The following is a 57,106-nucleotide window of genomic DNA, read 5'->3' on the forward strand; positions in this document are numbered from 1 at the left end:
CTGATCCCATGCCGAACTCAGAAGTGAAACGCGGTAGCGCCGATGGTAGTGTGGCATTCGCCATGCGAGAGTAGGACACTGCCAGGCACCCAATTAAACAGCGATGTGCACATCACGTCACTGGCTGCGAGGATGACACCTCATAAGAAGCGGCAACCAATTTAGCGCAAGCTAACCGAATGCGGAGCGGTAGTTCAGTCGGTTAGAATACCGGCCTGTCACGCCGGGGGTCGCGGGTTCGAGTCCCGTCCGCTCCGCCACTAATTTGAAGGCCTTCCCGATTGGGAAGGCCTTTTTGCTATGGGCGATTTTGCCCAGCGACCCACATATTTGCACACAGGAACCAACACAAAGCCCGGCGTCACGACCGGGTTTTGATGTTTTAGCCTGCTGGTGAGCTGCCGACATCCCACCACGATGCCAATACCTTCCCCTATTGGCGTTCTTGCTACTGTTTCCACCTCTGTATCGCAGCACATCCCATCTTGGCCATATTGTTCTGCTGCGAGCTGATAGAGCTTGAGGATTAAATCAGGCCATCTTGCAACGGTACGTCATCGCTTCCGCTTGTTTGTTTAATCCTCGTATTTGTTTATGGATTTATTCTATTAAAACAGTCTCTTATCAAGAATGAACTGTTTTGCAGCAGGAATGCTACGCAAGATAAATGATAATGATTATTGTTTGAATGATCGGGTCGGGGTCGTTACAATGCGAGCTGATTAATAAAGTGCTTTTCAAATGAGCCTTTTCTAATACTGCGTCTGGCCGGATGCCAGGGCGTTGTAATGAGTGAAGTAAGGGAATACGTCACCTTCCTACTAATAACGTTCAGGCTAAAACATGACAATTTTGAAACCGAACAAGCTTGCCTTGCTGATCTGCTCCCTTCTTACGACCCAGGCCTATGCTGCCGAGCAAGAGGTGATGGTCGTCACCGCTTCCGGCTTCCAGCAGAAGATTGAAGACTCCGCTGCCTCCATCTCTGTGATTACCCGTGAGCAGCTGGAAAAGCGGGCATATCGCGATGTGACCGATGCCCTGAAGGATGTGCCCGGTGTTGTGGTGACTGGCGGTGGCAGCAGCAGTGATATCAGCATTCGCGGTATGGGGTCGAAATACACCCTGATGCTTGTTGATGGCAAGAAGGTGGATAGCCGTGGCACTCGCCCGAACAGCGATGGTCCGGGTATCGAGCAGGGCTGGTTGCCGCCACTGCAGGCGATTGAGCGCATTGAGGTCGTCCGTGGCCCCATGTCATCCCGTTATGGTTCCGATGCCATGGGGGGCGTGATTAACGTGATTACCCGCAAGACCACCGGTCTGGCCTGGCAGGGCTCGGTTCATGCTGATTCTACCTTCCAGGAGAACAAGGATGCTGGCAACAGCTTCCAGACAGATGCCTATACCGCAGGTTCACTGATCGATGGCGTGTTGGGGCTGCGTTTCAACGGTCAGCTTGCCCATCGTGGTGAAGACAAATTTATCCAGGGTTTTGCCGAGCAGGAGACTCGCAGTGGCACGGCGGTGCTCAGCTTCAAGCCTGATGACCATAACCGCTTCGATCTGGAAGCCAGTCGCAGTCTGCAGGATCGGGATCGCACGGCCGGCAATTCGCTGGCTGCCAAGGCGAAAGATAGCCTTAACCGCTACGAGCGCACCAACTATGCGCTGACCCATGATGGTCAGTATGATTTCGGCTCCTCCAGCAGCTATCTGCAGCAGGAAACCAACACCAACCCCGGCCGCAAGATGGAGCTCACCAACACCATCGCCGATACCCATACCCAGTTTATTCTGGGGGATCACTACTTGAGCGTCGGTGGTCAATATCGCTATGAGGATCTGCACGATCAGGGCAATACCCTGAAAGTGGCCAACCCTGCCGAGCAGCTGACCCGCTGGAGCTGGGCGATGTTTGTCGAAGATGAGTGGTCACTCACTGACAGCTTTGCCCTGACCGGTGGCGCACGCATGGATCGGGATCAGAACTATGGTTCTCACTGGAGCCCTCGCCTCTACGGAGTTTGGCATCTTGATGACAGTTGGACCTTGAAAGGAGGCGTCTCGACCGGTTACCGCTCTCCTGACTTGCGGATGTCAGCGGCCAACTGGGGTCAGGTCACCGGTGGTGGCAGCCTAGATGGCATGCTGGTCGGCAACCCTGATCTCAAACCAGAGACCAGCGTGAGTGAAGAGATCGGCCTGCTGTGGAACGGTCATCAGGGGCTCAACGCCGGAGTGACCCTGTTCAACACCGACTTCAAGAACAAGATCTCCGAAGTGCGTCGCTGCACCAGCAAGACTGATCCCGCTTGTACCCTCAATGGTCACAGTTATGACTTCATCAGTGATCGGGTCAACGTCGACAAGGCGAACATGCGCGGTGTCGAGGGGATGATGGATTGGGCCATCAATGAAGATTGGTCGGTCAGCTCCAGCTACACCTTTACCCAGTCCGAGCAGAAGAGTGGCCCGCTGGCGGGCAATGCCCTCAACCAGATGCCCCGCCACATGTTCAACGGCAGCGTAGACTGGCAGGCCACCGAGGAGCTCAGCCTCTGGTCGCGGGTCAACTTCCGTGGCGAGACCTCAGAGTACCTGAGCCGGGTCAAGATGGCGGAGGGAACTCCTTCCTACACCTTCTTTGACATGGGCCTGGTCTACAAGGCCAACAAGCATCTGGATCTGACCGCCGGGGTCTACAACCTGTTCGACAAAACAGTGGATTACAGCAGTTATGGCACTGTGCTGGATGGTCGCCGCTACAACCTGGGCGTGACTTACAACTTCTGATAGGGAACCTCTCATGCGGCCGCCATCTTCCGATGGCGGCCGTTTTTATTGCGTGTCCGTAAGGGGACTATGCCTGATAGGGGGCGGCTTGCCAGGTATTGCGCCCCAGTCTCTTGGCCTGATACATGAGGGCGTCAGCCTGCCGTAGTAGTTGGTCGGCATCACCCTCTCTCTCTGCGGCTACCCAGACTGCCCCGGTGCTGATGGAGAGGGTCACCTCGCCGCTGCTGGTGTGCAGGGTTTGCCGGTTGCTCTCCAGGCAGATGCGCTCGGCCCATTGTTCTGTCTCTGCCAATGTGGCCAGCGGCAGCAGCATGCAGAACTCTTCGCCGCCGATGCGGGCCAGCAGAGCCTCTTCGGGCAACAGGTTGGTCACAGTCGTGGCCAGCTTTTCCAGCAACAGATCCCCGATGCAATGACCAAAGCGGTCATTGGTCTCCTTGAAGTGATCCACATCGAACAGCAACAGAGCACAGGGCTCCCCGCTTGCCAGTCGTTGCTCCATGGCGGGCATGAATGCCCGTCGGTTGAGCAGGCCGGTCAGGGGGTCGGTACTGGCCAGTTTCTCCAGTCTGGCGTTGGCGCGGCTCAACTCGGTGGTACGGCTGGCAACGGCGCGGCGCAATTGCACTATGTAGGCCACCATGATCAATGCCCCGCCCAGCAGTAGCCAGGGACCGAGATGGATGGGGTAGACGGTTTCGACATGCATCCATTTGCGGATGATCCGCTCCCGATCACTCTCTTTGAGCTTGGCGAAGCCCTCTTCCAGTCGGTTTAACAGGGCAAGGTCGCCTTTTTTCATCGCAAAGCGGATCTGGTCGGTATAGAGGTGGCGAACCGGAATAAAGCGGGTGGGATCGTCCGAGGTATAGATGTAGAAGTTGGCGACCTGCAGATCGGCGATAAAGGCTTTTATGTCGCCCCGAAAGGCCGCCGCCAGCAGAGTGTCATTGTCGTCGAAGGTCTGCAGTTTGGTTCCGGGGAAGTAGCGTCTGGCGTAATACTCCTCGTAGCCACCAGCTACCACACCGACCGTTTCATGGAGCAGGTAGTAGTGGACATCGGTGCCGCGCAGTTCGCTCGAGAAGAAGAGTTGGGAGTCGAGCTGGGCGAGAGGCCGGCCATAGTCGAACAGTTTGTCCCGCTCCGGTGACCAGAGCAGTCCGGCGTGAACGTCCGCTTTCCCCTCATGGAGCAGGTCGAGGGAGCCTTGCCAGTCGACCAGCCTGAACTCGATCTTCTGGCCGGTGACCCTGGCATATTCACGCCACAAATCGATCAGCAGGCCATCCGGCTGGCCCGACTCATTGATATAGGAGAAGGGCTGCCAGGCTTTGGAGTTGGTAATGATGATCGGCTCTTCCGGGGCTTTGGCCCAGGCAGGCAGAGCAAGGGCGAGTAGCAGGAGCCCCCACCCGATACTGACTATGACTCCTGTCCTGGAAGAGGCCATCCTTGCTCCAATCCGTTGCCGTATAGCGTCATGTGGTCACCGATTATCACCGTCTTTTTGATCGAAGAACAAGTGCTCAAATGATGAAGTTTGCATGATGCAAACGGCGCCATGACAAGGCTGGCGGATAGAGTAACTACTTACAGCGGCAGGCTGATCCGCGCCTCCAGTCCCCCTTGTGGCCGATTGAGCAGGGTCAGCTCGCCGCCGTGCTGATGCACCAGAGTGCGGGCGATGGAGAGGCCCAACCCGACACTGCCGGACTCGGTGTTGCGCGCTTCATCGAGCCGCACGAACGGTTTGAACACATCCTCGAGCCGCGCCGGATCGATCCCCGGCCCATTATCGCAGACCCGGATCAACAGCTCCTCCTTGCGTCGCTCCAGCGACACTTCGGCGCTGCCGGCATATTTGATGGCGTTGCCGATCAGGTTCTGCAGCACCCGGCGCAGGGTGTTGGCCCGACAGGCGTAGACCTCTTTGCCCTCCGCCAGACAGGTGACCGGCTGGCCGGTATCGGCATAGTCATCGCACAGGCTGACCAGCAGGCTGACCAGATCCAGCTCGCGGGTAGCCTCCTGCTGCCCCTCCTCGCGAGCAAAGCTGAGGGTCGCGGCCAGCATCTGTTCCATCTGTTGCAGGGTCTGCTGGATCCGCTCCTTGTCCTCGCCATCGGCCAGAAACTCGGTGCGCAGCCGCAGGCTGGTGATGGGGGTGCGCAGATCGTGGGAGATGGCCGCCAGCATCCGGGTTCTGTCCTGCACGAAGCGGTCGAGCCGGGTGTGCATCCGGTTGAAGGCCTGAATCGATTCGCGGATCTCGGTCGGCCCCTCCTCTTTCAAGGGCTCGATATCCTCGCCCCGCCCGAGCCGCTCCGCATTGCCTGCCAGCTGCTTGAGCGGGCGGGTGGCGCGACGAAACAGCAGCACCATCAGCCCGATCACCAGACTGGCGACCAGCATCAGGTTGAGGGTTGTCTGCCACGACCAGCTGCCAGCCTCCTTGTCGACCAGTGAGCTGAACTGCAGCCAGCCCCCCTGAGGCAGTTCGATGGAGCCATAGAGCCGCATATCCCGCGGCGGGGGGGGGCCCTTGCGATCCCGCATCATGCGGGCATGATGTTCCCACGCCTTGCTGCGCTGGGTATCCTCTTTCAGCTCGGCGCTGATCTCGACGGTGAGGCCGGGGGGGTAGTTGAGGCGCGAGCGCACCAGCTGCTCGAAGCGGGGGCTGCGGTTATCCGGTTGCAGCGGTTCGTCGGAGAGGCGCAGCAGCAGGGTCTCACTGCGGCTCGCCTTGAGGATCTCGTCATAGAGGGACGGGGGGGAGAGGGAGAGCAGCCTGACCACCGAGATGATCCGCTGCATGGCGTTGCGGCTGTTGACGAAGCCGAGCGCCTCCTCCCGATCCGTGCGGTAGATCTGGATGCTGAGCAGCTGGATCAGGATCAACCCCGCCAGCGCCACCAGAATGATCTGCCCGGTCAGTCCCTTGGGCCACATCCGTGCCCACAGTCGTCGCAAGGTGCCCACTGTTTAAACCTGCGTCACGTCGGCGGAGAACATATAGCCGCCACCCCAGATGGTCTTGATCAGTTCCGGATTCTTGGGATCCCGCTCCAGCTTGCGGCGCAGCCGGCTCACCAGAGTGTCGATGGCGCGATCGAAGGCTACCGCCTCGCGGCCACGGGCCAGATCCAGCAGTTGATCCCGGCTCAGCACCCGTTGCGGGCGTTCGAGAAATACCTTGAGCAGATCGAATTCGGCAGTGGAGAGGCTCAGGCCCACCCCATCCTCATCGACCAGCTCCCGGCGATTGACGTCGAGCAGCCAGCGATCGAAGCGCAGATCCCGGGTCAGGGTCTCGGCGGCGGGTTGGGTCTCTGCCTGGGTGCGGCGCATCACCGCCTTGATGCGCGCCAGCAGCTCGCGCGGATTGAAAGGCTTTGCCAGATAGTCGTCGGCCCCCATCTCCAGCCCTATGATGCGGTCGGTCTCTTCCCCCATGGCAGTGAGCATGATGATGGGCAGGTTCGATTTGACCCGCAGCTCGCGGCAGAGGGTCAGACCATCTTCACCCGGCATCATCAGATCCAGCACCAGCAGGTCGAACTCCCGCTCCTCCAGCAGTCGTTTCATCTCCTTGCCATCCCGGGCGCAGCTGACCCGCAGGCCGTGCTGTTCCAGAAAACGTTTCAAGAGATCGCGGATCTCGCTGTGATCGTCGACCACCAGAATGTGGGTGTTGCCCTGGTTCATGAATACCTCCCCTGCTTGGCGTTGGCACGAGTATACGAAAATACGCTGCACGGTTTGTGTCAAAGTGTGCCAGATCCGCACGATGCCACACTCTGCTACAAAAAAGGGCGATGCTGGCAAAGTTCAGACACCGACAGGGTGTTTACTTGGGGGCAAGGCAAGAGCGCCGAACCAGAATCATCCCTACAGGAGATAGACCATGAAAAAGCTGACCAAAACCCTGCTGACCGCCACCCTGATCCTTGGCTTGCCACTGGGCGCCTATGCAGCCAGTGAAGCAGCCCCCACCGGCCAGCCTGGTGCCATGGTGGATTGCCCGATGGACGGTGGTGGCATGATGGGTGGCAAACACCACGGTGGTCGCCACGACAAGATGGCCCGCATGCAGAACATGACCCCGGAGCAGATCCAGGCCAACCTGCAGCAACGTTATGACCGCATTGAAGATCCTGCCAAGAAGGCGGAATTCATCAAGAAGCTCAACGAGCGTGCCGCCGACATGACCAAGCACGCCGAAGCGATGAAGCAGTTCGCCGAAGCGAACCAGTAACAGCACATGCTGTTATTAACCAAAGGGTGGCCTAGGCCGCCCTTTTGTGATCGTATCGATCCATTTTCGCTCGAATCCTTATCTTGCTGTCGCTTATGTGAGCGATGGCAAACGCGCAGTGAGCGAATTGCAAGATAATGCCCGCTCATATAACAAGCTGCAGTTAGCAGTGGCCGAAAACAGGAGAGGGTATGGGTTGGGATCTGGGGACAATCAAGGGGCGATATACCGCCGTTTTTCTGGGATTCATGGTGGCGGTCTGTGTGCTGACCGTAATCGGCATCCAGTTATGGGTCAAACCCGAGCTGCAACGGGCGGGTGAGCAGAATCTGGTGCTGCGGGTCAGCGAGATTGCGACCGACATTCGCGATCAGCTCAACGGGGTGCAGAGCCAGTCACGCAGTATCACTCAGCTGGTGGCCCAACTGCCGAGCGAGCAAATCGATGCCGTTCTCCCTGCTCTGATCGATCAATATGGCAATGCGATGGTGTTTGGTGGCGGCATCTGGCCGATGCCGGATCAGCGGGAAGCCGGTCGCATCAAGTTCAGTACCTTCTTTCATCGGGATGGTACCAACAAGCTGCTCCCCAACACCTACTGGAACTCGGCCGAGGCGCCCAACTATTTCGAGCAGCCTTGGCACAGAGCCGGGCAGCAGGCGGCGAAAGGCATGTGTGTCTGGGCGGCGGCTTACAAGGATGGTGCCAGCCAACAGCCGCGCACCAACTGTGCCATGGGGATCTATCGTGACGGTTCCCTTTACGGGGTGTCCACCATCGATGTGACGCTGGGTTTCTTCAATGATCTGGTCGCCAAAAAAGAGCAGGAAATCGGTGGTCAGGTGATGATCGTCGAGGCCGATGGCAAGATCCTCAGCAAGAATGGCCGTTTGACTGGGGATGTGGTGCTGGGCAACCTCTCATCTCACGGGGACTATCCCTTTGCCAGCGCCATCGCCAGCCTGCTGGGGCAAGGTAATGGCGCCGCGTTGCAGCGCACTACCTTTCAGGATTTGGGTGAAGAGCAGACATTGCTGATGCAACCCATCGAAGGAACCCCCTGGCTGTTGGCGGCAGCGCTGCCGACCAGCACCCTTACCCACGACAGTCAGGAGGTGCTCAAGACGCTGGCAGCGATCCAGCTACCGCTAGTGGTGCTGCTGTTTGCGCTGATGTTGATGGCCATCAAGCAGCTGGGCAGTCGACTCGACACCCTCAAGCAGAACATCGATGCGCTCTCGGCCGGAGATGCTGATCTGACTGCCCGGATCCGGGTCAAGGGGCGCGATGAGCTGGACCATATCGCCCAATCGGTGAACCGCTTTATCGCCTATCTGCAGCAGATGATGTTGCAGGTGACCAAGACCACAGAGCTGATTACCCGTGAATTGGCCCAGCTGGATCAGCAGACGGGGCAGGCCAGACGCATTCTCGGTGAGCATGCCGCCGAGACCGATCAGATAGTGACAGCCCTGACCGAGCTCAGCTCCACTGCCGACAGTGTGGCGCACCACGCGAGCGATTCCGCCAGCTTTACCGAGTCTGCCAATGGTCAGGCGATTCAGTCCCGTCAGGTAGTGGGTCAGGCCTCTGCCAGTGTGGCGGCGCTGATCGATGAAGTGGATCTTGCTGCGACCAAGGTATTGGGGATGCAGGAAGATGCTCGTCAGATCAGCAGTGTACTCAGCGTGATCGGCGATATTGCTGCCCAGACCAACCTGTTGGCACTCAACGCGGCCATCGAGGCGGCGCGGGCCGGTGAGCAGGGCCGTGGTTTTGCCGTGGTTGCTGATGAGGTGCGCGCACTGGCGGCGAGAACCCAGAATAGCACTGCCGAGGTGGGGAGCATGCTCTCCCGGTTGACGCTGGGGGTGGCCGAAGCCGTGGTGGCCATGGAGCACACCAAGCAGAGCTGTCAGGCGGCGACCGAGAATACCGAGCAGGTGACCGGCGGGCTCGACAAGATGGCGGATGCCGTGGTGCAGATCAACGATCTGGGTACCCAGATTGCGACTGCGGCAGAGGAGCAGAGTCGAGTGACCGAAGAGATCAACCGCAACATGGTCACTATCCGCGACATGGTCAATCTGCTGGTGGATAACGGTCAGAATACCGAACAGAGTTCGGCCACCCTGCTGGAGTCCAATCGCCAGCTGGTGGCGTTGGTGCATCGCTTCAAGGTGTAACAAACCGATAATGAAAGAGGGGGAGCCCGGTGCTCCCCCTCTTGCTATCTGTGCCGATGCGGGTGTTCAGCCTACTCCACCGGACGAGCGAACTTAGCCCTGAGCCTTGTCGGTCAGGTCTACTTTCTTGACGGTATCACCTTCGAACTTGATAACGACGTTCTTCTTGGCTGCGTCGGTATCTTTCAGCAGGGTTTTGGTGGTTTCTGCCAGCAGCGGAGAGGCCTTCTTCAGGGCATCCAGATCATAGGTCCACACTTCCAGACCGGATTCGGTCTTGGTGGTGGCAGGAGCGCCCAGCTTCTCTTTAATAGCCTGCTTGTTGGAGCCGCCTTCCTTGATATCCAGTGCCTTCTTGATGGCTTCGTTGGATGCGCTGTCCACTGCACCGGATACGGCGGTATTAGCTGCATCCTTGACGCTGCTGGTGACGCTGTCGGTCAGCGAGTCCATCAGGCCAGCATTGGCAAACAGGGGCAGGGTGGTGAGGGCTACCAGCAAAGTCTTTTTCATTTTTTACAGATTCCATTGGTTCAAATGAGGCGGCTATGGAACCAATAAAAGAGCTGGGTGTCAAGTGAGGCAGCTATTGAGCTGTCTGTTAACTATGTCTCATTTTTCACCAGTCGCAAACAGTTTTGGTATCTCCCGCACCAGCCAGCTCTTGGCCTTGCCCATGGTGTCTCGCCGCCAGGCCAGCACGACCTGCAGCTGATGGCGATATTCGGGGCTGATCACCTTGAGCCGTCCGGCCCGGATGTCCTCCTCAATCCAGCTCTGTGGCATGGTGCCGACCCCGATCCCTGCCAGCAGGGCATCCCGTTTCTCCGTCATGGTGCTGACAGTGAGGCGCGGCTGCTTGTCCAGCAGGCGGTAGGTGAGAACCGGTTTGCGCAGGGCTGTGTCGGCCACCGCGATGGCGCGGTAGCGGCGCAGGGTCTCGTCGGCCAAGGGTTCGGGCTCCTGATGCAGCGGATGATCGGGATGGGCGACGTAGAGCATCACCTCGTCCTTGATCACCTGATGCTTGATGCCGGTCATCATGATGTCCGGGTTGATGGAGGAGATAAGCAGGTCGGCGCGGCCATCTTCCAGACACTCCCAGCTACCCGCCAGCACCTCGGCCCGCAGCCGCAGTCGGGTATCGGTCTGCTCGGCCAGCTTCTCCACCAAGGGGTAGAGGGCCTGCACCGGGACCAGCGCATCGACGGCGACTGTGATGTCGGTCTCCCAGCCACGGGCCAGCGCCCGGGTCTCTCCCACCAGATGCTCGGCCGCCTCCAGCAGCACCCGGCCGCGCTCCAGCAGCATGCGTCCCGCCGGGGTGAACTTGGTGCGGTGGCCGCTGCGGTCAAACAGCATGGCATCCAGTTCGTCTTCCAGCTTCTGCACCGTATAGCTCAATGCCGAGGGCACCTTGCCCAGCTCGTCGGCCGCCGCCGCAAAGCTGCCGCGGCGGTCGATGGCATCCAGCACCCGGATTGCCTCCAGGGTCAGCGCCCGCTCCTTGTTCGATTCCTTGGCCATTCCTCACCTTCAATTTTTTTGAATATGTTTGCCAGTTTATCTCGCTAACAAGTTAGGTCATGTCACTTTAATATTCAATCAACGCTTAGGCAGGAACGTCGAGCGGCCAAATATGCGGGTAGTTCCGCACTGTGACACACCAAATCGGTCTGTCTGACGTCGGTGAAAGAACAACACACTATTTGAATAACCTCTTGCATGGATGCATTGATTCTGGCCGAAAAGGCCTTGGCAATGACATATAAAACAAGAGAGTGAATGAACATGAAAAACGTAATCAAGATGCTGGCCGTTGCAGGCCTGATGACCACTGGTTTCGCCCAAGCTTCCGTACCGGCTGACTTCAATGCCATGCCCGGCGTGCTGTTTGTGAACTGGAACGCCACTGCCGCAATGGATGGCAAAGCCAATCCGATGCTGGAAGTGCGTGACGAGTCTGGCGATCTGCTGGCATCAGTCCACGCCAACCTGACTGGCACCCAGCAGGTGCGGATCCCGAGCCGTACCCAGGGCAACCTGACCGTCAGCCTGGCTGACCAGAGCAGCGAATACCGTATTCCGTTCGGCATCGGTAGCGGCAAACAGCGTTAATCAACCGTCCCGGTAGATGAGGAGCAGACCATGATGCAATTGAGAGCCGCAGAAGCGCGGGGCAAGGCCAACTTTGGCTGGCTGGACGCGCGCCACAGTTTCTCCTTCGGTCACTACTATGACCCGGAGTGGATGGGACACTCGGTACTGCGGGTGATCAATCAGGATCTGGTTGCGCCGGGTGGCGGATTCGCCACCCACCCTCACGCCAATATGGAGATCCTCACCTGCGTGCTGCAAGGCACCATAGAGCACAAGGACAGCCTCGGCCATGCCGAGCAGATCCCGGCAGGGGATTTCCAGCTGATGAGCGCAGGCAGCGGGATCCGCCACAGCGAGTACAACCCCTCGCAGACGGATCCTCTCTCCCTGTTGCAGATCTGGATCGAGCCGAACGAGTTCGGCACGCCACCCGGATATCAGCAGAAGAAGATCGAGTCCAGACCGGGCATGACGCTGGTGGCGTCACCGGATGGCGAGGATGGATCGCTGCGGATCCGCCAACAGGCCCGCGTATGGCGGCTGGAACTGGCCCCGGGCGAGACGCTCGAATGGGCACTGGCTGGCCAACACGGTTACCTGCAGATGATTTCAGGGGAGTTGACCGCCAACGGTCTGGCTGCCCGACCCGGCGACGGGGTACTCAGTCGTGATGAATACCGGTGGGAGCTGGTTGCGACCAGTGCCAGCCAAGCCCTGTTATTTGACCTACCCTGAAGCAGTCAGCGGTGATGTGACACAAACGAGGAATATGAAATGGACAAGATGAAAGATGTAGCGCTGCTGGCGGGTCGTGTACTGCTGGCGCTGATGTTCGTAATGGCGGGCTGGAGCAAGATCGGCGGCTACGCCGGTACTCAGGGCTATATGGAAGCGATGGGCGTGCCGGGCTTTATGTTGCCGCTGGTGATCCTGCTTGAGCTGGGTGGTGGCCTTGCCGTCGTGCTGGGTCTCTTTACCCGCAGCCTCTCCGTGCTGCTGGCCGGTTTCACCCTGATGGCTGCCTTTATTTTTCACTACCAGCCTGCCGAACAGATGCAGATGCTGATGTTTATGAAGAACGTCTCAGTGGCTGGTGGTTTCCTGGCGCTGGCGGCGGCCGGAGCAGGGGCTTTCAGTGTGGATGCCCGTCTCGGCAAAAACTGGTAACAGCCAGTCAGTTTGAGTTTTCCAATGCCTTTTGGCCGGTGCCCTGCACCGGCTTTTTTCTGTCTGCGTTTTCCGGGTCGGTGAGGTAGCGGCACAAATCTGCGGCGTCCCTCATGGTTCAGCGGTTTGCCCGCCTGCTGGCCACAAGTGCCTTTTGCATCTTATCCCCCGATCCCCGACAATTCCTTTTCTTGTGAAGTGATGGAAATGGCTCGCCTTTTCCCTCGCCCCCTCTCATCCACAGGCGGGAATTGCTCATGTTTACCCTCTACCACTCCAATCAGCTGGATCTGCTCAAAGAGCTGCTGGTGAGCCGCATCCGGCAGGCCCCTCTCTCTCACCCCTTCGATCGGGAGCAGATCCTGGTGCAGAGTCCGGGCATGGCCCAGTGGCTCAAGCTGGAGCTGGCCAAAGCGTTCGGCATCGCCGCCAATATCGACTTTCCGCTGCCCGCCAGCTTTATCTGGGAGATGTTCACCCGGGTGCTGGCAGATGTGCCGCGCCAGAGCCCCTACAACAAGGGATCCATGAGCTGGCAGCTGATGACCATTCTGCCCGCCTTGCTGGAGCGCCCCGCCTTTGCCCCGCTCGCCGCCTATCTGGGTGGGGGAGATGAGGAGGATCCTACCCAGGATCCCGAGCAGGTGCGGTTGTGGCAGCTCTGCCAGAAGGTAGCGGATCTCTTTGACCAGTATCTGGTTTACCGGCCGGACTGGATCGCCAGCTGGGAAGAGGGGGAAGGATTGAGTCAGGATCTGGCCGGGGTGAGCGGTCAGGATTGGCAGCCGGAGCTGTGGCGCGAGCTGGTGGCACGAACGTTGGCGCTCTCTCCGAGCGGTTACCACCGCGCCAACCTCTACGAGGAGTTTATCCACGAGCTGGCGCGTACCACCGATCTGCCGGGCAAACTGCCGCAGCGGGTCTTCGTGTTCGGCATCTCGGCGCTGCCGCCGCGCTATGTGGAGGCGCTGCTGGCCCTCGGCAGTCGGCCGGAGGTGGAGGTGCACCTGTTCGTCACCAACCCCTGCCGCTACTACTGGGGGGATCTGCTGGATCGCAAGACGTTGGCGCGCCTCGAAAACAAGCTCAAACCCGGCACCGATATCGAGACCCTGCAAGGCCCCGCCAACCCGCTGCTTGCCTCCATGGGCAAGCTGGGGCGCGACTACCTGCACCAGCTGATGGAGCTGGAGGTGCCGCAAATCGAGGCTTTCGTCGATATCGACGAAGTGGATGGCAAAGGCAATGTCAGCCTGCTGCATGCCATCCAGAAGGATGTGCTGGAACTGGCCGAGCGAGGCGCCGGTCAGTTCGATCTCGACAGCAGCCACCACAAGAGCCCCATCGATCCGGCGGATGGATCACTGCAGATCCACGCTTGTCACGGCCCGATGCGCGAACTCGAGGTGCTGCACGACCGGCTACTGGCGCTGTTCGAACAGGATCCCGCCCTCACCCCGAAAGATGTGGTGGTGATGATGCCGGATGTGAACAGCTACGGCCCCTACATTCAGGCGGTGTTTGGCGCGCGCGGCCAGATCCCGTTTGCGGTCTCGGATCGTGCGGCGAGTCAGGAGAGCCCGCTGCTGCAAAGCTTCCTCGCTCTGCTCAGGTTGCCCAACGCTCGCTTCGGGGCGGGGGAGCTGCTCGCCATTCTCGAGGTGCCCGCCGTGCTGCGCCGTTTCGAGCTGGATGACGACGAGTTCAACCAGTTGCGGGTCTGGGTGCAGGAGACCGGCATCCGCTGGGGGCTGGACGACGGCTACCCCGTCCGTTTCGATCTGCCGCCCATGTCCGGCAACAGCTGGCTGTTCGGCCTGCGCCGCATGCTGCTCGGCTTCGCCATGGGGGATGGCGAGCCGGTGGCGGGCATCCTGCCCTACGCCGATATCGAGGGGCAGCAGGGGCTGGCGCTCGGCAAGCTCGCCTGGTTTGTCGATTCGCTGGCAGAATTCCTGCCCCGCCTGCAACAGGCCCAGCCGCTGGCCGACTGGAACGCCTGCCTGCTGGCGCTGCTGGAGCGCTTCTATCTGGCCGATGAAGATGAAGAGCGTCAGCTCCAGCTCATTCGCAGCCAACTGGCCGAGTGGCAGACCCGGCTTGGCGAAGCCCGCTTCGAGCAGCCCATCACCGCCGACCTGCTGCAGGATTACCTCGGCAGCGTGCTGGGAGAGTCCCGCTCCAGCCAGCGCTTCCTCGCCGGTCAGGTCAACTTCTGCACCCTGATGCCGATGCGCTCCATCCCCTTCAAGCAGGTCTGCCTGCTCGGCATGAACGACGGCGTCTACCCGCGTACCCTGGCCCCCATGGGGTTCGATCTGATGGCGGTGGCGTCGCGGCGGGGGGATCGCTCCCGTCGCGATGACGACCGCTACCTCTTCCTCGAGGCGCTCTTGAGTGCCCAGCAGGGGCTCTATATCAGCTATCAGGGCTTCAGTGCGCAGGACAACAGCGACAAGGTGCCCTCGGTGCTGCTGGCGGAGCTGATCGACTATGTGCGGCAGGGCTTTGTGCTGGCGGGGGATGAGGAGCTGGACGACGAAACTTCCGGCAAGCGGCTGCTCAACCACCTGATGGTGGCGCACCCGCTCACCCCCTACAGCCGCAACTACTTCTACCCGGAGGCGGGTTCGCGCCTCTTTACCTATGCCGCCGACTGGCTGCCCGCCCTCAATCCGGTGCGCGGTGCGGCCAACTTCCAGAGTGGCGAGCTGCCTTTACCTCCCGAATGGGGCAAGGAGCAGGGGCTGGAGCTGGCGGAGCTGCTGCGCTTCTATCGCCAGCCCACCAAATATTTCCTCAACCGTCGCCTCAAGGTGTGGTTTGAACTGAACGAAGCCAACATCGAGGACAGCGAGCCGTTCGAGCTGGATGGCCTGCAACATTATCAGCTGAAAGATCTGCTGCTCGATGCCCATCTGGCAGAAGGGGATAGCACCGAGCGTCGCGAGCGGTTGCAGCTCACCGGCCTGTTGCCGCAAGGGTGGTTCGGCAGCCTGCTGCTGGACGATCTGGACGCCGAGATGGGCAAGCTGGCGGATCGGCTGCGGCCATGGGTTGCGGCCAATGAGTCAGAAAAGCAGGCAGTGGAGATCAATATCTCGCTGACTCAGGGCCAGCTGCAAGGGTGGATCGACACCCAGAAGGGGCGTTTGCTGGTGGTCAAACCCGGCAGCTTCAACGGCAAGGATCTGCTGCTGGGCTGGATCCAGCACCTCTGCCTCTCATTGAGCGGCGCCCCCGGCGACACTCTGCTGTTCGATGCCAAGCAGAGTCTGCGCCTGCCTGCGCTGTCGGCAGACGAGGCACGCCCCAAGCTGGCGGCACTGGTGGCGTGCTGGGCGCAGGGGATGAAGCGGCCGCTGCCGTTTTTCCCCAACACAGCCTGGGATTGGCTCAAGGCGATCGAGAAGGATCCCGACAAGCCGGAGGCGGCCGACAAGGCGGCTCTCACCCGTTTCAACGGCGGCTGGATGATCAATGGGGAGGGGCAAGACGTTTACGTCGCCCGCTGCTTCCCCGAACTCGATGACGAGGTGCTTGGGCAGTTGCAGGCGCTGGCCCGCGAACACCTGACCCCGCTGCTCAAGACCCTGGAGGAGCTGAATTAATGGCTAACCCGCTCAATACATTGCGTTTTCCCCTCCATGGTGAACGACTGATCGAAGCCTCCGCCGGTACCGGCAAGACCTACACCATCGCCGGTCTCTACCTGCGCCTGCTGCTGGGCCACGGCCCGCTTATCGAAGAGGGCGCCGATGCCGGTCAGCCGAGCGCCCATGAACGGCCGTTGTCAGTGACCGAAATTCTGGTGGTGACCTTTACCGAAGCGGCCACCGCCGAGCTGCGCGGGCGGATCCGCGGTCGCATCCACGAGGCGCGGCTCGCCTTTATGCGCGGCCATAGCAATGATGCCCTGCTGGCCCAGCTGCTGGCCGAGGTGGAGGATCACGAGCTGGCAGCCCGCCGCCTGCTGGCCGCCGAGCGGCAGATGGACGAGGCGGCGGTCTTTACCATCCACGGCTTCTGCCAGCGGATGCTCAAGCAGAACGCCTTCGAGTCGGGTGCCCTCTTCGAGACCGAATTTCTCACCGATGACAGTCAGCTCAGGCTGCAGGCGGTGAGCGACTACTGGCGCGCCGAGTTCTATCCGGTGGATAAAACCCTCGCCAGCGCCGTGCGCGCGCTCTGGCCGAGCCCCGCAACCCTGCTGCGGGAGATGGGTAGCTGGCTCGACAACAGCGAGCTGGAGATCCACCCCGTGCTGGGGGACGAGACCCTCGCCGCTCGCCATCAGGCGGCCATGAATCGCATCGCGGCGGTGAAGAGCGAGTGGCTGGCGCAGACGGACGAGATCCGCCGCCAGACCGACGGCCAGATCAGCCGCTACACCGGCAAGAACTACGAAGGGTGGCTTGCCAAGATAGCCGACTGGACACTGGACGAGAGCAGTGGCTACGCCATTCCCAAGGAGCTGGAGCGCTTCGGCCAGACAGTGCTGGAGGAGAACCTCAAGAAGGGGGGCGCGGTGCCGACCCTGCCGCTGTTCAGCCAGATCGATGAACTGCTGGCCAGCCGCCCCGGTATTCGGGATCTCATCCTGCAACGGGCGGCCAGGGTGGTGCGCAGCCGGATGCAGGCGAGCAAGCGGCAGGCCCATCAGCTCTCGTTCGATGACTTGCTCAAAGACCTCGACGGGGCGCTCGGTTCCAGCCTGGGCGAGCGGCTCTGCGAGCGCATTCGCGCCACCTACCGGGTGGCAATGATCGACGAATTTCAGGATACCGATCCCCAGCAGTACCGCATCTTCCATCGGCTTTACGGCGGCCACACAGACACGGCGCTCTTGATGATCGGCGACCCCAAGCAGGCCATTTACGGCTTTCGCGGCGCCGACATCTTTACCTACATTCAGGCGCGGCGAAATGTGAGCGCCCACTACACCCTCGGGCGCAACTGGCGCTCCAGCAGTGCGCTGGTGGGGGCGGTCAACGGCCTGTTCGAGCGGGCCAAGGATCCCTTTATCTACGAGGCGGATATCCCCTTTCTGCCGGTGGAGGCCCAGGGCAAGAGCAAGGCGCTGCTGCTCGATGGCGAAGCCGCTCCAGTGCTCCACTGCTGGCAGCTGACCGGCCAGCCCACCTTCAATCGGGGGGATTACCAGAGCAAGATGGCCCGCGCCACCGCCGCCGAGATCCACCGCCTGCTGACCTTGGCCCGCGAGGGCAAGGCATTGATCGGTGATCAGGCGGTGAAGGCCGGAGATATCGCCGTGCTGGTGCGCACCGGCGCCGAGGGCAAGCTGGTGCAGCAGGAGCTGGCGCGCCTCGCCATCGCCTCCGTCTATCTGTCGAACCGCGAGAGCGTGCTGGAACAGGTGGAGGCGCGGGAGATTTTGCTGATTTTGCACGCCTGCCAGAACCCGAGCGAGGAGAGGAGCCTTAGGGCGGCGCTGGCGACCGGCCTGTTTGATCTCGACGCCAAGGCGCTCGATGGGCTGGCCAGCGACGAGCGGGCGTGGGAGAGCGCGGTGCAGGAGTTTATGGAGTACCGCAAGATCTGGCACCGCCGCGGCGTGCTGGCGATGCTGCGGGCCCTGCTGCATCGGCGCAATCTCGCCTCTTCGCTTTTGGCGAGCCCCTATGGCGAGCGGCGGCTGACCAACTTCCTCCATCTTGGCGAGCTGCTGCAACAGGTGAGCAGCGAGCTGGACGGGGAGTACGCCCTGCTGCGCTGGCTGGGGGAGGCGGTGAGCCGCCCCAACGGGCAGGATGCGGAGCAGGTACTGCGGCTCGAATCCGAGCGGAAATTGGTGCAGATCGTCACCATCCACAAATCCAAGGGGCTGGAGTACCCGCTGGTATTCCTGCCCTTTATCTGCAGCCACAGAACCGCCGAGACCCCGCTCTATCACGAGGCGGACGAGGCGGGCAATCGCACCATTCTCGATCTGACCGGCGCCGACTCGTCGCTCGCCGAAGCGGACAGGGAGCGCCTTGCCGAAGATTTGCGGCTGCTCTATGTGGCGCTGACCCGGGGCGTTTACGCCACCTGGCTGGGGCTGGCGCCGGTGCGGGCGGGGGCGGGCAAGTCGGAGAAGACCGACCTGCACCACACCGCCATCGGTTACCTGCTGCAAAAGGGCGAAGAGGGGGATGCGCAGACGCTGGCGACGGCCCTCACCGAGCTGGCGCAGGCGCTGCCCGGGGTGGCCGTCGGTGAGCCCTCGCTCACCCGTCCGGACCCGCTGCCGCCAGAGGAGGAGCAGTTGGGCGAGCCGCAGGTGCGCCACTTTAGCGGCTCCCTTGAGCGGGACTGGTGGATCAGCTCCTACTCCGGGCTGGCGGCGCAGGGTCACGGTCACAGCAAGGGGGTCTTGGCCAACCCCGGCTTCGATGACGAGGTAGTGACCGAGGCGGCTGCATTGGCTTCCGAGCAACCGGAAGAGGCGCCCCAGCCCTCCATCTTCACCTTCCCGAAAGGGGCGCGCCCCGGCACCTTGCTGCACAGCCTGTTCGAGACCATCGACTTTCAAAGCGCCGCGGGCGAGCCGCTGGCAGAGCATATCGCCAGTCTGTTGCTGCAAGACGGCTTCGACGAGAGCTGGGCCCCTGTGTTGCAACAGCAGGTCGAAGCGGTGCTGGATACCCCGCTCGATACCGGCTTTGGCGAACCGGTGCGGCTGCGGGATCTGGCCCCCGAGCGCAAACAGGTGGAGCTGGAGTTCTTCCTGCCCATGGGGCGGGTGACGGCACCGGCGCTGACCGCGCTCTGCCAGCAGCACGACCCGCTGTCGCGGGGCAACAAGCCGCTCAGCTTTGCCACCGTGCAGGGGATGCTCAAGGGCTTTATCGATCTGGTGTTCGAGTGGCAGGGGCGCTGGTATCTGCTCGACTACAAATCGAACCACCTCGGCATGAGCCCCGCCGATTACAGCCGTCCGGCGCTGGAGCGGGCGATGGCCGAGCACCGCTACGACCTGCAATACCAGCTCTACTCGCTGGCGCTGCACCGGCTGCTCACCCTGCGCCTGCCGGGTTACGACTTCGAGCAGCATTTTGGCGGTGTTTTCTATCTGTTCCTGCGCGGCATGCCGCAGGGGGGCATTTTCCATACCCGCCCGAGCCGTGAACTGGTGCTGGGGCTGGATAAGTTGTTTCGTGAGGGCAGTGAGCTGCCAGCAGCGGGATCCCAAGCATTGAACGAGGTAGAGGCATGAGCGGCACCATGATCAGCACCGCAACCAGCGCAATGATGGTTGAACGGCTCAAAACACTGGCGCTGGCTGGCCGCATCCGCCAGCTGGATCTGCAATTTGCCCGGCTGGTGGCCGACCTTGGCGGCAGCCCCGAGCTGGTGCTGGGGGCGGCGCTCACCTGCTTCGAGCTGGGGCGCGGCCATGTCTGTTTGCCGCTTGAAATGTTGACTGCCGGATCCCTGCGCCCGTTCGGGCTGGATCCCCAGCAGAGCCGGGATCTGCTGGGGGATCTGGCGGATCCTTCCCGCTGGCCCGCCCTGTTTGCGGCTAGTCCCTTGGTGGGCACAGAGCAGGATGAGGGGCTCGCCCCGCGCTGGCCGCTGCGGCTGTGGCACGGTCGGCTCTATCTCACCCGTTACCACGATTTTGAACTGGGGGTAGCCCGCCATCTGCGCGCTTTGAGCGAGCGCGCCGAATGGCCGGAGATTGCACCGGCTCTGTCGCGGCTGTTTGCCCGCGACTACGGGTTGGTGTTCGCGGCGCTGCTCAAGGCCCGCCTCGCCCCCGACTTCTCGGCCCGCCACTTTATCGAAAAGTATCTGGATCTGGTGTTCCCGAATGAAGTGGATTGGCCCGCCATCGAGGCGCTGCTCGCCAGCGCCCAGGCGGCGAGCGATTTGATCAAGCTGGATGCGCTGGTGCCCGAGGCGCTATGTTGCAACGGCCAGAAGCTGGCGGCGGCCACCGCGGCGGTGCGCCCCTTTGCGGTGATCTCGGGTGGCCCCGGCACCGGCAAGACCACCACGGTCGCCAAGCTGCTCGCCATTCTGGTGGAGACCGGCCTGCAAGCGGGCAAGGTACCGGCGATCCGGCTGGTGGCCCCCACCGGCAAGGCGGCGGCGCGCCTCACCGAGAGTATCGGTTCTGCCCTGCAGGCCCTGGATCTGCCCCCCGAGTGGGTCGAAGCGATCCCCACCGAAGCGGGCACCCTGCACCGGCTGCTCGGGGTCATTCCGGGGCGCAGCCAGTTCCGCCACCACGCGGGCAACCCGCTGCACCTCGACCTGCTGGTGGTGGATGAGGCCTCCATGGTCGACCTGCCGATGATGGCGCGCCTGCTTGATGCACTGCCAAGCCACGCCCGCCTGATCCTGCTTGGCGACAAGGATCAGCTCGCCTCGGTGGAGGCTGGGGCCGTGCTCGGCGATATCTGCAGCTTTATCAAACAGGGCATCAGCCCGGCGCAGGCGGATTGGCTCTCCCGCCAGACCGGCTACCGCTTGCAGGGCACGCCCGCGGGGGCGCCGGTGCGTGACAGCCTCTGCCTGCTGGCCAAGAGCTGGCGCTTTGATCAGCACTCCGGCATCGGTCAGCTGGCGCGCGCCTGCAACAGCGGCGATGCCGCGGCAGTGGAGGCAGTCTGGGGCATGGGCTTTGCCGATATCAGCCTGCATCCCTGGGCGGGGGAGGCCTACGACGCCCTGATTGCCCAGGGGGTGGCCGGCTACGGTGCCTATCTGAAGGCGGCCCGCGCGGGGGAAGCGCCCGCCGCCGTATTCAAGGCATTCAACAGCTTCCAGATCCTCTGCGCCCTGCGCGATGGCCCGTTCGGGGTGCTGGGACTTAACGAGCGGCTGGAACTGGCCCTGTCACGGGCTGGCCTGATTGCCCGCGATGGTGACTGGTATGCCGGTCGCCCGGTGATGGTGGTGCGCAACGACCACGGGGTCGGCCTCTACAACGGCGATATGGGGCTCTGCCTGCCCGATGAAACTGGCCGGTTAAAGGTCTGGTTTGAGCAGCCGGACGGCACTCTGCGGGCGCTGTTGCCCAGCCGGCTGCCGCCCCACGAGACGGTCTACGCCATGACTATCCACAAATCCCAGGGCTCGGAGTTTGCCCATACCGTGCTGGTGCTGCCCGACAGCCCCAGCCCGCTGTTGACCCGCGAGCTGGTCTATACCGGCATCACCCGCGCCAAGGCCCGGCTCGATCTCTACGGCGATCGCGCCCTGCTGGCCCAAGCGGTGCGGAAAAAGACCGAGCGTTATTCCGGATTGGCGGAGAGGTTGGGGGGAAGAAATTTGAAATTATTATAATGACAAAAACTATCCAATAATTAAAGATGGTTAAAGATACAAGCTTGTTAAATGTATATTTATATATGTTTATCGCCATGATTATGGGTTAGTTAATTTCATTTTTTAGCGTGAGGTTATAGATGTCTGTTAGTATGAAAACGATCAAACAACTATGTGGCAATGCTGCTAATCGTTGCGCATTTAAGGATTGTAGGATAGAGCTCATTATAGATGGGCATGATACTGACTCCAGCTCAGTTGTCGGTGAAGTATGTCATATCGTATCAAGAAGCAAGAATGGACCTCGAGGAGATTCAAAACTTGATGAAAGTTTGAAGGATGAATACGGCAATCTAATTCTTTTATGTCGTGTTCACCATAAAGAAATCGATGATAGAGTAAATTTCTACACAGTGGAGAAACTAAACTCAATAAAAATGGAACATGAGCGATGGGTTAAGGAGTCGCTATCTGAAAATAAAGAAAAATCTGATGGTTATATATTGTTTGAATTGTTTTACAATGCATTTTGGTTGCTGGAACACTCGAACTTCATAAGGGTTGATATTAATTCCTATAGTATTAAATATAGGAACTACATATATCAAAGGCTAAATAGATGTGCTGTTGCACTGAAAACTCTTGATAGTTGCAGCAGTCAGTCAGAACTTTGTATTGAACTATTGCGTAAAGAGTTCAATAAATCAACATGTGAGTATGAAGATTTTTCTGTCATTCATGGTCTTACCCATCGATTCATACTGAATATAAAGAAAGAGTTTAACTCCGCTTCTGACAAGCTGGTTATAGCTATGTCTAGAGCTTTTGTCCATGTATTTATGGACATCGTGAAAGAAAAATCAAAAATTGACTGTTCAGAGCTATTGGCGTGTATTGAAGCGTACTTTGGATTTTTAGACCAAAAACTAAATGAAATTCTTATTGTCGATAAGCTGGATACTTTGACAGAAGGTAAGGTTCTTCGTAGGCTTGAGCTAATTATGTAACTAATAAATATCACTCTGGAGTCCTACTTTTATCATGTATGCTGGATTTCGCAGGCTCAGCACCAACCTACTGCTTGTGTAGGTTGTGGCTGAGCGTAGCGAAGCCCAACGTTTACCGCGTAATCTCTTTTTTCCTTCCCCTCATCCCCAGCCCTTCTCCTCCTTTTTAAATAAATGGGAGAAGGGCGCAATGCCGTTACCGCTGTCCGATTACGCTTCGCTAATCGAACCTACACGGCTGACGATCATATTACCGGTGCCGCTTTATCCCCTCTCCCTCTGGGAGATGGCAGGGTGAGGGGGGAGGGTGCAAAGAACGAAGTGAATTGCACCGCTGCTATTTATCTGCCAAAAGGTGTAATGCGCTGCGCTTATTACACCCTACATCCAACCCACACACGACAGGATGTCATTGCTTGAGACTTGAATTTAACACTATCGATCTGGATCGGGATTACGAACTCTGTGTGCAGGCGCGCAGGGATGCCTATTTTTGCAGTTTTCATACCCATGACGGCTTTGCCGACTTTATCGACGGTTATCGGGAGCGGATCCGTGAAAGGCTGGGGAAGGCGCAATGGCACTACATTCATGTCTGGGCGGGTGAACAACGGGTGGGGCAGTTGGAGTTTCGCAGCGTTTCCGATGAACCCGAGACCGGTTATGTGCAGCTGATTTATCTGTTCCCCGAATATCGTGGCACCGGTTTGGCTGCCGTGTTGCAGGCCTATATCCGCCAGCAGTTGCTGGGGGCTGGCTGCAAATGGGCGATCCTCTCCGTGAGTCGTACCAATGTGCGGGCCTTGAATCATTACCGGCGTTTTGGTTGGGCATTTTTGCGCCCCAATCCGAAACATCAGGAGACGGATTTTTATCGGCTGACTCTGGCCGAGTGACTTCTGTGGGGCCTCTGGGTATCCCCTCATTTATTCCCATCCCCCAAATGACTGAATCGTGAGTTAAATCCGGTAAATGGGGCGCGCTTGAGCCACACTTATGACCACCCTGATTCAGCCTGTGCCGTGAGTGGCCGATAACCGGGGAAACGGCGGTGCGGTGGGGTTCTGGCTGATAGATCTGTTGCAATATGCCAAGGTAGCGCCTCACGACAACAGCGCGATTCCCCGTGGTGGCGCGGGGCGGAAGGACAAGGATAACTGCTATGGTGCAGGACAGTGACACGATCAGGATCTCGGATGTCAGCGAGGCCGTGGTGCATGGCATTCTGGAGGTGACCAGCGATGGCATCTGGGATTGGCATGCCAATACCGGTTTTGTCTATCGCAACTCGGGCTGGTACCGGATGCTGGGTTACGAGCCTCACTCCCTCGGCAATACCGTCTTCACCTGGGAGAACGTGATCCACCCCGACGATCTGGCGGCAGTGATGGCGAAGTTCGATCTCTGCCTGAGCGGCAGCGCCCATGAGTATCGCGCCGAGTACCGTTGCCGCTGCCGGGATGGCAGTTACCTCTGGATTGAGGATTACGGCCGCATCATTGAGCGCAATCCCGACGGGTCTGTGGCGCGGATGATCGGTGCCCATCGCGATATCCACGCCAGCAAGTTGTTGCTGGAGCAGCTGGAGCGGCGCAATCAGTCGCTGGAGCAGCAGGTTGCCGAGCGTACCGCCGAGCTGGTGCGACTCAACGAGGCGCTGCAACAGAAAGCCGAGGAGAACCGTCTGTTGGCAGAGACCGATGCCCTGACTGGCGCCGCCAGCCGCTATCGGCTGGAGCGGGCATTACAGCTGGAGTGCGAGCGGGCGCGCCGCTTCCATCAGCCGTTTACGGTGATCGCCATGGATGTGGACAACTTCAAGCAGATCAACGACAGCTATGGCCACAATGCCGGGGATCAGACCCTGATCAACATAGTTGCGCTGGTGCGTCGTCATATCCGCGAGATCGATCTGCTGGCCCGCTGGGGCGGTGACGAGTTTATGGTGCTGCTGCCCAACACTGGCCGCGAGGATGCGCTGGTGGTGGCGAGCAAGTTTCAGGCATTGATGGCGAGCGAGCCCATCTGCCCACACGCTTCCGCTTCCATGAGCTTCGGGTTGGCGGAGTATCAGCAGGATGAGCAGAAGGAGAGCCTGATGGTGCGCGCCGATCGGGCGCTCTATCAGGCCAAGCAGCTGGGTAAAGACCAGATCTGCTAACGCGCAGGGCACGGAAAGAGAGCAGTAAAAAGGGCCGCAGGTTTGAAACCTGCGGCCCTTTTGCATTGTTACTGACGCGGCGCGACTTAGAAGTGGTAGCGCAGACCCAGCTTGAAGGTATCTAGAGAGTAGTGCTCTTCACCCAGGCTCAGGGCGTCGAACTGGCGCTCGTAACCGATACCGGCAGAGAAGTGGTCGTTGAAGGCGTAGTCCAGACCTACTTCCAGATTGGGGTGTACCTTGCTCTTGGTTGCGCTCTCGTTTACCTGACCGCTGAAACCGAGGAGGGTGGCGTTGCCGACAACTTCCACTTCGGTGCGGGTGTAGGCGATGCCCGGTTTGGCATAGGCGCTGAAGCCCCAGGCCAGCGGCTGGCTCAGCTTGGCTGCCAGGCTGATGCTGCGGGTGTCGATGGTGGTGTCGGCAAAGCCGGTTGCAATCGGGGAGGTCACCCAGGTCAGCTGATCCATCTGTTGGGCGTGCAGGCCACCTTCAACCGCCAGCCAGGGTTTGAAGCTGTAACCCACGATCAGGCTGCCGCCGTCGAGCTGGTCGTCGATCACTTTGGCGTCATAGGCGTCTTTGGCAGCACCATCGAGATCCATCTTGGAGGTGGTCAGATCCAGACCTGCATACCAGCCTTCGGCATGGGCGCCGCCATTCATGGCCAGAGCAAGCAGGGAGAAAGCGGCAATTTTATTAAACTTGTTCATGGATAAATAACCTTGTGTTGCGTGAACTGCGTGTGATTTATATTGCTCAATCCATGAAGCTTTTTATATTTCCGTCATTGCTCTGCTTTCACAGAGGGGCCGCAGTATAGTCAGCACATTTCTGAATAACAAGAGAGTGATTTCCCCATTTTTCTAAAAATGACTGGCTGCAAGAAGGGGCATTTTGTTTAATAAATGGTGTTATTAGAGTTTTAGCTTTATTGATGTTTAAATAATTAACTGGTGAGGCAAATGACAGGCTGTGAGTTCGATTTTGATTCTATCTGATTGATTTGTATCGGCATTAAATTTTCATTCGAGTGTAGCCGTGATGAGTTGTCTAAAAATTGGCATCTCAGATGTCACTGATTGGCATCAGGTTCTTTTCGATGATTTTTTGAACGCATCACAAGGTGAAACCATGAGAAAAAAAATCTATCTTTTTGCCTGTTTTTTGCTCTTTTCTAGGTTTGGGATTGTTCCCATTGTGACTTTTGGTGGTCTTTTGAGGCTGTTTTTGTGTGGGCCATGCTACCCATCAGATACGCGAATGGGCGCTTGTGGGTGGTTTTTCATTTCTCCCGGCAGCAGTTGTTGGGGTGGGCATAAGGTGCGATAAGCAGATATGGGTCGTGCGGCCTGATTAATTTTGTCTGCTTATATACACAAGCCATTTAAAAGATAGTTTTTTGGAGTTTTAAATAACTTTGTTATATTCGTTTTTATATTTTCGAAGCTTTCCAAACAGGTCATTTAAATATATTGAATGGCAATGAAGCGCTATTAATGATCGTTTAGGATACCTTGCCAGAGAGGTCGTAGTGGCTGGCGCATCAGTGGGCGGCGGGTGGCCTGTGACACTTCCCCTTGCCGGGGCCCTTGACCTGACCTGCGAATTCAGGGAAAAGAAAAGGGCGGTGCTATCAGCGCCGCCCAATGCCAGGAAAGAGAAAAAACCTTACGGTTTAAAAGATAAAAATTTGGAAGCAAACAATCGATTTCTCAACCAGGAAGGGTCTTGAATTCGATACGTTTCGATTATGCGCGATGTTCTATGCAGCACTAGCAAAATGTTTGCGGGTTGAAAGATATGCACTGTCTGGTGTCAGATTTTGCGACCTCATCGTTCAACTGGTCTGTCCTGATGGGTGTTGTAGGCGATTTTTTCTCTAGGCTGTTTTTTCGGTGTCAATATCTGAGCCTTGAAGGTAAAAACAGGTCAGAAGCTGACTCGGCATAACCATGCAATGAAAGTGCGATAACAAGGAAGAGTGGCATGACCTACAGCCAGACCCTGGCCAACAATATTCTCGACACCCTGAAGAAGACCCTGACCGACAAGGGGATCCGCTATCAGACCCTGGCAGAAGCCATGGGTGTCTCCATCGCGACCGTGAAACGGATGATGAACAAGCCCTCGCTGCCGTTCGATACTCTGCTGGAGATCTGCCATCTGGTGGGGCTCTCGTTCGAGGAGTTGCTGGATCGCACTCAGGACGCCCAGAGCCGCCGCGCCGTCTTCACTCAGGAGCAGGACGAGGCGTTTCACAACGAGCCGGGGCTCTACGCCTTTCTCGCCAATATCTTCTGGCGCGACAAGACGCTGATCGATCTCAAGCGGGAGTACGGCCTGACCGATGCCTCCTGCTACCTCTATCTGCGCAAGCTGGAGAAGCTCGGCATTTTGCAGCTTGGTATCGACAACAGTTACCACTTCCTGATCAGCGAGCGGATCAGCTTCGAGCAGCACAGCCGTTTCGCCCGTCAGCAGGCGCGGCAGGCAATGTCGGTGCTGGGGGAGTATCTGGTGGAGAACATGCACAAGTCGAACAACTATATGGCGCTCTGCCAGCTGCACCTCAACGAGGGAGAGGCGATGGCGCTGATCGACCGGATGAAGGAATACTGGCATCAGGAGATCAAGCTCAACCGCCCCGCCATCGGCCAGCAGGAGCACGCCAAGACCTACACCATGTCGCTGCAACTGGCCGACTGCGGCTACCAGAGCTTCGACGACATGATCCCCAATATCGACAACTGATCCCGGCGGATCCTGCGGGATCCGCTCTGTTGGTGTCTGGTTATTCCGTGAATTGAACTGTCTGCGATCTGCCTGTGGCCGGTTGCATCGCTCGGGTATTGAGGCCGATGCGGATCGCCACTGTGCTCGGCAGTGCTCTGGATATTTTCTCTAATCGGCGACCCGGGTTTGTTGCAGCTTGCCTGCGATTGGTTGCAACGCCCGGGTATCGAGACAGATACGGATCGCATCCGGCCGCCAGTGCTCGATATCGCAATCCACCAGACCGCCCCGCTCGTCGTAATTGACCCGCACCAGCCGCAGCACCGCGCTCCCCTCTGCCAGATTGAGGGCGCGGGCGATGGCGCCGCGCGCCGCCGAGGGGGTGATCTCGAGACTCGCCCCACCCTGGCCTATGCCATAGCGCTGCTGATAGAGCTCGGTGAGGGAGCTGGCCAGCGGCGCGCTGGCGATATCGGGAAAGCGGCTGGCCAGCAGGTGGTGGCTGACATGGAGCACAGGACGGCCGTCGATCAGCCGCTGGCGGCGGATCTCATAAAGTGGAGTAAAGGGTTCCAGCCCCATCCAGCGACACAGCTCGCTGCTGGCAAGCTCGCTGCCGTGGGCCAGCACCCGGGTTTCGGCGGTGCGCTGCTGCTCGCCGATCCACTGGTGAAAGTGGGTGTGGATGGCGGGATCGTAGGTGAGGCGCGGCGGGGCCACAAACCAGCCGCGTCGCTCGGCCCGGTAGATAAGGCCGTCTGCTTCGAGGCTGGAGAGCGCCTCCTTGATGGTGATACGGGTGGTAGCGAAGCGCTCGCTCAGGGCCCGTTCGGCGGGTAGCTGCTGCCCGGCCCCCAATTGGCCGCTGCCGATATAGCGGCGCAGGGTCTGGCAAATCTGTTCGCACTTGGAGGAGGAGCGGCCATCGGCCGTGCTCTGTTCGTTCACTCTCTGCTCGCTCAATCTCGGCTCGGTCACATTCTTGTCCCTGTTGCTTATTCAGAAGGCGGGTGGCTGGCCAATCCCTTACTGGAATAGTCCAGCCTCACTCGAGTTCAGAGTTGTAACCGCTGTGGATGACAGCGCCATGACAGGGTGATTGTCATCAAACTGCCATTAAAGCGCCCCGCCACCGTCACAATTCCCCTCTAGCATCCCTCTCGAACCTTAACTGACCTAGTCCAGAGGGATGGGATGATGAAAAGCGTGATCGCAAGTGCACTGGCCCTAGTGGCCATCAGTCAACCGCTGTTTGCCGCCGAAAATATCGCAGATCTTGAGAAGGCCGCCCGTGGCGAAGGCCAGCTCCACAGCATCGGCATGCCCGACAGCTGGGCCAACTGGAAGGATACCTGGCAGCAGCTGGGCAGCATCTACGGCATCAAGCATCAGGATACCGACATGAGCTCGGCGCAGGAGATCGCCAAGTTCGCCGCCGAGAAGGCCAATGCCACCGCCGATATCGGCGATGTGGGCGGCGCCTTCGGTCCGGTTGCGGTCAAGCAGGGTGTTACCCAGCCCTACAAACCCTCCACCTGGGCCGATATTCCCAACTGGGCCAAGGACGCCGACGGTCACTGGATGCTGGCCTATACCGGCACCATCGCCTTCCTGATCAACAAGGATCTGGTCAAGGCCGCCCCCACCAGCTGGCAATCCCTGCTGGGTGGCGACTACAAGGTGACCCTGGGTGATGTGGGCGTTGCCTCGCAGGCCAACAACGGCGTGCTGGCGGCGGCCTATGCCACCGGCGGTAGCGAGAAGAATCTGAAACCTGCACTGGAGCTGTTCGGCCAGCTGGCCAAGCAGGGTCGTCTCTCCCTGAACGACCCGACCATCGCCAACATCGAGAAGGGCGAGGTGGAAGTGGGTGTGCTGTGGGACTTCAACGCCCTCAACTACCGCGACCAGATCGACCCCAAGAAGTTTGATGTGGTGATCCCGAGTGACGGCTCCGTCATCGCCGGTTACACCACCATCATCAACAAGTGGGCCAAGAACCCCAACGCCGCCAAACTGGCGCGGGAATACATCCTCTCCGATGCCGGTCAAATCAACCTGGCCCGTGGCTACGCCCGCCCGATCCGCAGCAACGTGACCCTGCCGGATGACGTGAAGGCCAAGCTGCTGCCAGCCGAGCAGTACGCCAATGCCAAGCCGGTGCAGGATCACGCCGCCTGGGAGCAGAGCTCCAAAGCCCTGCCGCGCCAGTGGCAAGAAACCGTCATGATCAACATGCAGTAAGGGAATCCAGTGCAACACAAGGTGATAGTGGTACTTGTGGATGGTCTGGCAGCCGAGGTAGCCCACACCATGGGCTACCTCGGTGGCATGGTGGAGGCGGGGCGGGGCCTGCATACGACCCTGAATGCAGCCCTGCCGTCTCTCTCCCGACCCCTCTACGAGTGCATCCTGACCGGCGTGCCGCCAGTGGTGAGCGGTATTACCCACAACGGGGTGAGCCGCCTCAGTCTGCATGACTCCATCTTCCATCTGGCCCGCGCTGCGGGCAAACGCACCGCAGCGGCGGCCTACCATTGGGTGAGCGAACTCTACAACCGCAGCCCCTGGCTGGCGGCCCGCGATCGCTTTACTCACGATGAGCAGTTGCCCATCCAGCACGGCTGCTTCTACTGGGATGACTACTATCCCGACAGCCATCTGCTGATGGATGGGGAATGGCTCAGAACCCAATATGACCCCGATTTTCTGCTGATCCACCCGATGGGGGTGGACGATGCGGGCCACAAGTTTGGCCTCGATTCCCGCCAGTACCGCAATCAGGCGCGCCGGATGGACAGCCTGCTGGCCGATCTGCTGCCCCAGTGGCTGGCGGAGGGGTATCAGGTGGTGATCACCTCGGATCACGGCATGAACAACGACCTGAGCCACGGCGGCACCCTGTCGGAAGAGCGCACCGTGCCACTCTGGCTGTTTGGCGATGCCTTTATCGAGCGCTGGCCGGATGGAGTGGTGATCGCCCAGACCCAGCTCTGCGCCCTGATGGCCGATCTGCTGGGCATCCCCCACGACAAGCCGGCTGCGCCACCGCTGCTCAAGGCGGCCTTTATGCGCGAGGTGCACTGATGATGCCTGCCACCACCGAGATTCTCGTGGATCAACCCGTGGCAACCAAGCGCAAGGTGCGCCGCCACTGGCTGCCCGCGCTGGTATTGCTGCCCTTTATCCTGTTGATGATCCTGTTCCAGCTCGCCCCCATGGTGTGGGTGCTGGTGGGCAGCTTTCAGACCCCGGATGGCTGGGGCATCGACTACTACCGGGAGATTTTGAGCTCCCCCTTCTACCTGCAATCGTTCGGCAACTCGTTGCGTATCGCCGGTATCGCCAGTCTGGCGGGGCTGGCTATCGGTACCCTCGGGGCAGCCGCGCTGCGCCACAGCGGCGAGCGGGTCAAACGGCTGCTGCTGGCCTTTGTCACCATGACTGGCAACTTCAGCGGGGTGCCGCTGGCGTTCGCCTTCATCATCATTCTCGGCATCAACGGTGCAGTGACCCTGCTGCTGAAATCCTGGGGATTGATCGACGGCTTCAACCTCTACTCGGGCAGCGGCCTTATCCTCATCTACACCTACTTCCAGATCCCGCTCGCCCTGCTGCTGCTCTATCCGGCCTTCGATGCGCTGCAGGATGAGTGGCCGCAGGCTGCCGCGTTGCTGGGGGCGAGCAAGGGGCAGTATGTGTGGCATGTGGCGCTGCCGGTGCTGACGCCTGCGCTGCTCGGCACCCTGATCATCCTGTTTGCCAACGCGGTGGGGGCTTATGCCTCCGCCTACGCCCTCACCACCGGCAACTTCAATCTGGTGACCATCCGGGTGGCCAGTCTAGTCTCCGGCGACATCTTCCTCGAGCCCAATATGGCGGCGGCGCTGGCGGTGATCCTGATGGTGCTGCTGGGGGTAGTGACGGCCGCCAACCAGTGGCTGTTGAAAAAGAGCTATGTGAACAAGGGGCAATCCCATGCATGATTTGACGCCGCGCTGGCCAAAGTGGGTGCTGGGTGGGCTGGTCGCCACCCTGCTGCTGCCGCTGCTGGCCACGTTTCTCTACTCCATCTCCACCCGCTGGGGGGCGACCCTGCTGCCAGATGGCTTCACCCTCGACTGGTATCTCAAGCTGTGGGGCGATCCGCGCTTTCTGGCGGCGTTTGGCCGCAGCCTCCTGGTCTGCTTCGCCACCCTGCTGCTGGGGACGTTGGTGTTGGTACCCACCGTGCTGGTGGTGGCCTACTACTTCCCCAAGCTGGATCCCTGGATGAACCTGTTGATCCTGCTCCCCTTTGCGGTGCCGCCAGTGGTCTCTTCGGTGGGGCTGTTGCAGATCTACGCTGACGGCCCGCTGCCAATTATTGGCACGCCGTGGATCCTGATCGGCACCTGGTTCACCGTGGTGCTCCCCTTCATGTTCCGGGCGCTGGCCAACAGCCTGCAAGGGGTGCCGCTGAAAGATCTGATGGATGCCGCCCACCTGCTGGGGGCAAGCAGTCGGCGCGCCTTTCTGCTGGTGGTGATCCCCTGTCTGCGCAAGGGGCTGCTGGCGGCGCTGTTTCTCTCGCTCTCCTTCCTGCTCGGCGAGTTCGTGTTTGCCAACATGCTGGTGGGCACCCGCTACGAGACCCTGCAGGTCTACCTCTACAACATGCGCGCCACCTCGGGCCACTTCACCAGTGCCCTGGTGATGAGCTACTTCCTGCTGACCCTGCTGCTCACCTGGGCGGCCAACAGATTTCATCGGTGATCCAAGATGTTTCATTTAGAAGTCAATCAGTTGCACAAATCCTACGGCGATACGCCGGTGTTCGAGGGGATCGAGTTCGGCATTCGCAAGGGGGAGCTGGTGACCCTGCTCGGCCCCTCCGGCTGCGGCAAGTCCACCCTGCTGCGGGCGCTGGCCGGGCTCACTCCGGTAGATGGCGGTCAGGTGCGGGTGGCCGGTGAGGACATCACCTGGCAGGCGCCCCAGAAGCGGGGCATCGGCATGGTGTTCCAGAGCTATGCGCTGTTCCCCAACATGACGGTGTGGGACAACGTTGCCTTCGGCCTCAAGATGAAGCCACAGCCGGGACGGGATCTCGCCGCCAGCGTGCAGGAGGCGCTGGAACTGGTGGAGCTGACCGGCTTCGAGCGCCGCTATCCTGCCGAGCTCTCCGGCGGTCAGCGCCAGCGGGTGGCACTGGCCCGGGCTTTGGTGGTGCAGCCGCGGATCCTGCTGCTGGACGAGCCGCTCTCGGCGCTGGATGCCCGCATCCGCCGCAGCCTGCGCCAGCAGATCCGCGAGATCCAGCAGCGGCTCGAACTCACCACCATCTTCGTGACCCACGATCAGGAGGAGGCGCTCACCATGTCGGATCGGATCTTCCTGATGAACAAGGGCTCCATCGTCCAGAGCGGCACGCCGGAGCAGATCTATACCCGCCCCGCCAGCGAGTTTGTGGCGGGCTTTATCGGCAACTACAACCTGCTCGGCGCTGAGCAGGGCAAGTCGCTGTTCGGCCCCCGTTTTCAGGGCAAGCTGGCGCTGCGGCCAGAGTCCATCACCCTGCTGCCCGCCGGGGCGACCAGCAGCGAACCCAGCCTGCCCGGCATCGTTCGCCAACATCAGCTGCTCGGCAACGTGATCCGCTATCAGGTGGAGTGCGAGGCAGGGCTGTTGACGGTGGATTGCCTCAACCGTTCGGCTGGCGATCTGCTGGCCACCGGCAGTGCCGTGACCCTGGCGGTGGCCCGGGATCAACTCTGTGAGGTAGCATGAGGCCGCATTTCATTTCCATTTTCACTGCGAGGAGCGCCCATGGCACTGGCACTGTTTGATCTGGACGAGACCCTGATTGCGGGGGATTCCGCCAGCCTCTGGCTGGAGTACATGGTGGCCGAGGAGCTGGCCCCCGCCAGCATGATCGCGGAGGAGCAGGCCATGATGTCCCTCTACCATCAGGGCAAGATGGACATGCACCAGTACATGGCCTTCACCCTGCAACCGCTGGCGGGCAAGACGCGCCAATGGCTCGACTCGCTCTCTACCCGCTTTGCCGAGCAGGTGCTGCGCGAGCGCCTCTACCCCGAGGGGTTGGCGCGCATCGAATGGCATCGGGAGCGGGGCGACGACCTGGTGCTCATCTCCGCCTCCGGCGAGCATCTGGTCGCCCCCATGGCAAAGATGCTGGGGATGGATCACTGCGTCGCCATTTTGCTCGATGAGGAGGAGGGGATGCTGACCGGCCAGACTCGCGGCACCCTCAGCTTTCGCGAGGGCAAGGTGGCCCGCATCAACCAGCTGTTTGCAGGCAGGGACCACCTCTGGCAGGGGAGCTTTGGCTACAGCGACTCCCACAACGATCTGCCCATGCTGCGGGCGGTGAGCCATCCCCATGCGGTCAATCCGGCCCCTGCGCTGCGCCAGCAGGCCGAGGAGCTGGGCTGGCCGGTGTGGGAGTGGCAGCGCTGAGTCGCGCGCCACACTGGCTTAACGTGCGGCAAGAAGCACGATAAACAAAGAGAGAGGCTGGAGCCTCTCTCTTTGTTTTTGCTGACGGCGTTGTGGTTGGTGCTGGCCGCTGGGGCTACCCCTCGTTGGTTTGTTGCTTAGGCTCGCCAAAGGCGGGAATGTCCTCCTCGGCCCTCTGGTGAGGGGTGTGGCGCAGCGGGAAGCAGATACGGTTTTTCCCCTCCCGCTTGGCCTGATAGACCCCCTTGTCGGCCAGCTCCACCAGCTCTTTGGCCGAGAGCCCGGAGCGGCTGAAAGCCACCCCGCCGCTGATGGTGATGGTGAGATCGGGTTCGCGCCACTCCAGTTGTTCCACCCCGAGCCGGAACGCTTCCAGCAGGGAGGGGAGCATCGGCTGCTCTTCGCCGTAACGGAAGATGAGCACCAGCTCCTCGCCGCCATAGCGGCAGAACCAGCCCCACTCGTGGAACAGATTCATGCCCAGCTTGCTCACCCGCTTGAGCACCACATCCCCTGCCTGATGGCCATGGGTATCGTTGACCCGTTTGAAGTTGTCGAGATCGAACATCACCACCCCGAAGGGAGCGCCACTGTTGAGCTGCTTCTGCAGGCACTCGTCGAAGAAGCGACGATTGTAGAGCCCGGTGAGCTTGTCCTGATGGGCTTGCAGGCGGATCTGGGCAAAGTCCTGACTGGCGGCATCCATCTCTTCATAGACCTTGGCCAGCTCCAGCATACGGCGGCCGTTGTAGGCGATACCGCCGGAGCGGCTGGCGCGGATCAGCAGGGTGATCTCCCCCAGCATACGGCGAAAGTAGCGGGACCAGAGCAGTGCCAGCAGCAGATAGAGGATGCAGGCGACGGCAATCATTAGCTGCACGTTGATGGAGACGCTGTCGATCACCTGCTGCATGCTGGCAGTTGGCTCGACGCTGAGCAGGATCCAGCGCTGCTCGGGGATGCGGTAGTAGGAGACCATCAGGCCGCTGGCATCATCGAGGAAAAAGCCCTGCGCCTGTTGCATCCGGGCCAGCCAGTCGGGGTGAGCGAGGGGTTTGAATACCCGTTCGCGATCCGGATGGGCCAGCACCAGTCCATCATGGTTGAGCAGGATCTGATAGCCATTGCCCAGATGATGACTCTGATCATGCCGACTGTTTAGCCAGCTGGCGAGGGGGGTGAGTTGGGTATCCAGCGAGAGTACGCCAACCCGCTTGCCGTCAGGATCTTCAATTACCCGGGCCAGCGCCATGGTGAGAGTGCCCAAGGTGTAGTCGTAATAAGGATCGGTCCAGACAATCTGTCCGGGATGGCTGGATGCCAGCAGATACCAGGGGCGGGTTCTGGGATCGAACTTCTCGTCGGCCTGCCAGGATGGGTGGATCAGCATCTTGCGATGCTCGGTGCCCACGTAGACGTAATCGAGTTCCATCACCTTGTGATAGGCCTGCCACTGTTGCAGGTAGCGCTCGCCGTTAAGGATCTCCGGGCCGCTGAAATCCTGATAATTTACCTGCTGATAAATGAGCGTAAACTGGCGTTTGAGGGTCGCCAGATAGGGTTCGATCAGGGTATGGAAATACTGGGTGTTGCGAGCAATCAGATATTGTTGCTGCTCGTGGCGCAGGGTGCGCTCCATATGCAGGTAGTAGATGCTGCCGAGCAGCAACACAGGGATAAAGAGCAAGAGGAGGCCCAGCCGCATGCGGGTGATCAAAGACCAAGTGTTCTTGGGCTTGGCGGGGGACATGAACAGATCCTTTTCGTCTCGGGTGACACCAGCATATATGATGCTGTGCGGCTCGTCTAAAGGCAGAAAATGAGATGTTTCCGATGCTGAACCACACTCTGCTCTCAATGATTCATTATGGCAGCATAGCGGTGCTAATCCTTGCCCTCTGTGTCGAGTATCTGATCTTTCGGCGCGGCCTGAACATGCTGCGAGTGCGCCGCCTGCTGCTGGCAGATGGGGTGGCTGCGCTGGCGCTCTTCTCCATCTTTGCGACCGGGTGTCTGCTGGCCCTCGAACATGCCAGCTCGGTGGCAGAGATCTTTGCCCATCCTGCCCACAGCCTCAAGATGGGGCTGTTTCTGCTGATTGTCGGCTCCCTCGTTTATCCCAGCCGCCTCTTCTATCGTTGGCGTCGTGCCCTGCGTCTGGGCAAGGCGCCGATGATCTCCATTCAGCAGCACTTCCGGGTGGTGTGGATCCTGCGGGGCAATCTGCTACTGATTGCCCTGTTGGCCGTGTTCACCAAGCCCTCGCTGCTGTAACACTCGCTGTGCTCAAAAGCCGTGCGATGCAGAGCATGGGGAGCGAGAGCGAAGACAAAGAGTGAAGACAAGAGGATAGGGAGGCGGGTATCTTGGATCGGATAACCCGTCACGCGCCGATTTAAGGAAGAATCGCCATGCGCTCCAATCTGATGTTGCTGATGGCTGCCACCATCTGGGGTATGGGCTTTGTCGCCCAGCGCCTCGGGATGGATCACATGGGGCCCTATACCTTCAATGGCCTGCGCTTTCTGCTCGGCGCCCTCTCCCTGCTGCCGCTGCTCTGGTGGCTCAAATCCCGACAACCTGTTGCCGTCGCGGGCGACCATCGCCAACTGCTGATCGGTGGTGTGCTGGCCGGGCTGGTGCTGTTCTGCGCCGCCTCCCTGCAGCAGGTGGGGCTGCTCTATACCACCGCCGCCAAGGCCGGTTTCATCACCGGGCTCTACATCATTCTGGTGCCGGTACTGGGGCTGCTGCTGCGCCACAAGAGCGGGCTCAATACCTGGATCGGCGCCATCATCGCGCTGGCCGGTCTCTATGTGTTGAGCGTTACCGACGAGTTCACCATCGGCTTTGGCGATCTGCTGCAGGTGGTCGGCGCCCTGTTCTGGGCCGTTCACCTGCTGCTGGTGGATCACTACTCCAACCGGGTTGCTCCCATCAAGCTCGCCGGAGTGCAGTTCGTGGTCTGCGGCCTGCTCAGCCTTGCCACCGCCTTTGTTATCGAAACCCCGACGTTAAGCGGCGCAGTGGCCGGTTGGCAGGCGCTGCTCTATGCCGGGCTGGTGTCGGTCGGGGTGGGTTATACCCTGCAGGTGGTGGGGCAGCGGGGCGCTCATCCTGCCCATGCCGCCATCATCCTCAGTCTGGAGACTGTCTTCGCCGCCGTGGGTGGCGTGTTGCTGCTGGGTGAGACGCTGGATGAGCGTGCCATTGCCGGTTGCGCCCTGATGCTGGCGGGGATGCTCATCTCTCAAATCCGGCTGCGCTGGTGGTGGAAGTCGCGCCGGGACAAGGTGCCCGCGACCAAGTAAACCGCAGCCCGCTGCATAACAAAAACGCCCCGACAGTCGGGGCGTTTTGCATGATGGCGATTCGAATCAGGGGCGCTGATCCAGCTCGCGCTCCAGCTCCATGGCCTTCTGACGGGCCGGATGGGTATTGAGGCGCTGCCAGTAGGCTTGCAGGTGCGGGAAGTGGGCCAGCTGGCCGCTTTGAGCCAGCAGATCCACCAGGAAGGAGTTCATGATGTCGGCGCCGGAGAGGCGATCCCCCACCAGATAGTGGCGATTCGCCAGTACCTCATTGAGGTAGCCCAGCACCTTGGCACACTCCGCCTTGGCGTAGTCCGGCAGGAAGCGCATCGGGCTGCCATCCTTGCGCACGAACATGTCGAGCAGCAGCGGCAGGATGCCGGAGCTCTCGGCAAAGTGGAGCCACTGCAGATATTCGGGATACTCCGGGCTATCTGGTGCCGGTGCCAGCCGCTCGGCGGCGTAGCGGGCGATCAGGTACTCGGTGATGGCGCCTGATTCCGCCAGCACCCGGCCGTCGAACTCGATGACCGGCGACTTGCCGAGGGGGTGGATGGCTTTTAGCTCGGGCGGTGCCAGAAAGGTGGTGGCATCGCGCTGATACGCCTTGATCTCATAGGGCTGGCCCAGCTCTTCGAGCAGCCAGATGATGCGTTGGGAGCGGGATTTGTTCAGGTGGTGCAGGACTATCATAACGACCTCGATTCGGTGGCAGGATGGTGTATACGAGCAGGCGAGGGGGGCGGTTCACCGATGGCTAAAAAAGAGCGGGCTGATGCCCGCTCCCTCGTTGACTGACTCAGGCCTCCAGCGCCTGATCCAGATCCGCCAGAATGTCCTCGATCGCCTCGATCCCGACCGACAGCCGGATCATCTCCGGTTTCACCCCGGCCTTGGCCTGCTCCTCCTCGCTCAACTGGCGATGGGTGGTGGAGGCCGGGTGGCAGGCCAGCGACTTGGCGTCGCCGATATTGACCAGCCGCTTGAAGATCTTCAGCGCATCGTAGAAGCGCACGCCCGCCTCGTAGCCATCCTTCAGACCGAACGAGAGGATGGCCGAGGGGCGACCGGCCATGTACTTCTCCGCCAGTAGATAGTGCGGGTGACCCGGCAGACCGGCGTAGCTGACCCAGGCCACCTTGGGGTGATGCTTGAGGTGGTGGGCGACCCGCAGGGCGTTGTCGACGTGGCGCTCCATGCGCAGGCTCAGAGTCTCCAGCCCTTGCAGCAGCAGGAAGGCGTTCATCGGCGCCAGCGCCGCGCCGGTATTGCGCAGTGGCACGGTGCGTACCCGACCGATAAAGGCAGCGGGGCCAAAGGCCTCGGTATAGACCACCCCGTGGTATGAGGGCTCGGGTTTGGTGAGTTGTGGGAAGCGCTCGGCGTGATCCGCCCAGGGGAACTTGCCCGAGTCGACGATGACGCCACCCAGCGAGTTGCCGTGGCCGCCGACATATTTGGTCAGGCTGTGTACGACGATGTCGGCACCGTGCTCGATGGGCTTGCACAGCACCGGGGTGGCGACCGTGTTGTCGACGATAAGCGGCACGCCGCGGGCGTGGGCTGCCTTGGCCAGCGCGGCCAGATCGACGATGTTGCCCGCCGGGTTGCCGATGCTCTCGCAGTAGACCGCCTTGGTCTTGTCGTCGATCAGGGCGGCGATGGCTTCGGCGCTGTCATCCTTGGCAAAGCGCACCTCGACCCCGAAACTCGGCAGCATGTGGGCGAACAGGGTGTAGGTGCCACCATAGAGCTGGGGCGTGGAGACAATGTTGTCACCGGCGGCGGTCAGCGCCTGAATGGCGTAGGTGATGGCGGCGGAACCTGCCGAGACCACCAGCGCGGCGATCCCCCCTTCCAGCGCGGCCATCCGCTGCTCCAGCACATCGTTGGTGGGGTTCATGATGCGGGTGTAGATGTTGCCCGGCACCGCCAGATTGAACAGATCCGCCCCGTGCTGGGCGCTCTCGAACTCGTAGGCCACCGTCTGGTAGATGGGCACGGCGACCGCCTTGGTGGTGGGGTCGTTGGAAAAGCCGTGGTGCAGGGCCAGGGTCGCATCTTTCATCACACACTCCTTGTTGGATGTTGCTTATGGCAGTTATAGATGGATAGACGTCCAATCTATCAGGCCCGTGGCCGATGTAAACAGCAAGATCCGGCAAAGCAATGTCGCCCGCAGGGGATGCGTGTCCCGAGTGGCGGGCAGGCCTGCCGTGCTCAGAGGCGACGGCGATACTCCTTGTCATCGATCTGGTTCATATCCCACTGCATCAGGCGGTTGAGCTGCTGCATGGGATCCTCGATGAGCGCCAGCGGGCGCGGCAGGATCCGCTTGAAGTAACGGCGCAAGGTCTGCTGTATCCGGTTCGGTTTGAGGGGGTTGGCGTGGCTCATGATGGTGCTCCTCTACTGTGGTTCTCACGTTCATCAGCAGTATTGAGCTAAAATGCGGAAGTAAAAACTGATGACTTATAGCAACAGGATTTCCTCTTTTATGCCGACCGGTCGCCTCTACCAGCAATTTCAACGACTCGCCCAGCTGCTTGGCAGCGACGAGCGGGAGATCAGCCTCGCCGAGGTGGCGGATCTGCTCTGCTGCACCCCGCGCAACGCCCGCCTGCTGCTGCGGCGGATGCAGGATCAGGGCTGGCTCAGCTGGTCGGCGGAAGCGGGGCGGGGGCGGCGCTCCCGGCTCACTCTGCTCGACAGTCAGGAGAGCCTGACCCGGCGCCGCTTGAGGGATCTGCTCAGTCAGGGCCAGTTGGCGCAGGCGGTGCGGCTGGCCGAAGATCGCCTCGATCTGCTCACTCCGTTGCTGATCGAACAGCTCGGTCAGGCCACCCGCGAGGGGCGCCAGATCCTGCGGGTGCCCTACTACCGGCCGCTGCCGCAGTTGCTGCCCACCGGCCCGATGCGCCGCTCCGAAATTCACCTGAGCCGCCAGATCTTCAACGGCCTCACCCGGCGAAATGAGGAAAATGGGGAAATCGAAGGGGATCTCGCCCACCACTGGGAGTGTCTGGGCCCCTGTCACTGGCGCTTTTACCTGCGTCCGGCGGTTCGTTTTCACCACGGTCGCGAGCTGGTGGTGGAGGATGTGATGGAGAGCCTGCTGGCCCTGCGGGATCGGCCGCTGTTTTCCCATCTGACTCGGCTGGAGAGCCCTTGGCCGCGCACGCTGGATCTCTATCTCGACAGTCCGGATCCCTGGCTGCCCCACCTGCTGGCGGAGCCGGTGGCGACCATTTTGCCGCGGGAGCTCAAGGGGGAGGCGGGCTTTGCCCTGCAACCGGTGGGCACCGGTCCTTACCGGGTGGCCGCCAACGATCCCCTGCATCTTTGCCTTGCGGCGTTTGACGACTACTTCGGCCTGCGCGCCCTGCTCGACGAGATCGATATCTGGATGCTGCCGGAGCTGGCGGAGCGGCTGGAGACCCACCTGCAGCTTGGGCGCGACAGCCCCGAGCTCGGCACCATGCGCGGCGAGTCGGAGCTGGAGTCGGGCTGCTACTTCCTGCTGCAGGACGATCGTTCCGGATCCTTGCAGGATCCCGTCCTGCGCCAGTGGCTCGGCCAGTTGCTCAGTCCGGTGGCTCTGATGGGGCGGGTCGCCCCCGAGTTGCAACGGGGCTGGACCAGTGCACTCGGCCTGCTGCCCCACTGGCGCGAAGCGCTGCCCGCGCCCTTGCCCAGACCGGCGCAGTTGCCGACGACCTTGGTGCTTGCCTGCTTCAACCAGCATCTGGAGTTCAACGAGTGCGCCAACGCCATGAGCAGCCTGCTGGCCGAACAGGGGATCCGGCTCGAGGTGCGCACCCTGGATTACGGTCGCTGGGTGAGTGGCGAGGATGAAGACGTGGATCTCTGGCTCGGTACCCTCAACCTCGAGCATGCCGGCCCCTTTGCCCCCTACGCCTGGTTGCAGGGCACCCCGTTGCTGCGCAAGGTGTGGGGCAGTCAGCATGAGTTGTGGCAGGGGTTGATGCAGTGGCGGGCCAGCGGTGAGGAGCCCGGCCCCCGCGCCCTGCTGGCAACTGTGCAGCAGCAGAGCTGGTTTGTGCCGCTGTTTCACCACTGGCTGGAGCTGGAGAGCCGGGTCGGCGTGCACGGGGTGCGGATGACAGCGCTCGGCTGGTTCGATTTTCGCAGCGCCTGGCTGCGGCCCGAGCCGCCCCATCAGCTCGCAGAGGCGCCATAGTTCGTCCAATTTCTGTCGCGGCTGACGGGCGTTCCGTGGCCGCTTACGCGAAAGATCCGTAAATCGGCCGCTGCTGCACAGTTTGTGTCACGCCTCTGTGCCATGCTGTTTCAGGTTATGGACAGCAGAGCAAATGAGGAAAACGATGAGCAATAATTCAGACAGTTCCGCAGGAAAATGCCCGGTCATGCACGGGGGAACCACCTCCGTCGAGACGTCCAGAATGGAGTGGTGGCCGAAGAGCCTCAACCTCGACATTCTTCACCAACACGATACCAAGACCAATCCGCTGGGGGCCGGTTTCAACTATCGGGAAGCCTTGAAGGGGCTCGATATGGCGGCCCTCAAGCAGGATGTGACCGCCCTGATGACCGACAGTCAGGAGTGGTGGCCCGCCGACTGGGGCCACTACGGCGGCCTGATGATCCGCATGGCCTGGCACTCGGCCGGGACTTACCGCATCGCCGATGGCCGCGGCGGTGGCGGCAGCGGCAACCAGCGTTTTGCCCCCCTCAACTCCTGGCCGGACAACGCCAACCTCGACAAGGCCCGTCGCCTGTTGTGGCCCATCAAGAAGAAGTACGGCAACAAGATCAGTTGGGCCGATTTGATCATTCTGGCGGGCACCGTGGCTTATGAGTCCATGGGGCTCAAGACCTTCGGCTTCGCCTTTGGCCGCGAGGATATCTGGCACCCGGAGAAGGATATCTACTGGGGATCGGAGAAGGAGTGGCTGGCGCCCAGCGGCAAGCCGGGCGGTCGTTACTCCGGCGAGCGGGATCTGGAAAACCCGCTGGCGGCGGTGATGATGGGGCTTATCTACGTCAACCCGGAAGGGGTGGATGGCAAGCCAGATCCGCTGAAAACCGCGCAAGATATGCGAGTCACCTTCGCCCGCATGGCGATGGATGATGAAGAGACGGTGGCGTTGACTGCCGGTGGCCACACCGTCGGCAAGGCTCACGGCAACGGCGATGCTAAACAGCTCGGCCCCGAGCCGGAAGGGGCCAGCCTCGAGGAGCAGGGGCTGGGCTGGATCAATCACCACAGCCGCGGCATCGGCCGCAACACTGTGACCAGCGGCATCGAGGGGGCCTGGACCACCCACCCGACCCAATGGGACAACGGCTACTTCGATCTGCTGTTCAAGTACGACTGGTGGTTGCAAAAATCACCGGCGGGGGCCCATCAGTGGGAACCGATCAATATCGCCGAAGAGGAAATGCCGGTAGATGTGGAGGACCCCTCGATCCGCTGCAAACCCATGATGACGGATGCCGACATGGCGCTCAAATTCGACCCCGAGTATCGCAAGATTGCCGAGCGTTTCCGTGATGATCCGGCGGCCTTCTCCGACGCCTTCGCCCGCGCCTGGTTCAAGCTGACCCACAGGGATATGGGGCCGAAGAGCCGCTATGTTGGCCCCTATGTGCCGACAGAAGATCTGATCTGGCAGGATCCGGTGCCAGCCGGACGTGCCGATTATGACGTGGCGGCGGTCAAGGCCAGGATTGCCGCCAGCGGTCTCTCCATCAGCGAGCGTGTGAGTACCGCCTGGGATAGTGCCCGTACCTTCCGTGGCTCCGACAAGCGGGGCGGTGCCAACGGTGCCCGCATCCGGCTGGCGCCGCAGAAGGATTGGCCGGGCAACGAACCGGCGAAGTTGGCGAAGGTGCTGGCGGTCTATGACAAGCTGGCGGCCGAGAGTGGCGTCAGCGTCGCGGATCTCATCGTGCTGGGGGGCAACCTCGCCATCGAGCAGGCTGCCCAGGCCGCCGGAGTGACGGTGAGCGTGCCGTTTGCGCCGGGCCGGGGGGACGCCACTCAGGCCCAGACCGATGTGGCCTCGTTCGAGGTGTTGGAACCGTTGGCCGATGGCTTCCGCAATTGGCTCAAGCAGGACTATGTGGTGACGGCGGAGGAGCTGCTGCTGGATCGCGCCCAGCTGATGGGGCTCACCGCCTGCGAGATGACGGCGCTGGTCGGCGGGATGCGGGTGCTCGGCACCAACCATGGCGGTACCGGGCACGGGGTCTTTACCGATCGGGTCGGGGTACTCAGCAACGACTTCTTCGTCAACCTGACCGACATGGGCTACCAGTGGCTGCCGAAAGCGAGCAATCTCTACGAGATCCGCGATCGCCGCAGCGGCGCGCTGAAGTGGACGGCCACCCGGGTGGATCTGGTGTTCGGCTCCAACTCGGTGCTGCGCGCCTATGCCGAGGTCTATGCCCAGGATGACAACAAGGAGAAGTTTGTCTGTGACTTCATCACCGCTTGGAACAAGGTGATGAATGCGGATCGCTTCGATCTGTTGGGCTAGTCCCCGAGCCGTTTGGTTATCTGCATCAGCCCCGCACACCCTAGGTGTGTGGGGCTTTTTACTGCCCGCTTTTCTGTGCAGCCCTACAATCCACCGCGCTGCGACACCCGCTGGCCGGTCGCGCAGGGCCGCTGGCATCCCTGTGCTTGGGCCAGCAGTATCATGTAACATGCTGATCCGCTGGTGATGCCCGGCGGCCACCCATTGGCCACTGATGTCCCATGAACGGACAAGGACAGAAACAAAGAGACAAGGAGTCAACCCATGCTGGAAATGCAGATCCAACCCCGCTTTCAGGAGACGGATGCCCTCGGCCATATCAACAATACGGTGCCGGCGGTCTGGTTTGAATCGGCGCGGGATCCCCTGTTCCGGATCTTCTCCCCCGATCTGGATGTGCATAACTGGCATCTGATCATCGCGGGCTACACAGTGCAGTTCAAACGGGAGCTGTTCTACGGCCAGCCGGTCACCATCAAGACCGGCGTGCGCCGCATCGGCACCAGTTCCTTTACGGTCTGGCAGGAGGCTTGGCAGGGCGGCGAACTGGCCGTCACCGCCGAAACGACCCTGATCCATTTCGACTACCGGGCCCGCCAATCCCTGCCCCTGAGCGATGCTCACCGGGAAGGGCTGCGGGCCTGGCTGACAGAGAGTTAACCACGGGCCGGATGGCCCATCACAGGAGTGTTATGTACAACTCAATGCGCAACACAGCGATCGCGCTGACCCTGGGATTCTGCGCCCTCCCTTCTCTGGCCGCTTCTCTCGCCGAGCAGTTTACCCTGATGGAGAAGGGGGCCGAGAGCGCCCTCGATACCCGTCAATTCAGCCATGACGGCGTCGATATCAAGGCCTGGATCGATGGTACCCCCGTCATCATCGCCGTGCCCATCATGAACGAGCTGGGCAAGCTGGAAGGGGAGAGCCGCTACTACTTCAAGGGCGGCAAGCTGTTCGGGGTCAAAGAGCCCGCCGCCCAGTTTGCCTTTGATGACAGCGGCAAGCTGACCCAATGGCTGGACGAGAAGGGGCAGCCCGCCGAGTTCGTCAGCAAGATGAGCATGCTGCAGCGTCAGGAGTGGCTCACCAAGCGGGCCGCCGAGCTGAGCAAGCTGTTTGTGGTGAGCGCGGCCGAACAGAAGGCGGCCAAGGGGGGCGTCAAGCTGAAGGGGGCGGATCTCGCTCACTGGCTCTGCAACGGCAAACTGATGGATCTCGCCCACGGCGACAAGGTGATCTTCGAGCAGGATAAGCTGAAGATTGGCGAGCAGGGGATCGAGGGGGAGGTCTCCCTGCGTCAGGATAAGGGGTGGCAGGAGCTGAGCCTCAAGTGCGAGGTGCAGGGCACTCAGGTAACCCGCCTCACCTGGCAGCCGCTGCCGGGGGCCAACAAGCCGCAATAAGCGCAATAGCAAGGGGGCCCATCGCGGGCCCCCTTCTCATTCGGCTTGTGGCTCCCCCAGCTTGAGCCGGGTGAGCGCCTCGACCCGGCGCCACTGTCCGGGCTCGAACCAGCGGGCCAGCAGCTCCTGCTGCTGTTCGGCCCGGGCCTCGTTCGGCAGTTGTCTGAGCTCGGCCAGAAAGCCGCTGAGCTGCTCCTCGAACCCTTGCCGGTTCTGCTCCAGCTGGCGCATCCGATCCACTGCTTCCGGCCCCCCCGTCTCCAGCAGCAGAGCCTCCCGTTTGGCCGGGTCCATCTGCGCCAGCTCTTGCAACTCCCCAAGCAGGCGGCTGTTGGCCTCCGCCTCGCGAAACCAGCCCGGTTGCTCCGCCAGCCAGAGATCCAGCTCGCTGGCCAGCTGCGACTTGTCGCTGTCTCTTGCTTCCGCCAGCGCCCTGCGGCGCAGGGTCAGCTGCTCCATCAGTCGATCCTCGGTAAACAGCTGGGCCTGCTCCGCCGGGGTAAAGCTCTGCTGGCGCAGCTGCTCCCGCTCGTCAAACAGGATCTGCAAGCTGGCGAGGGAGATCTCGGTGGGCACCGTCAGGCTGCTCTGGGCGGAGACAAAGGTGCGATAGCGCGCCTGCAGGACATCGGCGGCCTCCTGCTCGGGATCGTGCGGGTGGCTCTGTGCATGCTGGCTGGCTTGAGCCTGTGATGAGTCTGCCGTCGGTGCAGTGGGCCAGAGCAACACCCCGCCAAGTAGCAGGGTGATGGCGCAGGGCACGACGAGCAGGGTGGCTATCTTCATAGTCCCAGCTCCTTGAGACGGTTGGCATGCTGGCGATAGAGGGTGACCGGATCGGTCTCGAACAGATGGTGGATACCGAAGGACTGGTTCACTTCGTCCAGATGGTTCATCCGGTAGTCGGTGCCGATCACCTTGCCGAGGTGGCTGCTGCAGACCCCGACCAGCCCGTCATTGGGCTCCTTGAAGAAGGCGCCGGTCAGCGCCAGCGCAGGATCCACCGGATCCAGCAGATTGGTCAGATTGCCTCGTCCGCTCCAGGAGAAGTAGTAGACGCCGTTGGTCGCCTGCATCGGCCCCTCGCCGCAATAGCGGCTGGGCAGCCCCTCCGGGTAGCGCTGGTTGAACTGGCTGGCCCCCTTGCTGGTGAGGGCATCGAGGGCGGCGACCGGATCTTGCGGCAGCTGGCTCCCGCCCGAGAGCAGTGAAATCATGCCGGAGAGGGCGTGGGCCGCGGCGGCAGCCAGCTTCTCGGCGGCGCTGCCGGGGGCGGCATTGGCCCGCACCAGATCGGCAATCTCTGAGCCGTAGTTGACCCCGCCGACGCTGGTGGCGGAGGCGACCAGCTCGGGGGCGACCGAGGCGACATAGCGAATGGTGGGGCCGCCGTGAGAGTGGCCGATCAGGTTGACCTTCTCGGCGCCGGTGGCCGCCAGTAGCAGCTCAACCTGGGCGAGCAGTTGCTCCCCCCGTTGTTCCGAACTGGCGGTGGCCGACACCTGAGCCACGTAGACTTTGGCACCATCCCGGCTCAGGGCCTGGGGAATGCCGTAGAAGTAATCGACCCCGAGTAGCTTGTCGAAACCGAACAGGCCGTGCACCAGCACTATGGGGTAGCGGGTCTGGGTGTATCCGCTGGCGTGTGCCAGCATGGGCAGGGTGCAGAGCAGCACCAGAAGCCATCTCTTCATCATCAGCATCCTTGTTGATTCGTGAGGAACAGATTGTGTGGCGTACTCCATGTTCGCCGGTGCCAGTATGGTGGCTGCTGACGGGAGAGGCTGTGAGGGGGATCGCAACTCGGGATTCAAAAGGGATTCAGGGTGCGGGCGGGGAGGCTGAACTCCCCGCCCTGCGGCTTATTGCCACTCCACCAGGTGATACTGCTTCTTGCCCCGGCGCAGCAGCAGGTAGCGGCCAAACAGCCGATCATCGGCACTCAGCTGTTCATCCTGCTTGATCACACCATTGAGGCTGATGGCCCCCGCCGCCAGCAGCTCGCGGGCGATGCGTTTGGAGTTCGCCAGACCGCAGCTGACCAGCAGGCTGACCAGATCCGTCTCGCCGCTGACGGTGCTGCTCGGCATGCCATCCTGCGCCAGCTGGGCCAGATCGCTCTCGCCGAGGCGGGCCACATCGCCGCTAAACAGCAGCTCGCTGATGCGCTGCACCGCCGCCAGCGCAGCCTTGCCGTGTACCAGCTCGGTCAGCTCGTTCGCCAACACCTGCTGGGCCTGCTTGCGCCCCTGCCGCTTCGCGTCTTCCGCCTCCAGTGCATCAATCTCGCTCAGCGACATAAAGCTGTAGTAGCGCAGGAAGCGGTAGACATCCTCATCCGCGGTGCCGAGCCAGAACTGGTAGAAGGCGTAAGGGGAGGTGAGCGCCGGATCGAGCCAGACCGCGCCCCCTTCGGTCTTGCCGAACTTGGTGCCGTCTGCCTTGGTGATGAGGGGCAGGGTCATGCCGTGTACCTGCGCCTGATGGAGGCGACGGGTCAGATCCATGCCGCTGGTGATATTGCCCCACTGGTCGTTGCCGCCAATCTGCAGGGTGCAGCCGAGCCTCTGGTGCAGCACTGCAAAATCGTAGGATTGCAGTAGAGCGTAGGAGAACTCGGTGAACGAGATGCCCTGATCCGGACGGGCCAGCCGCTGGCGCACCGACTCCCGCGCCAGCATGGCGTTGACCGAGAAGTGCTTGCCGATATCCCGCAGAAAGTCGAGGGCGGACATCTGCCCCATCCAGTCGCCATTGTTGACCAGTTGCGGGGCCGACAGGCCCTCATCGGCGGGCAGCAGCGCCCTGATTTGGGCCGACAGGCTGGCGACCCAACCCTGCACGGTATCGGCACTGTTGAGGCTGCGCTCGGTCGCCTTGAAGCTGGGATCGCCGATAAGGCCGGTTGCCCCGCCCACCAGTGCCACCGGGGTGTGCCCAGCCAGCTGGAAGCGGCGCAGCATCAAGAGCGGCACCAGATGACCGATATGCAGGCTGCCGGCGGTGGGATCGAACCCGCAATAGACGGTGCGCGGGGTGGAGAGATGATCGGCCAGGGCCGCCGGGTCGGAATTCTGGGCCACAAGGCCGCGCTGACTCAGTTCATCGAGCAGGTGGGGGTTGATCATGGGTTCTCCAACAGCAGGGGGAAAAGTCGTCATCCTCGCTGTTCTGGCTGGTGGCGGATATGTCCCCTGAGGGACAGTTTTGCCACTCTCGTGCTAGCATTCAGCCATAGCGGGGAATCGCTCCCCGTCACCGGAAACGTGCCACCATGACCCAGCCATTAACCACAGATGCCTTGACCCGCAGCATGACCGAGGTGGTCGATGCCCTGCACAGCAGCGCCTTTGCGGCGGCGCTGGTGCGGCTGATCCAGCAACAGGTGGCGTTTGATTGCGCCCTGCTGCTCGGGGTGGGGCAGCGGCCCGTCTACCTCTACGACAACCTCAATCATCAGCGGGCCCTGCTGTTTGACCGCTACCTCACCAGCCACTTCAGTCAGGATCCCTTTATGCAGGCGCTGGAGCAGGGCTTGCCTGCCGGCGTCTGGACCCTGGCGCAGGTCTCCCAAGGGCGGCTCGATCCCGAATATCGCCACCACTTCTATCAGGCTACCGGCTGGCAGGAGGAGGTGGGGCTGATCCTGCCGGTGCGGGACGGGCTGACGCTGATGCTGTTTCTGGGGCGACTCGACAAGCGCAGTACCCTCAGCCGTGACGAGCTGGCGAGGCTGGAGCAGCTGTTCCCGCTGGTACATTCGCTCTGTCGCCAGCAGTGGCGGCAGAGCCAGCCGCTGTTGGCCCAGAGCACTGCGCTGCCAGACAGCGCCAGCCTCCGGAGTGCGGTGGAGCAGGCTATGTCGAGTGTGGGGGGGGATCGGCTCACCCGGCGCGAGCGGCAGGTGGCGGAGTTGCTGCTGCAGGGATTGGATACGGAGGCGATTGCCGCAGCGCTCGGGATTGGCAGCGGCACGGTGAAGAATCACCGCAAGCATCTCTATGACAAGCTGCGACTCGGCTCGCGGGCCGAGCTGTTCACTCTTTTTTTGAACCACCTCATTACGGCGCCGGTGGAGGCATCACAGGCGTCATCGGCGGGAGATAGAGAGAGCCCGCCATAGGGCGGGCCGGGTTTACTCGAGGCGCGGGATGGGGGGATTGGTTTCGGGCAGGATACTGAGCAACTGGTAGCGCTTCACCAGCTGCTTGTATTCATCCCCCTGTCTGACCTTGTCCAGCGCCTGTTGCAGGCGGGCAACCTGTTGTTTGTCTGCCCTCAGGTTGAAGGCGAAGCAGTTGTCCTGCTCTTCAAGAATCGCGACGGTGGCAAAATCCTCGCTGGGGAAACCCAGCTCCTTGGCCTGATGGCGCAACATCACCTCGTTGCCCGCCACCAGATCGGTGCGTGCCATGATGAGCTGGCGCACCACCTGCTCCATACGCTCCACCGACATCATATTGCCCGGGCTGATCCCGCGGTTGAGCAGCAACTGCTCCCCGACATCCGCCTGCATCACACCGATCTGCAGCTTGGCGAGATCCGCTTTGCTGGCTATTTTGGGGGCATCCTGCTTGCGGCCAACCAGCGCGACCCTGGAGTGGCTGATGGGGCAGACCCAGAGGAAGTGGGGATCCCGCTCCTTGGTATGTGCCGTGGTAAAGAGCACGGCCTCTTGCTGCTGGGTCAGCAGATACCAGCCGCGGGCCCAGGGCAGAAAGTGGATGGGTTGCTCCGGCTCTCCCATTTCACGCCACATCAGGCGCAGCAACTCGACCGCCAACCCCACAGGCTGACCATTTTTATCCTGGCCATTGAGCGGCATGTTCTGTTCCGAATAGTAGATAAGTGCCGGAGCCGGGAGCGCGATAAACAGGGCGAGAGAAGCGAGAGCAGGGAGTAGACGACGCATGATGCACTCCTTGTGCGGGTAGTTACCTAACAGTCTATGTGGCCTTTTCCATAACGTCATGATCCGGTAGCGGGATAAAAAACAGGCCACCTTGCGGTGGCCTGTCGGTTTATTTCAGCAGGGCTTCCATCTCCGCCTCTGCCTTGGCGCGAGCCTTGGCCTCCGCCGCTCTGGCGGCATCGGCAATGCTCTCTCCGGCCGTATGAGAGGCGGCACTGACGGCCTGCCGGGCTGGTTCGGCAACAGCCTTGGTTGCTTCTTGCGTCACGGTCGCGGCGGCACTGCTGACTGCCTGTTTGGCCGGAGCGACAACGGCTTTGGTGGCTTCCTGTGTCACGGCCGCCGCGGCACTGCTGACGGCCTGCTTGGCAGGAGCGGCAACTGCTTTGGTAGCTTCTTGTGTCACGGTAGCTGTGGCACTGCTGACGGCCTGTTTGGCAGGAACGGCAACGGCCTTGGTGGCTTCTTGGGTCATGGTCGCCGCGGCGCTGCTGACAGTCTGTTTGACAGGAGTGGCAACGGCCTTGGTGGCTTCTTGGGTTACGGTCGCAGCGGCGCTGCTGACGGCTTGCTTGGCAGGAGCGGCCACAGCCTTGGTCGCTTCTTGGGTCGCGGTCGCAGCGGCGCTGCTGACAGCCTGTTTGGCAGGTGTGACAACGGCTTTGGTGGCCTCTTGTGTCACGGTGGCGGTGGTGCTGCTCACCGCTTGCTTGGCTGGCGCAGTGACAGCGGTGGTTGCACTACCAGTCAGATCGGTCGCGCTCTGGCTCACCGCTTGGGTAGCCTGCCCTGTGGCGTTTGCGGCTGCGCCGCTGATAGCCTGGCTGGCGCTGTTGGTCAGCGAGCCGGTGACGCCGCGGGTCACTGTGCCCAGCGCGCTGCCAAGGGAGAAGGGGGAGGCGCTACTCTGACTGGTCGCCGCCCCGGTCAGGGCATTGGCCGCCGGGGTGAGCTGGCTGGTGGGGGTCTGCCAGCCCTGCATGGCGGTTGGCCAGGTCGGTGCCGTGCCCGCCAGATTTTCGCCGAAGGTCAGGGTGGTGCCATCCCCTTTTTGCAGCAATACAGACATCTGGTTGGTTTGCGAGTTCCACACCATCCCCGCCTGCTTGGCGATATCCGGCACGGGCGCATATTCGGAGACCACATAGAAAAGCGGCCCCTCCTGCTGTAACTTGTCGGCAGTCTTGAGCAACTGCATGGTGCTGTCGTAGTTGGGGCCAAGGATGGCGGTCATCCGGTCCTTGATCAGGGGTTGTTCGAACAGATTGACCTCGTTCGGGTCAAAGCCGACCAGCGGCTTGAGCAGGGCCCACATCAGCTGACTGGTGGGGCTCATCATCAGCAATGGGGCAACGCAGGCGGACAACATCAGGCTCAGGCAGGCCGCCTGAAGCAACGGCATGATACGCATTGGGATAATATCCAAATAACGATTTGATAAATAAGGTTATATTTTGTCCGGGCGTGACAAATTCACCGGAAGTTTGCGCGTGGCAGCGAGAGACTGCCCGCAGGCGCTGGCAGGCTACCATATTGGTTCCACAATGCCAGCAGGCAGTATGATTGTCAGTCAAGTAAACCCCGGGGCTGGTCGACTCTTCGAGAGTGCCTCCCATCGAAACAGGATCCCCCTCATGAAAAATGTACTGCTCTGCCTGCTGGCTTCCCTCTGGCTCGCCCCCGCTCTGGCCGCGTCCAAAACCACTGTGGTGGGCGAGTCTGCCAGTCCCGAGCTGGTGTTGCCGCTGGGCTCATTGCCCGAGCGGGTCTGCTGGTTTGCGGATCAGAAATATTCCGAAGGGGCCCGCATTCTGCAGGGAGATATCTGGCTGGAGTGCGGCCCGCAGAACGACCTCGAGAGCAATGGCCCGTTGGCCTGGCGCTCTCCTGCGGTGGTGTTGCCTGCCACCCGGGGAGCAAAAGATCAGAAGACGATTTCCGTGGGTCAGTGAGGCTTTTCTTGATCCAGCTAAAGACATGGACGTGATCCCTGTCGCATAATGCAGCTCCTTTCTTCTCTTGGCTGGAACCTAAGAAATGGCTCGTCGCTCTTCCAATGCACAACGTCGTCGCAGTAGCTGGTGGTACAAACGCTTGTTGGCAAGGGAGCGGGAAGAGCGCGAAGCGCGTTCCGTCCGGGATTGATACTGCATTGAAAAACGGAGCCTCGGGCTCCGATTTCTATTTCTCACCGTCAATAGCACGATAACGGGGGCCATCAGGCCCCCGTTTTGCTTTTGCAGATGTTGCCTGCTTGCGGCTTAGCGCTGCAAGGCGGCCAGTGCCAGTTCGACTCGTTTGGCGTACTCGGGGTCGGCCTGCTCGAAGTGTTTGAGCTGGGCCGCGACGATGGCGTCATCCTCCACATTGACAAGGGATCGGGCCAGGTTGGCGGCGAGCCGTGAACGCTGCCCCTCGTCCATGATGCGGAACAGGTTACCCGGCTGGCTGTAGTAGTCGCTGTCGTAGTCACGGAAGTCGTAGTGCAGGGCGGCCCCTTCCAGACTCAGCGCCGGTTCGTGCTGTTCGCTCGGTTGCTGGGTACCGAAACGGTTCGGCTGATAGTTGGGGCTGGCGCCGCCATTGCTGTCCGCCCGCATGGCACCGTCACGATGGGCGCCGTGATGGAACGGGCAGCGTGGGGCGTTGACCGGCAGCAGACCGTGGTTGACGCCGAGGCGATAGCGCTGGGTGTCGCCGTAGGAGAAGAGTCGCCCTTGCAACATGCGATCCGGCGAGAAGCCGATACCGGGCACCACGTTGGCCGGGGTAAAGGCGGCCTGCTCCACATGGGCGAAGTAGTTGTCCGGGTTCTGGTTGAGCTCCAGCACGCCCACCGGGATCAGCGGGTAGTCGCTGTGCGGCCACACCTTGGTCAGGTCGAACGGGTGGATGTTGTAAGTCTGGGCTTCGGCCTCCGGCATCACCTGCACATAGACCTTCCAGCGCGGGAAGTCGCCCCGCTCGATGGCATTGAACAGATCCGCCTGACTGGTCTCCCGATCCTGCCCGACGGCGGTGGCGGCCTCTTCATCGGTGTAGAAGCTGTGGCCCTGCTCGGTCTTGAAGTGGAACTTGACCCAGAAGCGCTCATCGGCCGAGTTGATAAAGCTGAAGGTGTGGCTGCCGTAGCCGTTCATCTCTCTCAGGCTCTTGGGAATGCCGCGATCGCTGAACAGTATGGTGACCTGATGCAGGGATTCCGGATGGCGTGACCAGAAGTCCCAGGCTGCGGTGGCGCTGCGCAGGTTGGTACGCGGATCCCGCTTCTGGGTGTGGATGAAGTCAGGGAATTTCAGCGGATCGCGGATGAAAAAGACCGGGGTGTTGTTACCTACCAGATCCCAGTTGCCCTGCTCGGTATAGAACTTGAGGGCGAAGCCGCGTACATCGCGTTCGGCATCGGCGGCGCCCTTCTCACCGGCCACGGTGGAGAAGCGCAGGAATACAGGCGTCTGCTTGCCGATGGCGCTGAACAGATCGGCCTTGCTGAACTGGCTGATGTCGTGGGTCACGGTAAAGGTGCCGTAGGCGCCCGAGCCCTTAGCGTGAACCACCCGCTCGGGAATGCGCTCGCGGTCGAAGTGGGCGAGTTTCTCCATCAACCAGATGTCTTGCATCAGGATGGGGCCGCGCGGACCGGCGGTGAGGCTGTTGTTGTTGTCGACGACGGGGGCGCCGTTGGCGCTGTGCAGGGTCTTGTCAGTCATGGCTTCTCTCCTTGTTGATATGGGGCCAGCCTACGGATCTGCGCCGTATTCGGCCAATGGGCCTTTCCTCGCCCTTTGATAGGCACGACAAATGGGTACGGGTAGGGGATGTGCAACCGCGCCGGATATTGCATGATGGTGGCTTCGAGAAGGAGCCTCATATGCAGATTACTATCCGTCATGCCGAACCCGCCGATGCCCCCGCCTTGCGGGATCTCTATGCCATGCCCAATGCCCTGGCGGGCACTTTGCAACTGCCTTTTCCGACCTTGGGGCTGTGGCAACAGCGGTTGGAACAGAGTGGTGTGGTGGCGCTGGTCGCCGAGGTCGACGGCCTGCTGGTTGAGTCCAATCCGAGACGCAAGCATGTGGCCTGTATCGGTATGGGGGTACGGGATGACTGGGCTGGCAAAGGGGTGGGCTCTGCCCTGATGGCCGCGGCGCTGGATCTGGCCGATAACTGGCTCAACCTGCACCGGATTGAGCTGACCGTCTATACCGACAATGAGGCCGCACAGGCGCTCTATCGCAAGTTCGGTTTTACCGAGGAGGGGTTGGCCCGTGACTATGCCTTCCGCCAGGGGCGCTATGTGGATGCACTCTATATGGCCAGAGTCGCGGGGGGCGCCAGTCGCTAACGGTATGGTCGACTATCATGCCAGATTGCGCCCGGTGATCCGGGCGCTGGAGCAGAACCCCGATCTCTCCATCGAAACGCTGGCAAGCAGTGCCTGCTTGTCTTTCTACCATTTTCACCGGGTGTTTACGGCTGTGGCGGGGGAGACGCCCGGGGAGATGTGTCGTCGTCTGCGCATCCAGCGGGCTGCTTGGCAGCTCTGCTATACCGATGCCAGTGTCACGGCCATTGCGTTGGGGGCGGGGCTCGCCAGCTCCCAGGCGTTTGCCAAGGTATTTCGCCGTTACTATGGTTGCACGCCGGGAGAGTTTCGCCGCGACAAGAGCAAGAATGGACACTTGATGAGCAAGGATGGACACGCACTTGTGCAGCCGAATCCTTATGCTGAGGGTCACTCATCAGCAAGGAGCAATACCATGAAAACCATCGAGATGGATGCCCGCACTCTGGCCTATATGCGTGTCACCGGCCCCTATGGCGAGGGATATGACCCCGTCTGCAGCCAGCTGCATCAGTGGGCCAGCGCCCGCGGTCTGGAAGGTGGGGAGTGGATCTTCATCTATCACGATAACCCCGAGGTGACCCCGCCAGCCCAGTGTCGCACTGACATCGGGGTGACGGTGCCTGCGGGGACGGTGGGGATGGGAGCGGTCGAGATCCAGCTTATTCCCGCCGGTCGTTACGCCCAGTCCCGTTATCTTATTACCGACCGCAGCCAGTATGGCCCGCGTTGGCAGGAACATATCGGCGACATCGTTGCTGCCGGGCTGGAGTTTGGCAATGGTCCCTGCTTCGAGCTCTATCACAACATGAGCGATGATCCGGTGCAGGACGATGTCAGCTTTTGCTCCAGCCTCAAGGGGTAGGGCACAACAAGACGCAAGGGATGGTACAGAACGTCGCGCAGAAACGAGAGAGCCGGACAGTGTCCGGCTCTTTTGCATCTGGCGGATGGGGCGGCGGTTAGCGCTGGAACCCCTTCTGGGCGAACTTGGGTCTGGCATTCATGATCTGCTCCACCTGCTCGTCGCTCATCTTGCCGCGCGACAGCCCCAGCACCTTGTAGGTGAGCAGCGGTCGGGCGGGCAGGGCGATCATCAGGGCGCGGATCTGGTTCTCGTCATCCTTCTCCCGGGTCGGCTTGCCGTAGGCGTAGGTGAGGACGCCGGCATCCATCAGGTTTTTGACGGCGGGTTCGGTGATCGGCAAGTTTATGACGCTTTTACGCTGCAGCACGAACTCGCGCAGCACCGCCTTCTCGTTGAAGTCGAGGAAGCCGATCATCTGGGCCAGCTGGTCCTGCTGACGGCGCGCCTGCCACTCTTCGCATGCCCACTCCCAGGCGATCAGGAAGCCCTGACTGCAGAAGTAGGAGATGGCGATCAGCATGCCGACTCCCAGCCAGGCCGCATGATCCGCAGCCCACTGGCTGACGGCCCCTTTCATCAGCCCGGCCGGAAACAGCAGAATGATACTGCAGCAGAGCAACAACCAGACCATCAGCCAGTTGAGGCGGTTCAGTTGATAGAAATGTTGGATCCACCGTTTCATTGTTCATCCTTCCCAAACTGTTGTGGATAGTGAACTACCTACAGCAATCGGTGTGCCAACAGCGCAATGGCGGCGGGGAGGGTGCGCAGGTGAGGTTACATTCCCTTACAACTTATTGAATGAGTTGTCATTAATTTGCCTTGTGAGGCGGTGGTCGAGTTGCTAAAACGTCCCCTCAGTCATTGGGGAGTAGCAACCCGCCCGCATTCCGGGCCGGGCCCATGTCAACACTCTTGGATCCTCGCATCCATGGCATGGGCGGCGATAGGCACTATCGCTCTGCAAGACCTTTGGCCTCGATATGCACGCCAGCCGGGCGAGCCATGTCGGGTCCATCGGTTATTCTGCTCGCCTGGCGGTATCTATTATGTTGATTACCCTGCTGTTATTTCTCGTCTCTGCGGTCACCATCTACCTTGCCTGCGAATACTTCGTCAACGGCATCGAGTGGACCGGCCACCACTTCAAACTCTCCCAAAGCGCCACCGGTTCGCTGCTGGCGGCACTGGGTACGGCGCTACCCGAGTGTATCGTGACCCTGACCGCTTTGCTGATGGGCAACACAACCGCCCAGCAGGAGATCGGCATTGGCGCCGCCCTTGGCGGGCCGCTGGTGTTGGCGACCATCGGCTATGCGGCAGTCGGCCTCACCCTGCTGCTTTGCATGGGGCGTACCGAACGGGCCATCGATGGCGAGGTGCAGCGCGAGATTGGCCGGGATCAGCGCTGGTTTATCGGCATCTTTCTGGTGGCGACTGCGCTGGGGCTGGTCGCCTTTACCGGCAAGAGCTGGCTGGTCCTGCTCTTCCTGCTGGTCTACCTCGTCTATGTAAGGCGCGAGCTGAAACAGGCTGACAGCCACGAAGTCGAATTGCCGGAGCCCCTCAAGCTGGCCCC

Annotated in this window: 48 protein-coding genes, 1 tRNA gene and 1 riboswitch (1 of these 50 cut by a window edge); of the genes, 31 read left to right on the plus strand and 18 right to left on the minus strand. The window is 60.9% G+C overall.

Annotation, left to right across the window (positions count from 1 at the left end):
- The first annotated feature begins 183 nt into the window (after positions 1-183).
- Positions 184-260 (plus strand) — tRNA-Asp (locus tag AB5Y73_RS16590).
- Between the two features lie 583 nt (positions 261-843).
- The gene (locus AB5Y73_RS16595; RefSeq protein WP_107684402.1) at positions 844-2,796 is read left to right on the plus strand and encodes a ligand-gated channel protein; all 1,953 of its coding nucleotides are present in this window, start codon (positions 844-846) and stop codon (positions 2,794-2,796) included.
- A gap of 67 nt (positions 2,797-2,863) precedes the next feature.
- Here AB5Y73_RS16595 and AB5Y73_RS16600 read toward each other — a convergent pair whose 3' ends face one another.
- From AB5Y73_RS16600 to AB5Y73_RS16610, 3 genes are all read right to left on the minus strand, one after another.
- Positions 2,864-4,252 carry a transporter substrate-binding domain-containing protein gene (locus tag AB5Y73_RS16600; RefSeq protein ID WP_107684401.1) on the minus strand — a complete coding sequence of 463 codons (1,389 nt, stop codon included), beginning with the start codon at positions 4,250-4,252 and terminating at the stop codon, positions 2,864-2,866.
- Between the two features lie 140 nt (positions 4,253-4,392).
- On the minus strand, positions 4,393-5,754 hold the full coding sequence (locus AB5Y73_RS16605) for an ATP-binding protein (protein WP_021231762.1): 1,362 nt from the start codon (positions 5,752-5,754) through the stop codon (positions 4,393-4,395).
- 33 nt (positions 5,755-5,787) lie between these two features.
- A complete protein-coding gene (locus AB5Y73_RS16610; protein ID WP_005336534.1) occupies positions 5,788-6,510 on the minus strand; it encodes a response regulator in 723 nt (240 codons plus the stop codon).
- Positions 6,511-6,709: 199 nt separating this feature from the next.
- Between AB5Y73_RS16610 and AB5Y73_RS16615 the strand changes: the two genes are divergently transcribed.
- Together AB5Y73_RS16615 and AB5Y73_RS16620 are read left to right on the plus strand one after the other, a co-directional pair.
- On the plus strand, positions 6,710-7,060 hold the full coding sequence (locus AB5Y73_RS16615) for a hypothetical protein (protein ID WP_107684400.1): 351 nt from the start codon (positions 6,710-6,712) through the stop codon (positions 7,058-7,060).
- A gap of 191 nt (positions 7,061-7,251) precedes the next feature.
- Positions 7,252-9,246, plus strand: a complete 1,995-nt coding sequence (locus AB5Y73_RS16620) for a methyl-accepting chemotaxis protein (RefSeq protein WP_107684399.1) — start codon at positions 7,252-7,254, stop codon at positions 9,244-9,246.
- Positions 9,247-9,339: 93 nt separating this feature from the next.
- Here AB5Y73_RS16620 and AB5Y73_RS16625 read toward each other — a convergent pair whose 3' ends face one another.
- Together AB5Y73_RS16625 and AB5Y73_RS16630 are read right to left on the minus strand one after the other, a co-directional pair.
- Positions 9,340-9,759 (minus strand): hypothetical protein, encoded by a 420-nt coding sequence (locus AB5Y73_RS16625; protein WP_005336527.1) that lies wholly within the window; start codon positions 9,757-9,759, stop codon positions 9,340-9,342.
- A 99-nt stretch (positions 9,760-9,858) separates the two neighbouring features.
- The gene (locus tag AB5Y73_RS16630) at positions 9,859-10,773 is read right to left on the minus strand and encodes a LysR family transcriptional regulator (RefSeq protein ID WP_043821788.1); all 915 of its coding nucleotides are present in this window, start codon (positions 10,771-10,773) and stop codon (positions 9,859-9,861) included.
- A 258-nt stretch (positions 10,774-11,031) separates the two neighbouring features.
- Between AB5Y73_RS16630 and AB5Y73_RS16635 the strand changes: the two genes are divergently transcribed.
- The 9 genes from AB5Y73_RS16635 (at position 11,032) to AB5Y73_RS16675 (ending at position 24,960) form a co-directional block, all read left to right on the plus strand.
- Positions 11,032-11,364, plus strand: coding sequence for a hypothetical protein (locus AB5Y73_RS16635; RefSeq protein WP_013723379.1), 333 nt, complete (start codon positions 11,032-11,034; stop codon positions 11,362-11,364).
- 30 nt (positions 11,365-11,394) lie between these two features.
- Positions 11,395-12,081 carry a pirin family protein gene (locus tag AB5Y73_RS16640; RefSeq protein ID WP_043821790.1) on the plus strand — a complete coding sequence of 229 codons (687 nt, stop codon included), beginning with the start codon at positions 11,395-11,397 and terminating at the stop codon, positions 12,079-12,081.
- A 39-nt stretch (positions 12,082-12,120) separates the two neighbouring features.
- Positions 12,121-12,513 (plus strand): DoxX family protein, encoded by a 393-nt coding sequence (locus AB5Y73_RS16645; protein WP_005336513.1) that lies wholly within the window; start codon positions 12,121-12,123, stop codon positions 12,511-12,513.
- Positions 12,514-12,770: 257 nt separating this feature from the next.
- Positions 12,771-16,124, plus strand: coding sequence for an exodeoxyribonuclease V subunit gamma (recC, locus tag AB5Y73_RS16650; protein ID WP_107684398.1), 3,354 nt, complete (start codon positions 12,771-12,773; stop codon positions 16,122-16,124).
- Positions 16,124-19,732 carry an exodeoxyribonuclease V subunit beta gene (gene recB / locus AB5Y73_RS16655; RefSeq protein ID WP_181497006.1) on the plus strand — a complete coding sequence of 1,203 codons (3,609 nt, stop codon included), beginning with the start codon at positions 16,124-16,126 and terminating at the stop codon, positions 19,730-19,732. The genes recC and recB overlap by 1 nt, the downstream gene beginning before the upstream one ends.
- Complete coding sequence (gene recD, locus AB5Y73_RS16660) at positions 19,729-21,810, plus strand: exodeoxyribonuclease V subunit alpha (protein WP_181497007.1); 2,082 nt, start codon at positions 19,729-19,731, stop codon at positions 21,808-21,810. Before recB ends, recD begins: the two co-directional genes overlap by 4 nt.
- Positions 21,811-21,932: 122 nt before the next feature.
- Positions 21,933-22,799 carry an HNH endonuclease gene (locus AB5Y73_RS16665; RefSeq protein ID WP_127006282.1) on the plus strand — a complete coding sequence of 289 codons (867 nt, stop codon included), beginning with the start codon at positions 21,933-21,935 and terminating at the stop codon, positions 22,797-22,799.
- A gap of 416 nt (positions 22,800-23,215) precedes the next feature.
- Positions 23,216-23,695 (plus strand): N-acetyltransferase, encoded by a 480-nt coding sequence (locus AB5Y73_RS16670; RefSeq protein ID WP_181497008.1) that lies wholly within the window; start codon positions 23,216-23,218, stop codon positions 23,693-23,695.
- A 266-nt stretch (positions 23,696-23,961) separates the two neighbouring features.
- Positions 23,962-24,960, plus strand: a complete 999-nt coding sequence (locus AB5Y73_RS16675; protein WP_181497009.1) for a sensor domain-containing diguanylate cyclase — start codon at positions 23,962-23,964, stop codon at positions 24,958-24,960.
- A gap of 86 nt (positions 24,961-25,046) precedes the next feature.
- On the opposite strand, the gene AB5Y73_RS16680 is transcribed toward AB5Y73_RS16675, so the two are convergent.
- Positions 25,047-25,673, minus strand: a complete 627-nt coding sequence (locus AB5Y73_RS16680) for a porin family protein (protein WP_181497010.1) — start codon at positions 25,671-25,673, stop codon at positions 25,047-25,049.
- Between the two features lie 1,276 nt (positions 25,674-26,949).
- Between AB5Y73_RS16680 and AB5Y73_RS16685 the strand changes: the two genes are divergently transcribed.
- Positions 26,950-27,714 carry a helix-turn-helix transcriptional regulator gene (locus AB5Y73_RS16685; protein WP_005336490.1) on the plus strand — a complete coding sequence of 255 codons (765 nt, stop codon included), beginning with the start codon at positions 26,950-26,952 and terminating at the stop codon, positions 27,712-27,714.
- Between the two features lie 150 nt (positions 27,715-27,864).
- Here AB5Y73_RS16685 and AB5Y73_RS16690 read toward each other — a convergent pair whose 3' ends face one another.
- A complete protein-coding gene (locus AB5Y73_RS16690; RefSeq protein ID WP_181294950.1) occupies positions 27,865-28,695 on the minus strand; it encodes a UTRA domain-containing protein in 831 nt (276 codons plus the stop codon).
- 198 nt (positions 28,696-28,893) lie between these two features.
- On the opposite strand from AB5Y73_RS16690, the gene AB5Y73_RS16695 reads away from it, so the two are divergent.
- The 6 genes from AB5Y73_RS16695 to AB5Y73_RS16720 are packed head-to-tail and all read left to right on the plus strand — an operon-like array spanning position 28,894 to position 34,158.
- Entirely contained in the window at positions 28,894-29,940 is a 1,047-nt protein-coding gene (locus AB5Y73_RS16695) for an ABC transporter substrate-binding protein (protein WP_047440511.1), read from the plus strand.
- A 9-nt stretch (positions 29,941-29,949) separates the two neighbouring features.
- Entirely contained in the window at positions 29,950-30,783 is an 834-nt protein-coding gene (locus AB5Y73_RS16700; protein ID WP_058057088.1) for an alkaline phosphatase family protein, read from the plus strand.
- Positions 30,783-31,682 (plus strand): ABC transporter permease subunit, encoded by a 900-nt coding sequence (locus AB5Y73_RS16705; protein WP_058057089.1) that lies wholly within the window; start codon positions 30,783-30,785, stop codon positions 31,680-31,682. Before AB5Y73_RS16700 ends, AB5Y73_RS16705 begins: the two co-directional genes overlap by 1 nt.
- A complete protein-coding gene (locus AB5Y73_RS16710) occupies positions 31,675-32,451 on the plus strand; it encodes an ABC transporter permease (RefSeq protein ID WP_058057090.1) in 777 nt (258 codons plus the stop codon). The genes AB5Y73_RS16705 and AB5Y73_RS16710 overlap by 8 nt, the downstream gene beginning before the upstream one ends.
- Before the next feature lie 6 nt (positions 32,452-32,457).
- Complete coding sequence (locus tag AB5Y73_RS16715) at positions 32,458-33,465, plus strand: ABC transporter ATP-binding protein (protein WP_075115788.1); 1,008 nt, start codon at positions 32,458-32,460, stop codon at positions 33,463-33,465.
- Between the two features lie 39 nt (positions 33,466-33,504).
- The gene (locus tag AB5Y73_RS16720; protein WP_019445452.1) at positions 33,505-34,158 is read left to right on the plus strand and encodes an HAD family phosphatase; all 654 of its coding nucleotides are present in this window, start codon (positions 33,505-33,507) and stop codon (positions 34,156-34,158) included.
- Positions 34,159-34,273: 115 nt separating this feature from the next.
- On the opposite strand, the gene AB5Y73_RS16725 is transcribed toward AB5Y73_RS16720, so the two are convergent.
- Positions 34,274-35,908 carry a sensor domain-containing diguanylate cyclase gene (locus AB5Y73_RS16725; protein ID WP_107684393.1) on the minus strand — a complete coding sequence of 545 codons (1,635 nt, stop codon included), beginning with the start codon at positions 35,906-35,908 and terminating at the stop codon, positions 34,274-34,276.
- Positions 35,909-35,991: 83 nt separating this feature from the next.
- Between AB5Y73_RS16725 and AB5Y73_RS16730 the strand changes: the two genes are divergently transcribed.
- Together AB5Y73_RS16730 and AB5Y73_RS16735 are read left to right on the plus strand one after the other, a co-directional pair.
- Positions 35,992-36,432, plus strand: coding sequence for a DUF2214 family protein (locus AB5Y73_RS16730; RefSeq protein WP_075115790.1), 441 nt, complete (start codon positions 35,992-35,994; stop codon positions 36,430-36,432).
- A 137-nt stretch (positions 36,433-36,569) separates the two neighbouring features.
- A complete protein-coding gene (locus AB5Y73_RS16735) occupies positions 36,570-37,469 on the plus strand; it encodes a DMT family transporter (protein WP_106843426.1) in 900 nt (299 codons plus the stop codon).
- A gap of 66 nt (positions 37,470-37,535) precedes the next feature.
- Here AB5Y73_RS16735 and AB5Y73_RS16740 read toward each other — a convergent pair whose 3' ends face one another.
- The 3 genes from AB5Y73_RS16740 to AB5Y73_RS16750 all read right to left on the minus strand — a co-directional run bounded on the left by AB5Y73_RS16740 (position 37,536) and on the right by AB5Y73_RS16750 (position 39,866).
- On the minus strand, positions 37,536-38,162 hold the full coding sequence (locus AB5Y73_RS16740) for a glutathione S-transferase family protein (RefSeq protein ID WP_162895431.1): 627 nt from the start codon (positions 38,160-38,162) through the stop codon (positions 37,536-37,538).
- Between the two features lie 106 nt (positions 38,163-38,268).
- Entirely contained in the window at positions 38,269-39,537 is a 1,269-nt protein-coding gene (locus tag AB5Y73_RS16745; RefSeq protein ID WP_064339193.1) for an O-acetylhomoserine aminocarboxypropyltransferase/cysteine synthase family protein, read from the minus strand.
- A 152-nt stretch (positions 39,538-39,689) separates the two neighbouring features.
- Entirely contained in the window at positions 39,690-39,866 is a 177-nt protein-coding gene (locus tag AB5Y73_RS16750; RefSeq protein ID WP_101323416.1) for a hypothetical protein, read from the minus strand.
- A 100-nt stretch (positions 39,867-39,966) separates the two neighbouring features.
- Between AB5Y73_RS16750 and sgrR the strand changes: the two genes are divergently transcribed.
- From sgrR to AB5Y73_RS16770, 4 genes are all read left to right on the plus strand, one after another.
- Positions 39,967-41,670 (plus strand): HTH-type transcriptional regulator SgrR, encoded by a 1,704-nt coding sequence (sgrR, locus tag AB5Y73_RS16755; RefSeq protein WP_162895432.1) that lies wholly within the window; start codon positions 39,967-39,969, stop codon positions 41,668-41,670.
- Positions 41,671-41,815: 145 nt separating this feature from the next.
- Entirely contained in the window at positions 41,816-43,993 is a 2,178-nt protein-coding gene (gene katG / locus AB5Y73_RS16760) for a catalase/peroxidase HPI (protein ID WP_107684390.1), read from the plus strand.
- Between the two features lie 264 nt (positions 43,994-44,257).
- Complete coding sequence (locus AB5Y73_RS16765) at positions 44,258-44,653, plus strand: thioesterase family protein (protein WP_005336457.1); 396 nt, start codon at positions 44,258-44,260, stop codon at positions 44,651-44,653.
- Positions 44,654-44,697: 44 nt separating this feature from the next.
- Positions 44,698-45,399 (plus strand): hypothetical protein, encoded by a 702-nt coding sequence (locus tag AB5Y73_RS16770; protein WP_181497713.1) that lies wholly within the window; start codon positions 44,698-44,700, stop codon positions 45,397-45,399.
- 36 nt (positions 45,400-45,435) lie between these two features.
- Here the strand turns inward: AB5Y73_RS16770 and AB5Y73_RS16775 are convergent, their stop codons facing one another.
- From AB5Y73_RS16775 to tyrS, 3 genes are all read right to left on the minus strand, one after another.
- A complete protein-coding gene (locus AB5Y73_RS16775; protein WP_107684389.1) occupies positions 45,436-46,185 on the minus strand; it encodes a lipase secretion chaperone in 750 nt (249 codons plus the stop codon).
- Positions 46,182-47,093 (minus strand): triacylglycerol lipase, encoded by a 912-nt coding sequence (locus AB5Y73_RS16780; protein ID WP_005355232.1) that lies wholly within the window; start codon positions 47,091-47,093, stop codon positions 46,182-46,184. Before AB5Y73_RS16780 ends, AB5Y73_RS16775 begins: the two co-directional genes overlap by 4 nt.
- A 168-nt stretch (positions 47,094-47,261) precedes the next feature.
- Entirely contained in the window at positions 47,262-48,527 is a 1,266-nt protein-coding gene (gene tyrS / locus AB5Y73_RS16785) for a tyrosine--tRNA ligase (protein WP_107684388.1), read from the minus strand.
- Between the two features lie 146 nt (positions 48,528-48,673).
- On the opposite strand from tyrS, the gene AB5Y73_RS16790 reads away from it, so the two are divergent.
- On the plus strand, positions 48,674-49,522 hold the full coding sequence (locus AB5Y73_RS16790) for a helix-turn-helix transcriptional regulator (protein WP_107684387.1): 849 nt from the start codon (positions 48,674-48,676) through the stop codon (positions 49,520-49,522).
- Between the two features lie 12 nt (positions 49,523-49,534).
- Here AB5Y73_RS16790 and AB5Y73_RS16795 read toward each other — a convergent pair whose 3' ends face one another.
- Both AB5Y73_RS16795 and AB5Y73_RS16800 read right to left on the minus strand, forming a co-directional pair.
- Positions 49,535-50,311, minus strand: coding sequence for an ABC transporter substrate-binding protein (locus tag AB5Y73_RS16795; protein WP_107684386.1), 777 nt, complete (start codon positions 50,309-50,311; stop codon positions 49,535-49,537).
- Between the two features lie 109 nt (positions 50,312-50,420).
- A complete protein-coding gene (locus AB5Y73_RS16800; RefSeq protein ID WP_107684385.1) occupies positions 50,421-51,722 on the minus strand; it encodes a hypothetical protein in 1,302 nt (433 codons plus the stop codon).
- Positions 51,723-51,945: 223 nt separating this feature from the next.
- Between AB5Y73_RS16800 and AB5Y73_RS16805 the strand changes: the two genes are divergently transcribed.
- Complete coding sequence (locus AB5Y73_RS16805) at positions 51,946-52,263, plus strand: YnjH family protein (RefSeq protein WP_021231798.1); 318 nt, start codon at positions 51,946-51,948, stop codon at positions 52,261-52,263.
- A gap of 309 nt (positions 52,264-52,572) precedes the next feature.
- Here the strand turns inward: AB5Y73_RS16805 and AB5Y73_RS16810 are convergent, their stop codons facing one another.
- Positions 52,573-54,021 carry a catalase gene (locus tag AB5Y73_RS16810; protein WP_107684384.1) on the minus strand — a complete coding sequence of 483 codons (1,449 nt, stop codon included), beginning with the start codon at positions 54,019-54,021 and terminating at the stop codon, positions 52,573-52,575.
- A gap of 161 nt (positions 54,022-54,182) precedes the next feature.
- On the opposite strand from AB5Y73_RS16810, the gene AB5Y73_RS16815 reads away from it, so the two are divergent.
- Both AB5Y73_RS16815 and AB5Y73_RS16820 read left to right on the plus strand, forming a co-directional pair.
- A complete protein-coding gene (locus tag AB5Y73_RS16815; protein WP_107684383.1) occupies positions 54,183-54,659 on the plus strand; it encodes a GNAT family N-acetyltransferase in 477 nt (158 codons plus the stop codon).
- 4 nt (positions 54,660-54,663) lie between these two features.
- Positions 54,664-55,524 carry a GyrI-like domain-containing protein gene (locus AB5Y73_RS16820; RefSeq protein ID WP_107684382.1) on the plus strand — a complete coding sequence of 287 codons (861 nt, stop codon included), beginning with the start codon at positions 54,664-54,666 and terminating at the stop codon, positions 55,522-55,524.
- Positions 55,525-55,621: 97 nt separating this feature from the next.
- Here AB5Y73_RS16820 and AB5Y73_RS16825 read toward each other — a convergent pair whose 3' ends face one another.
- On the minus strand, positions 55,622-56,209 hold the full coding sequence (locus tag AB5Y73_RS16825; RefSeq protein ID WP_005336432.1) for a superinfection exclusion B family protein: 588 nt from the start codon (positions 56,207-56,209) through the stop codon (positions 55,622-55,624).
- Positions 56,210-56,381: 172 nt separating this feature from the next.
- A riboswitch (yybP-ykoY riboswitch) is annotated at positions 56,382-56,488 on the plus strand.
- 88 nt (positions 56,489-56,576) lie between these two features.
- On the opposite strand from AB5Y73_RS16825, the gene AB5Y73_RS16830 reads away from it, so the two are divergent.
- Positions 56,577-57,106 carry the 5' portion of a sodium:calcium antiporter gene (locus AB5Y73_RS16830; protein WP_181294944.1) on the plus strand. The gene runs 457 nt beyond the window's last position, so only the first 530 of its 987 coding nucleotides appear in the window; its start codon is at positions 56,577-56,579; the stop codon falls past the right edge of the window.

The organism is Aeromonas sp. s7(2024), assembly GCF_040907825.1.
Taxonomy (GTDB): Bacteria; Pseudomonadota; Gammaproteobacteria; order Enterobacterales; family Aeromonadaceae; genus Aeromonas; species Aeromonas veronii.

Coding starts and splice junctions, on each gene's coding strand:
- AB5Y73_RS16595 (WP_107684402.1), top strand. CDS start 844: ATGACAATTTTGAAACCGAACAAGCTTGCCTTGCTGATCTGCTCCCTT.
- AB5Y73_RS16600 (WP_107684401.1), bottom strand. CDS start 4,252: ATGGCCTCTTCCAGGACAGGAGTCATAGTCAGTATCGGGTGGGGGCTC.
- AB5Y73_RS16605 (WP_021231762.1), bottom strand. CDS start 5,754: ATGTGGCCCAAGGGACTGACCGGGCAGATCATTCTGGTGGCGCTGGCG.
- AB5Y73_RS16610 (WP_005336534.1), bottom strand. CDS start 6,510: ATGAACCAGGGCAACACCCACATTCTGGTGGTCGACGATCACAGCGAG.
- AB5Y73_RS16615 (WP_107684400.1), top strand. CDS start 6,710: ATGAAAAAGCTGACCAAAACCCTGCTGACCGCCACCCTGATCCTTGGC.
- AB5Y73_RS16620 (WP_107684399.1), top strand. CDS start 7,252: ATGGGTTGGGATCTGGGGACAATCAAGGGGCGATATACCGCCGTTTTT.
- AB5Y73_RS16625 (WP_005336527.1), bottom strand. CDS start 9,759: ATGAAAAAGACTTTGCTGGTAGCCCTCACCACCCTGCCCCTGTTTGCC.
- AB5Y73_RS16630 (WP_043821788.1), bottom strand. CDS start 10,773: ATGGCCAAGGAATCGAACAAGGAGCGGGCGCTGACCCTGGAGGCAATC.
- AB5Y73_RS16635 (WP_013723379.1), top strand. CDS start 11,032: ATGAACATGAAAAACGTAATCAAGATGCTGGCCGTTGCAGGCCTGATG.
- AB5Y73_RS16640 (WP_043821790.1), top strand. CDS start 11,395: ATGATGCAATTGAGAGCCGCAGAAGCGCGGGGCAAGGCCAACTTTGGC.
- AB5Y73_RS16645 (WP_005336513.1), top strand. CDS start 12,121: ATGGACAAGATGAAAGATGTAGCGCTGCTGGCGGGTCGTGTACTGCTG.
- recC (WP_107684398.1), top strand. CDS start 12,771: ATGTTTACCCTCTACCACTCCAATCAGCTGGATCTGCTCAAAGAGCTG.
- recB (WP_181497006.1), top strand. CDS start 16,124: ATGGCTAACCCGCTCAATACATTGCGTTTTCCCCTCCATGGTGAACGA.
- recD (WP_181497007.1), top strand. CDS start 19,729: ATGAGCGGCACCATGATCAGCACCGCAACCAGCGCAATGATGGTTGAA.
- AB5Y73_RS16665 (WP_127006282.1), top strand. CDS start 21,933: ATGTCTGTTAGTATGAAAACGATCAAACAACTATGTGGCAATGCTGCT.
- AB5Y73_RS16675 (WP_181497009.1), top strand. CDS start 23,962: ATGGTGCAGGACAGTGACACGATCAGGATCTCGGATGTCAGCGAGGCC.
- AB5Y73_RS16680 (WP_181497010.1), bottom strand. CDS start 25,673: ATGAACAAGTTTAATAAAATTGCCGCTTTCTCCCTGCTTGCTCTGGCC.
- AB5Y73_RS16685 (WP_005336490.1), top strand. CDS start 26,950: ATGACCTACAGCCAGACCCTGGCCAACAATATTCTCGACACCCTGAAG.
- AB5Y73_RS16695 (WP_047440511.1), top strand. CDS start 28,894: ATGAAAAGCGTGATCGCAAGTGCACTGGCCCTAGTGGCCATCAGTCAA.
- AB5Y73_RS16705 (WP_058057089.1), top strand. CDS start 30,783: ATGATGCCTGCCACCACCGAGATTCTCGTGGATCAACCCGTGGCAACC.
- AB5Y73_RS16710 (WP_058057090.1), top strand. CDS start 31,675: ATGCATGATTTGACGCCGCGCTGGCCAAAGTGGGTGCTGGGTGGGCTG.
- AB5Y73_RS16715 (WP_075115788.1), top strand. CDS start 32,458: ATGTTTCATTTAGAAGTCAATCAGTTGCACAAATCCTACGGCGATACG.
- AB5Y73_RS16720 (WP_019445452.1), top strand. CDS start 33,505: ATGGCACTGGCACTGTTTGATCTGGACGAGACCCTGATTGCGGGGGAT.
- AB5Y73_RS16725 (WP_107684393.1), bottom strand. CDS start 35,908: ATGTCCCCCGCCAAGCCCAAGAACACTTGGTCTTTGATCACCCGCATG.
- AB5Y73_RS16730 (WP_075115790.1), top strand. CDS start 35,992: ATGCTGAACCACACTCTGCTCTCAATGATTCATTATGGCAGCATAGCG.
- AB5Y73_RS16735 (WP_106843426.1), top strand. CDS start 36,570: ATGCGCTCCAATCTGATGTTGCTGATGGCTGCCACCATCTGGGGTATG.
- AB5Y73_RS16740 (WP_162895431.1), bottom strand. CDS start 38,162: ATGATAGTCCTGCACCACCTGAACAAATCCCGCTCCCAACGCATCATC.
- AB5Y73_RS16745 (WP_064339193.1), bottom strand. CDS start 39,537: ATGAAAGATGCGACCCTGGCCCTGCACCACGGCTTTTCCAACGACCCC.
- AB5Y73_RS16750 (WP_101323416.1), bottom strand. CDS start 39,866: ATGAGCCACGCCAACCCCCTCAAACCGAACCGGATACAGCAGACCTTG.
- sgrR (WP_162895432.1), top strand. CDS start 39,967: ATGCCGACCGGTCGCCTCTACCAGCAATTTCAACGACTCGCCCAGCTG.
- katG (WP_107684390.1), top strand. CDS start 41,816: ATGAGCAATAATTCAGACAGTTCCGCAGGAAAATGCCCGGTCATGCAC.
- AB5Y73_RS16765 (WP_005336457.1), top strand. CDS start 44,258: ATGCTGGAAATGCAGATCCAACCCCGCTTTCAGGAGACGGATGCCCTC.
- AB5Y73_RS16770 (WP_181497713.1), top strand. CDS start 44,698: ATGCGCAACACAGCGATCGCGCTGACCCTGGGATTCTGCGCCCTCCCT.
- AB5Y73_RS16775 (WP_107684389.1), bottom strand. CDS start 46,185: ATGAAGATAGCCACCCTGCTCGTCGTGCCCTGCGCCATCACCCTGCTA.
- AB5Y73_RS16780 (WP_005355232.1), bottom strand. CDS start 47,093: ATGAAGAGATGGCTTCTGGTGCTGCTCTGCACCCTGCCCATGCTGGCA.
- tyrS (WP_107684388.1), bottom strand. CDS start 48,527: ATGATCAACCCCCACCTGCTCGATGAACTGAGTCAGCGCGGCCTTGTG.
- AB5Y73_RS16790 (WP_107684387.1), top strand. CDS start 48,674: ATGACCCAGCCATTAACCACAGATGCCTTGACCCGCAGCATGACCGAG.
- AB5Y73_RS16795 (WP_107684386.1), bottom strand. CDS start 50,311: ATGCGTCGTCTACTCCCTGCTCTCGCTTCTCTCGCCCTGTTTATCGCG.
- AB5Y73_RS16800 (WP_107684385.1), bottom strand. CDS start 51,722: ATGCGTATCATGCCGTTGCTTCAGGCGGCCTGCCTGAGCCTGATGTTG.
- AB5Y73_RS16805 (WP_021231798.1), top strand. CDS start 51,946: ATGAAAAATGTACTGCTCTGCCTGCTGGCTTCCCTCTGGCTCGCCCCC.
- AB5Y73_RS16810 (WP_107684384.1), bottom strand. CDS start 54,021: ATGACTGACAAGACCCTGCACAGCGCCAACGGCGCCCCCGTCGTCGAC.
- AB5Y73_RS16815 (WP_107684383.1), top strand. CDS start 54,183: ATGCAGATTACTATCCGTCATGCCGAACCCGCCGATGCCCCCGCCTTG.
- AB5Y73_RS16820 (WP_107684382.1), top strand. CDS start 54,664: ATGGTCGACTATCATGCCAGATTGCGCCCGGTGATCCGGGCGCTGGAG.
- AB5Y73_RS16825 (WP_005336432.1), bottom strand. CDS start 56,209: ATGAAACGGTGGATCCAACATTTCTATCAACTGAACCGCCTCAACTGG.